The 57,671-nt window shown below is 37.1% G+C and carries 57 protein-coding genes and 1 pseudogene (1 of these 58 running past the window's edge); 20 read left to right on the plus strand and 38 right to left on the minus strand.

Translation table 11 applies throughout. The annotated features are described in order from the left end of the window. Window positions 1-42 precede the first annotated feature (42 nt). On the minus strand, window positions 43-267 hold the full coding sequence (locus tag COJ96_RS16630; protein ID WP_098574935.1) for a helix-turn-helix domain-containing protein: 225 nt from the start codon (window positions 265-267) through the stop codon (window positions 43-45). 159 nt (window positions 268-426) lie between these two features. On the opposite strand from COJ96_RS16630, the gene COJ96_RS28720 reads away from it, so the two are divergent. Beyond that, entirely contained in the window at window positions 427-600 is a 174-nt protein-coding gene (locus COJ96_RS28720; RefSeq protein ID WP_180230150.1) for a hypothetical protein, read from the plus strand. A gap of 236 nt (window positions 601-836) precedes the next feature. On the opposite strand, the gene asnS is transcribed toward COJ96_RS28720, so the two are convergent. Both asnS and COJ96_RS16640 read right to left on the minus strand, forming a co-directional pair. After that, window positions 837-2,228 (minus strand): asparagine--tRNA ligase, encoded by a 1,392-nt coding sequence (asnS, locus tag COJ96_RS16635; protein ID WP_098574936.1) that lies wholly within the window; start codon window positions 2,226-2,228, stop codon window positions 837-839. A 141-nt stretch (window positions 2,229-2,369) separates the two neighbouring features. Next, complete coding sequence (locus COJ96_RS16640) at window positions 2,370-3,281, minus strand: alpha/beta hydrolase (RefSeq protein WP_098574937.1); 912 nt, start codon at window positions 3,279-3,281, stop codon at window positions 2,370-2,372. Between the two features lie 198 nt (window positions 3,282-3,479). Between COJ96_RS16640 and COJ96_RS16645 the strand changes: the two genes are divergently transcribed. After that, complete coding sequence (locus COJ96_RS16645; protein WP_098574938.1) at window positions 3,480-3,710, plus strand: hypothetical protein; 231 nt, start codon at window positions 3,480-3,482, stop codon at window positions 3,708-3,710. A 14-nt stretch (window positions 3,711-3,724) separates the two neighbouring features. On the opposite strand, the gene COJ96_RS16650 is transcribed toward COJ96_RS16645, so the two are convergent. Further along, window positions 3,725-4,189, minus strand: coding sequence for a GNAT family N-acetyltransferase (locus tag COJ96_RS16650; protein WP_098574939.1), 465 nt, complete (start codon window positions 4,187-4,189; stop codon window positions 3,725-3,727). 184 nt (window positions 4,190-4,373) lie between these two features. Here COJ96_RS16650 and COJ96_RS16655 point away from each other — a divergent pair, with 184 nt between their 5' ends. Continuing rightward, window positions 4,374-4,508, plus strand: a complete 135-nt coding sequence (locus COJ96_RS16655; protein WP_098574940.1) for a BA3454 family stress response protein — start codon at window positions 4,374-4,376, stop codon at window positions 4,506-4,508. Between the two features lie 44 nt (window positions 4,509-4,552). Here COJ96_RS16655 and COJ96_RS16660 read toward each other — a convergent pair whose 3' ends face one another. Further along, window positions 4,553-5,173 carry a DUF2238 domain-containing protein gene (locus COJ96_RS16660; RefSeq protein ID WP_098574941.1) on the minus strand — a complete coding sequence of 207 codons (621 nt, stop codon included), beginning with the start codon at window positions 5,171-5,173 and terminating at the stop codon, window positions 4,553-4,555. A 121-nt stretch (window positions 5,174-5,294) separates the two neighbouring features. Continuing rightward, window positions 5,295-7,634 carry an RNA polymerase recycling motor HelD gene (gene helD, locus COJ96_RS16665; RefSeq protein ID WP_098574942.1) on the minus strand — a complete coding sequence of 780 codons (2,340 nt, stop codon included), beginning with the start codon at window positions 7,632-7,634 and terminating at the stop codon, window positions 5,295-5,297. Window positions 7,635-8,048: 414 nt separating this feature from the next. Between helD and COJ96_RS16670 the strand changes: the two genes are divergently transcribed. Further along, on the plus strand, window positions 8,049-8,582 hold the full coding sequence (locus COJ96_RS16670) for a YceI family protein (RefSeq protein ID WP_098574943.1): 534 nt from the start codon (window positions 8,049-8,051) through the stop codon (window positions 8,580-8,582). A gap of 61 nt (window positions 8,583-8,643) precedes the next feature. On the opposite strand, the gene COJ96_RS16675 is transcribed toward COJ96_RS16670, so the two are convergent. The 5 genes from COJ96_RS16675 to COJ96_RS16695 form a co-directional block, all read right to left on the minus strand. Then, entirely contained in the window at window positions 8,644-9,585 is a 942-nt protein-coding gene (locus COJ96_RS16675; RefSeq protein ID WP_098574944.1) for an ATP-grasp domain-containing protein, read from the minus strand. Between the two features lie 146 nt (window positions 9,586-9,731). Then, window positions 9,732-10,220: a L,D-transpeptidase family protein gene (locus COJ96_RS16680; protein WP_098574945.1), complete on the minus strand. Its 489-nt coding sequence runs from the start codon at window positions 10,218-10,220 to the stop codon at window positions 9,732-9,734. Window positions 10,221-10,280: 60 nt separating this feature from the next. Next, the gene (locus COJ96_RS16685; RefSeq protein WP_098574946.1) at window positions 10,281-11,783 is read right to left on the minus strand and encodes an aminotransferase class V-fold PLP-dependent enzyme; all 1,503 of its coding nucleotides are present in this window, start codon (window positions 11,781-11,783) and stop codon (window positions 10,281-10,283) included. A gap of 135 nt (window positions 11,784-11,918) precedes the next feature. Continuing rightward, on the minus strand, window positions 11,919-12,266 hold the full coding sequence (locus COJ96_RS16690) for a hypothetical protein (protein ID WP_026563700.1): 348 nt from the start codon (window positions 12,264-12,266) through the stop codon (window positions 11,919-11,921). Window positions 12,267-12,369: 103 nt separating this feature from the next. Then, window positions 12,370-13,104, minus strand: coding sequence for a polysaccharide deacetylase family protein (locus COJ96_RS16695; protein ID WP_098574947.1), 735 nt, complete (start codon window positions 13,102-13,104; stop codon window positions 12,370-12,372). A gap of 148 nt (window positions 13,105-13,252) precedes the next feature. On the opposite strand from COJ96_RS16695, the gene COJ96_RS16700 reads away from it, so the two are divergent. Next, window positions 13,253-14,044: a Cof-type HAD-IIB family hydrolase gene (locus COJ96_RS16700; RefSeq protein WP_098574948.1), complete on the plus strand. Its 792-nt coding sequence runs from the start codon at window positions 13,253-13,255 to the stop codon at window positions 14,042-14,044. A gap of 58 nt (window positions 14,045-14,102) precedes the next feature. Here COJ96_RS16700 and COJ96_RS16705 read toward each other — a convergent pair whose 3' ends face one another. Next, window positions 14,103-14,939 (minus strand): DMT family transporter, encoded by an 837-nt coding sequence (locus COJ96_RS16705; protein ID WP_098574949.1) that lies wholly within the window; start codon window positions 14,937-14,939, stop codon window positions 14,103-14,105. Window positions 14,940-15,183: 244 nt separating this feature from the next. Between COJ96_RS16705 and COJ96_RS16710 the strand changes: the two genes are divergently transcribed. Both COJ96_RS16710 and COJ96_RS16715 read left to right on the plus strand, forming a co-directional pair. Beyond that, on the plus strand, window positions 15,184-16,050 hold the full coding sequence (locus COJ96_RS16710) for a MerR family transcriptional regulator (RefSeq protein WP_098574950.1): 867 nt from the start codon (window positions 15,184-15,186) through the stop codon (window positions 16,048-16,050). A gap of 40 nt (window positions 16,051-16,090) precedes the next feature. After that, entirely contained in the window at window positions 16,091-16,615 is a 525-nt protein-coding gene (locus COJ96_RS16715) for a MerR family transcriptional regulator (protein WP_098574951.1), read from the plus strand. A gap of 55 nt (window positions 16,616-16,670) precedes the next feature. Here the strand turns inward: COJ96_RS16715 and COJ96_RS16720 are convergent, their stop codons facing one another. Next, complete coding sequence (locus COJ96_RS16720) at window positions 16,671-17,657, minus strand: acyltransferase family protein (protein WP_098574952.1); 987 nt, start codon at window positions 17,655-17,657, stop codon at window positions 16,671-16,673. 299 nt (window positions 17,658-17,956) lie between these two features. Further along, on the minus strand, window positions 17,957-19,198 hold the full coding sequence (locus COJ96_RS16725; RefSeq protein ID WP_098574953.1) for a DHH family phosphoesterase: 1,242 nt from the start codon (window positions 19,196-19,198) through the stop codon (window positions 17,957-17,959). A gap of 205 nt (window positions 19,199-19,403) precedes the next feature. Between COJ96_RS16725 and COJ96_RS16730 the strand changes: the two genes are divergently transcribed. After that, window positions 19,404-20,375, plus strand: a complete 972-nt coding sequence (locus tag COJ96_RS16730) for an NAD(P)H-dependent flavin oxidoreductase (protein ID WP_180230151.1) — start codon at window positions 19,404-19,406, stop codon at window positions 20,373-20,375. Between the two features lie 47 nt (window positions 20,376-20,422). On the opposite strand, the gene COJ96_RS16735 is transcribed toward COJ96_RS16730, so the two are convergent. Next, the gene (locus COJ96_RS16735) at window positions 20,423-20,908 is read right to left on the minus strand and encodes a nitroreductase family protein (protein WP_098574955.1); all 486 of its coding nucleotides are present in this window, start codon (window positions 20,906-20,908) and stop codon (window positions 20,423-20,425) included. Between the two features lie 135 nt (window positions 20,909-21,043). Here COJ96_RS16735 and COJ96_RS29265 point away from each other — a divergent pair, with 135 nt between their 5' ends. Then, window positions 21,044-21,169 (plus strand): hypothetical protein, encoded by a 126-nt coding sequence (locus tag COJ96_RS29265; protein ID WP_257148540.1) that lies wholly within the window; start codon window positions 21,044-21,046, stop codon window positions 21,167-21,169. Window positions 21,170-21,221: 52 nt separating this feature from the next. Here the strand turns inward: COJ96_RS29265 and COJ96_RS16740 are convergent, their stop codons facing one another. The 5 genes from COJ96_RS16740 to COJ96_RS16760 all read right to left on the minus strand — a co-directional run bounded on the left by COJ96_RS16740 (window position 21,222) and on the right by COJ96_RS16760 (window position 25,911). Beyond that, window positions 21,222-21,905, minus strand: a complete 684-nt coding sequence (locus tag COJ96_RS16740) for a M50 family metallopeptidase (protein ID WP_098575034.1) — start codon at window positions 21,903-21,905, stop codon at window positions 21,222-21,224. Between the two features lie 99 nt (window positions 21,906-22,004). Next, window positions 22,005-22,700: an ABC transporter ATP-binding protein gene (locus COJ96_RS16745; RefSeq protein ID WP_098574956.1), complete on the minus strand. Its 696-nt coding sequence runs from the start codon at window positions 22,698-22,700 to the stop codon at window positions 22,005-22,007. Between the two features lies 1 nt (window position 22,701). Beyond that, the gene (locus COJ96_RS16750; protein ID WP_180230152.1) at window positions 22,702-23,778 is read right to left on the minus strand and encodes an ABC transporter permease; all 1,077 of its coding nucleotides are present in this window, start codon (window positions 23,776-23,778) and stop codon (window positions 22,702-22,704) included. Between the two features lie 72 nt (window positions 23,779-23,850). After that, window positions 23,851-25,236, minus strand: a complete 1,386-nt coding sequence (locus tag COJ96_RS16755; protein WP_306460596.1) for a sensor histidine kinase — start codon at window positions 25,234-25,236, stop codon at window positions 23,851-23,853. Between the two features lie 3 nt (window positions 25,237-25,239). Further along, a complete protein-coding gene (locus COJ96_RS16760; RefSeq protein WP_098574958.1) occupies window positions 25,240-25,911 on the minus strand; it encodes a response regulator transcription factor in 672 nt (223 codons plus the stop codon). Window positions 25,912-26,085: 174 nt separating this feature from the next. Here COJ96_RS16760 and COJ96_RS16765 point away from each other — a divergent pair, with 174 nt between their 5' ends. Together COJ96_RS16765 and COJ96_RS16770 are read left to right on the plus strand one after the other, a co-directional pair. Next, window positions 26,086-27,210, plus strand: a complete 1,125-nt coding sequence (locus tag COJ96_RS16765) for an ABC transporter ATP-binding protein (RefSeq protein WP_098574959.1) — start codon at window positions 26,086-26,088, stop codon at window positions 27,208-27,210. Continuing rightward, a complete protein-coding gene (locus tag COJ96_RS16770; RefSeq protein ID WP_098574960.1) occupies window positions 27,210-28,769 on the plus strand; it encodes an ABC transporter permease/substrate-binding protein in 1,560 nt (519 codons plus the stop codon). Before COJ96_RS16765 ends, COJ96_RS16770 begins: the two co-directional genes overlap by 1 nt. 512 nt (window positions 28,770-29,281) lie before the next feature. Here COJ96_RS16770 and COJ96_RS16775 read toward each other — a convergent pair. Further along, entirely contained in the window at window positions 29,282-29,899 is a 618-nt protein-coding gene (locus tag COJ96_RS16775) for a GntR family transcriptional regulator (RefSeq protein WP_098574961.1), read from the minus strand. Between the two features lie 169 nt (window positions 29,900-30,068). On the opposite strand from COJ96_RS16775, the gene COJ96_RS16780 reads away from it, so the two are divergent. Beyond that, window positions 30,069-30,635: a DUF2238 domain-containing protein gene (locus COJ96_RS16780; RefSeq protein ID WP_098574962.1), complete on the plus strand. Its 567-nt coding sequence runs from the start codon at window positions 30,069-30,071 to the stop codon at window positions 30,633-30,635. Between the two features lie 14 nt (window positions 30,636-30,649). Continuing rightward, a complete protein-coding gene (locus tag COJ96_RS16785) occupies window positions 30,650-31,225 on the plus strand; it encodes a DUF2238 domain-containing protein (RefSeq protein WP_098574963.1) in 576 nt (191 codons plus the stop codon). A gap of 42 nt (window positions 31,226-31,267) precedes the next feature. Here the strand turns inward: COJ96_RS16785 and COJ96_RS16790 are convergent, their stop codons facing one another. The 10 genes from COJ96_RS16790 to COJ96_RS29270 all read right to left on the minus strand — a co-directional run bounded on the left by COJ96_RS16790 (window position 31,268) and on the right by COJ96_RS29270 (window position 40,961). Continuing rightward, entirely contained in the window at window positions 31,268-32,629 is a 1,362-nt protein-coding gene (locus tag COJ96_RS16790; RefSeq protein WP_098574964.1) for an aspartate kinase, read from the minus strand. Between the two features lie 163 nt (window positions 32,630-32,792). Further along, window positions 32,793-33,407, minus strand: coding sequence for an NUDIX hydrolase (locus tag COJ96_RS16795; RefSeq protein ID WP_098574965.1), 615 nt, complete (start codon window positions 33,405-33,407; stop codon window positions 32,793-32,795). 112 nt (window positions 33,408-33,519) lie between these two features. After that, window positions 33,520-34,677 carry a homogentisate 1,2-dioxygenase gene (locus tag COJ96_RS16800; protein ID WP_098574966.1) on the minus strand — a complete coding sequence of 386 codons (1,158 nt, stop codon included), beginning with the start codon at window positions 34,675-34,677 and terminating at the stop codon, window positions 33,520-33,522. Between the two features lie 4 nt (window positions 34,678-34,681). Then, a complete protein-coding gene (locus tag COJ96_RS16805) occupies window positions 34,682-35,608 on the minus strand; it encodes a fumarylacetoacetate hydrolase family protein (RefSeq protein WP_098574967.1) in 927 nt (308 codons plus the stop codon). A gap of 16 nt (window positions 35,609-35,624) precedes the next feature. Next, window positions 35,625-36,236, minus strand: a complete 612-nt coding sequence (locus tag COJ96_RS16810; RefSeq protein ID WP_098574968.1) for a flavin reductase family protein — start codon at window positions 36,234-36,236, stop codon at window positions 35,625-35,627. 86 nt (window positions 36,237-36,322) lie between these two features. Then, window positions 36,323-37,438: a 4-hydroxyphenylpyruvate dioxygenase gene (gene hppD / locus COJ96_RS16815; protein ID WP_098574969.1), complete on the minus strand. Its 1,116-nt coding sequence runs from the start codon at window positions 37,436-37,438 to the stop codon at window positions 36,323-36,325. 242 nt (window positions 37,439-37,680) lie between these two features. Continuing rightward, complete coding sequence (locus COJ96_RS16820) at window positions 37,681-38,475, minus strand: ABC transporter ATP-binding protein (protein ID WP_098574970.1); 795 nt, start codon at window positions 38,473-38,475, stop codon at window positions 37,681-37,683. Then, on the minus strand, window positions 38,459-39,481 hold the full coding sequence (locus COJ96_RS16825; RefSeq protein WP_098574971.1) for an ABC transporter permease: 1,023 nt from the start codon (window positions 39,479-39,481) through the stop codon (window positions 38,459-38,461). Before COJ96_RS16825 ends, COJ96_RS16820 begins: the two co-directional genes overlap by 17 nt. Window positions 39,482-39,589: 108 nt before the next feature. After that, window positions 39,590-40,588, minus strand: a complete 999-nt coding sequence (locus COJ96_RS16830) for an ABC transporter substrate-binding protein (RefSeq protein ID WP_098574972.1) — start codon at window positions 40,586-40,588, stop codon at window positions 39,590-39,592. A 244-nt stretch (window positions 40,589-40,832) separates the two neighbouring features. Further along, the gene (locus COJ96_RS29270) at window positions 40,833-40,961 is read right to left on the minus strand and encodes a hypothetical protein (RefSeq protein WP_257148541.1); all 129 of its coding nucleotides are present in this window, start codon (window positions 40,959-40,961) and stop codon (window positions 40,833-40,835) included. Window positions 40,962-41,211: 250 nt separating this feature from the next. Here COJ96_RS29270 and COJ96_RS16835 point away from each other — a divergent pair, with 250 nt between their 5' ends. Together COJ96_RS16835 and COJ96_RS16840 are read left to right on the plus strand one after the other, a co-directional pair. Next, a complete protein-coding gene (locus COJ96_RS16835) occupies window positions 41,212-41,748 on the plus strand; it encodes a cupredoxin domain-containing protein (RefSeq protein WP_098574973.1) in 537 nt (178 codons plus the stop codon). A gap of 52 nt (window positions 41,749-41,800) precedes the next feature. After that, a pseudogene (locus COJ96_RS16840) lies at window positions 41,801-43,216 on the plus strand (cbb3-type cytochrome c oxidase subunit I). Window positions 43,217-43,281: 65 nt separating this feature from the next. Here COJ96_RS16840 and COJ96_RS16845 read toward each other — a convergent pair. Both COJ96_RS16845 and COJ96_RS16850 read right to left on the minus strand, forming a co-directional pair. Next, window positions 43,282-44,442, minus strand: coding sequence for a cation:proton antiporter (locus tag COJ96_RS16845; protein ID WP_098574974.1), 1,161 nt, complete (start codon window positions 44,440-44,442; stop codon window positions 43,282-43,284). Window positions 44,443-44,640: 198 nt separating this feature from the next. Then, the gene (locus COJ96_RS16850) at window positions 44,641-48,048 is read right to left on the minus strand and encodes a hypothetical protein (protein ID WP_098574975.1); all 3,408 of its coding nucleotides are present in this window, start codon (window positions 48,046-48,048) and stop codon (window positions 44,641-44,643) included. 195 nt (window positions 48,049-48,243) lie between these two features. Between COJ96_RS16850 and COJ96_RS16855 the strand changes: the two genes are divergently transcribed. Further along, window positions 48,244-48,720, plus strand: a complete 477-nt coding sequence (locus COJ96_RS16855; RefSeq protein ID WP_098574976.1) for a hypothetical protein — start codon at window positions 48,244-48,246, stop codon at window positions 48,718-48,720. Between the two features lie 39 nt (window positions 48,721-48,759). On the opposite strand, the gene COJ96_RS16860 is transcribed toward COJ96_RS16855, so the two are convergent. The 4 genes from COJ96_RS16860 to ltaS all read right to left on the minus strand — a co-directional run bounded on the left by COJ96_RS16860 (window position 48,760) and on the right by ltaS (window position 52,461). Then, a complete protein-coding gene (locus tag COJ96_RS16860) occupies window positions 48,760-49,272 on the minus strand; it encodes an HD domain-containing protein (RefSeq protein WP_098574977.1) in 513 nt (170 codons plus the stop codon). 260 nt (window positions 49,273-49,532) lie between these two features. Then, the gene (locus tag COJ96_RS30120) at window positions 49,533-49,685 is read right to left on the minus strand and encodes a sunset domain-containing protein (RefSeq protein WP_483861182.1); all 153 of its coding nucleotides are present in this window, start codon (window positions 49,683-49,685) and stop codon (window positions 49,533-49,535) included. A gap of 153 nt (window positions 49,686-49,838) precedes the next feature. Beyond that, the gene (locus tag COJ96_RS16865) at window positions 49,839-50,426 is read right to left on the minus strand and encodes a thermonuclease family protein (RefSeq protein WP_306460597.1); all 588 of its coding nucleotides are present in this window, start codon (window positions 50,424-50,426) and stop codon (window positions 49,839-49,841) included. An 85-nt stretch (window positions 50,427-50,511) separates the two neighbouring features. Next, window positions 50,512-52,461 (minus strand): lipoteichoic acid synthase, encoded by a 1,950-nt coding sequence (ltaS, locus tag COJ96_RS16870; RefSeq protein WP_098574978.1) that lies wholly within the window; start codon window positions 52,459-52,461, stop codon window positions 50,512-50,514. Window positions 52,462-52,907: 446 nt separating this feature from the next. Between ltaS and COJ96_RS16875 the strand changes: the two genes are divergently transcribed. Further along, window positions 52,908-53,087 carry a hypothetical protein gene (locus COJ96_RS16875; RefSeq protein WP_098574979.1) on the plus strand — a complete coding sequence of 60 codons (180 nt, stop codon included), beginning with the start codon at window positions 52,908-52,910 and terminating at the stop codon, window positions 53,085-53,087. Between the two features lie 84 nt (window positions 53,088-53,171). Continuing rightward, window positions 53,172-53,351, plus strand: coding sequence for an H-type small acid-soluble spore protein (locus COJ96_RS16880; protein ID WP_098574980.1), 180 nt, complete (start codon window positions 53,172-53,174; stop codon window positions 53,349-53,351). Window positions 53,352-53,426: 75 nt separating this feature from the next. On the opposite strand, the gene COJ96_RS16885 is transcribed toward COJ96_RS16880, so the two are convergent. Next, the gene (locus COJ96_RS16885) at window positions 53,427-54,578 is read right to left on the minus strand and encodes an acyl-CoA dehydrogenase family protein (RefSeq protein ID WP_098574981.1); all 1,152 of its coding nucleotides are present in this window, start codon (window positions 54,576-54,578) and stop codon (window positions 53,427-53,429) included. Between the two features lie 181 nt (window positions 54,579-54,759). On the opposite strand from COJ96_RS16885, the gene COJ96_RS16890 reads away from it, so the two are divergent. Together COJ96_RS16890 and COJ96_RS16895 are read left to right on the plus strand one after the other, a co-directional pair. Next, window positions 54,760-56,256, plus strand: coding sequence for a nitrate/nitrite transporter (locus COJ96_RS16890; protein WP_098574982.1), 1,497 nt, complete (start codon window positions 54,760-54,762; stop codon window positions 56,254-56,256). A 220-nt stretch (window positions 56,257-56,476) separates the two neighbouring features. Then, window positions 56,477-57,671, plus strand: the 5' portion of a protein-coding gene (locus tag COJ96_RS16895) for a NarK family nitrate/nitrite MFS transporter (protein WP_098574983.1). Its footprint extends 107 nt past the window's final position; 1,195 of the gene's 1,302 nt are visible here — the first part of the coding sequence; the start codon lies at window positions 56,477-56,479; its stop codon lies off the right edge, out of view.

The raw sequence follows: 57,671 nt of genomic DNA on the forward strand, positions 1-57,671 counted from the left end.
CTTATTGCAGTGGCCTCTATGTTGAGTCTGTTTTTTATGCTTCTATGCTTCTTTCTCCTCTGAAGACCAAATATATAAATCTTCAATCCGGCAATTCAATTCTTTGGAAATGGTCATTGCAGTATTTAAGTTCATTACTTTCTTTGACAGATAGTCGTTGAGTTGAGTTTGAGGAATATTTGTATTCCTTTCCAAACTTTCCAAGTCCATACCGTTTTTAGCTAGTAATTCTTTGAGGTTACTTTTTCTTGCCTTATAATTTGTCAAAATGACACCTCACTTTCTTTAAAGCATAACACATTACGTTTTGTTTTGAAAGGAAGTGGGCTTTATGATTTCCAATTGAGTTTACTTATCCAATAAGATAGCAATAGGATTAAGGATTTTATGATATACTTAATAAGGAATAGGTAAAGGGGTGTAAAAGTGAAAAACTCAACCAATCTATACAAAAACGGACAATCTGTAAATATTATTGAAACTGGCGAAGTCGTCACCATTCTAAAATCACAATATGTAAAAAACATGAAAAGATATTCTTATATCGTTAAGGAACACCCGGAAACATTCTTTTTCGAAGAGGAATTAAAGGATCAATAAATTAGAAAAGCGTAAGCCCCTGGTCAGCGGCGTATGGCCTGGAGCGCTCCAACTGAGATAAAGGAAACACGAAGAGCCGGAGGCGCATTCGATGTTGACTTATCGAAAGGTGGAGAGTGAAGGACACTAGCCGCTAGGGCGCTGGAGCTAGACAGTAATCTAATTTCAAAAACTTATACTTTATTGTCATTTCAAAAAAGAGAAGACCAATTCGAAAACTGGTCTTCTCTTTTTAATTAAAACTCTGCATTCCCTGTTGTTCTTGGGAACGGAACTACGTCTCTAATATTAGTCATTCCTGTTAGATACATAATTAAACGCTCAAAACCAATACCATATCCTGAATGTTTCGTACCGCCATACTTCCTTAATTCCAGGTACCACCAGTAATCTTCTTCAGTCATGCCAAGTTCATTTATTTTACCTGCTAAGATTTCTTCACGTTCTTCACGCTGACTTCCGCCAATCAATTCACCAATACCCGGTACTAATAAATCTGTTGCAGCAACTGTTTTCTTGTCTTCATTAAGTCTCATATAGAAAGCTTTGATTTCTTTTGGATAATCAGTAACAAAAACAGGTCGTTTAAATACCTTTTCACTTAAATAGCGTTCATGCTCGGTTTGCAGGTCAAGGCCCCATTCTACTGGATAGGCAAACTTTTCACCAGACTCCCGTAAAATATCAATCGCTTCTGTATAGGTCACACGGCCAAAGTCTGCCGTATAGGCATTATTTAACCGGTCTAGTAAACCTTTTTCAATAAAGCTGTTAAAGAAATTCATTTCTTCAGGAGCCTGTTCTAATACATAGCCAATTACATATTTCACCATTTCTTCTGCTAAATCCATGATATCCGGCAGTTCAGCGAAGGCAACTTCAGGCTCAACCATCCAAAATTCCGCCGCATGTCTTGCGGTGTTAGAGTTTTCTGCTCTAAATGTTGGGCCGAAGGTATAGACATTCCGGAATGCCAAAGCAAACGCTTCTGCCGATAACTGCCCGCTTACGGTCAAATTGGTTTCTTTGTTAAAGAAATCCTTGCTAAGATCCGTTTTGCCCTCTTCATTTTTCGGAAGATTGTCCATATCTAAGGTAGTTACTCGGAACATTTCCCCTGCACCTTCTGTATCACTTCCGGTAATAATTGGTGAATGAACATACACAAACCCTTTATCTTGGAAAAATTTATGAAGCGCATAGGACGCAAGCGACCTTACACGAAAAACGGCTGAAAATGTATTAGTCCTTGGCCGTAAATGGGCAATTGTTCGTAAGTATTCAAACGAATGCTTCTTCTTTTGCAATGGATAATCCACATTTGACGTACCTTCAATCACAATGTCAGTCGCTTTTATTTCAAAAGGCTGCTTTGCTTGAGGAGTATGAATAAAATCCCCTTTTACCCTAATGGATGAGCTGATTGGAAGTTTCGCGATTTCCTTAAAGTTCGCTAACTGCTCATCAAAAACAATCTGTACACCTTTAAAAAAGCTGCCATCATTTAATTCAATGAACCCAAAAGTTTTGGAATCACGAATGGTCCGAATCCACCCAGTTAATTCTACTTTTTGATCAATATAGCTTTCGGTATTTCTGTATAAATCCTTGATTAAGGCCTGTTTCATTGGTTTTCCTCCTAAATCTTATGTAAAAAGGTAAAAAAACCTCCCATCCCATTGGGACGAAAGGTAATATTCCATAATACTATCATCGTTTTTCTTTTATCCCTTCAATATTATATAAAAGTCATATCAAATTAGCAATATTCAACAAGATTTCCGTTTTAAAAGTAATTTTTTAGTCAGCGTCGATTCTTTTAAAAGCTTGGATTTCTGCCCGGAGAATTGCATATTCAGCCATTCTATCCGGTCATAGAAGGCATCTTCGCAGTCGGAAAATTCATGATTCGTATCATACCAACTGATTTTTTTTGGAGAACTAGCAATTGAATAAAGAGAATTAGCATGGTTTCGACCGATATATTCGTCATTTTCAGCAAATTGGAAAAAGATCGATGCTGGCGAAGCATTTTTAACATAATGAATCGCATCCAATTTCTTAAGACTCGAAATAAAAAATTCGAAGCGTTCAGGTGGTAGGAAACCACGAATTAGCACGGCTAATGGATGCTCACTTGTCATTTGCATCTCTGACACCTGTCCATATCCTGAGATCAGAATAAATGTTTTTATGCGATTTTCAATACCAGAAAGAATACCACCCCATGCTGCCCCCATGCCTTGGCCGACAAAGGCGATCTTGGATTCATCCACCTTTCCTAGTTCTCTAAGCAACGTGACTCCCCTTTTTATATCCATTACTGTTTGAATATATTTTTGAATATTTGCCATTTCCTCAATCGTTTTTGTAAACTCTTTCTTTCCTCGCAACTCTAGTTGTTTATTCCCTCTTAAGTATTGGGCTTCAATGAGCAGGGTTATATAGCCCTGGGTTGCTAGCATTTGGGCCTCACAGAAAAATGTTTTTCTATCTCCTTGACTTGGGTGCATATAAATGACTGCAGGTAGAGGGCCTAGTTGATCCGGTATGAATAGGTAGGCTGAAACCTCTCCTTTGAAAGGGCTTTCATATTTTACGTCATTAATATGATATCCATCTTTGGTAATTGTTTTAACCACCGCAAAACCAGAAAGTTTTTCTTCCTTATACTCAAACATTAACAACCGCCCCCGCGAAGATTCTTTATTATAATTTATTTGAATTTTCTAATTAATAGACCGTTTTCATACAAGATTCTTATATAAAAACAAAATCTCTAGAGTTTTAATAAGTTTTCAGAATATTAGCAGGAAAAAAGTTGCTTCTCGTCGAAATAGTAAAAAAATGTTATTTTTGATTATAGAGGAGTGATAATTGTGGATAAGGTAACATGTATTGCCTATCTATTATACAAGTCATCCAAGAATCAAGACATTAGAGAAAAAGCAATCCTTTTATTAAACGGCGATTTGTCCATACGAGATTTAAAAAAAGATGCGTCTATTCAGGCACATGTGATCATTGCTGAATCACTGCTGAAAAAAAATCAAATCGATAAAGATCAAGTTCAGCACTTTGCCGAGCAATTCATGTATTTAGAGGTGTAACATTCAATTTGATGTTATTGTCCGATTGATTTTTCGTAACAAAAAATACCACTTCCATTTTGCATGGTTGTTGAATTATAATAATTAAATCCTAATGCTTCCCAAAAGCGTTGTGCTCTTAAGTTCTCTTTTAATACACCAATTCTAACGATTTTCTTACCTCGTTTCAGCATCTCATTTTCGTAGACTGCAAATGCCTGTGCACCGAACCCATATCCTTGATAATCACCATGCAGCAGTAATAGACCCAGCCACGGGTAATGGTCCTTCGGATTTTCTAATAAATAATCAAGGATACCAATATACGTGTCATCTAGCTTAATAAAGGCACTAATTGAATTAGGATTTAAGAATTCTTCTTCCATGTCAGCAAGTGTTCTAGCCTCTTTACCATTTTCAAAAATATTATATTCGGGATTCGAGTTAATCATCTCAAGTGCAATATATAACGTTTCTTTTTTAACCTCTTCAAAATACATTGAAATTAGAAACCTCCATTTTATAGATACTCTAATATGATTATATCAAAACTAAATACTTTAGAAATGTTCGATGAACAATTCATGTCATAATTTTTCAAATTGCAAATAGGTTTAATCGTTGTGTAATTTTTAATTACATATTAAACCAATAAATTTTATTATTGAAAAGGAGATTTTATTTATGGTACAAGTTGAAGTAACTGTTACTTTCGAAGGAAAAAGCTATTTAACAAACGTCATCACCCACCGTGAAACTTCAGAGGATGAAATATTCCAACTTGCTTTAGAACAAGTTCAAAAACAATGGAAGAAATAAAATTAACCAGCAGATGGATTCTGCTGGTTTTTGATTTTTTCAGATTATTCACTCGTTACAATTTTTTGAATCTGCCGCGAATGAATGATACGTAAAGTAATGTAGGAAATAATACTGCCAATTAATGCTAACAGCATGTCCCATTGGGTATCCCAAACATCACCTTGGGTTCCAAGGAAAGCCTCTGCTGCTTCTCCTGTCAACAAAGCCACAGTGAATTCGACTAATTCATAGGTTGCACTAATAGCTAAACATATACAGATTACCGTAACGGGCAGCCATTTCGAATCTCGCAACGGAGAAGTTCTTATCAATAATTCACGGATAATAATTGCTGGAATAAACCCTTGTGCGAAGTGACCAAGACGGTCATAATAATTGCGGTCCAAGTCCCAAATATCTCTAAACCAATTAAACAACGGCATTTCTGCATATGTATAGTGACCGCCAATAAATAAGATTGACGCATGAACAAGGACTAAAAAATAAACCAGTGTTGTAAATTGAAAGAAACGATAGGTTAATAATAAGATAAATACACCTAAAAGTGCCGGAATCACCTCTAGCCACCACGTGAAACGATCATGGGGATGAATCGCTGACCAAATAAGGACAATAGAGAAAAGCAGAAGAAAAATAATAAGACTTCGATGTTCCTTTAGCAAGTGAATACCTCGTTTCCAAGTTTGTTGTAGATAGCATGTATAAAAGTTGGTAAGAAAATACTTCAATTATAATCTAAAAGAAACTGTATGTTTCTAAATGAGACATACAGTTTCTTTATTGTTAGATTACATTGGTTTTTTCGAATAAGTAGGTATCGTTTGGCGTTTTCTCCATTAAAGGGCTAATCCCTGACGTGGTAAGCATATGCAGCTCATGCATGGCCCTTGTGCAGACGGTATAAAATAATTTCCGTTCACTTTCATCCTTGTACCCAGAACAATCATACAAAATTACTGCATCAAATTCGATCCCTTTCGCTAGATACGAAGGAATGACAAGAATCCCTTTTTCATAGGAGATTGTTCCCTTCTCAATTAGATGCAATGGAATCTCGTTTTTAAGTGCATGATAGGCCCTTATGCTTTCATCAGACGTCCTGCAGATGACTGCAATAGTACGATGTCCTTCATTTTGAAAATCTTTTATTTTCCTTACAATTAATCCTGTTCTGCCATCCTCATCAATGACTGAAACTAACGGCTTCCTTCCCCTGCGATTAAAGGGTTCAATCTTTTCCCCGCCCTCAATCAACGTACTGGTAAAGTCGACAATTTCCTTTGTCGATCGATAGGTTTTGGTAAGGACAAACGATTCGACCTCCTCCCCTGCTTTGACTTGGTTAGTTAGAACAGTTTCCGCACCCGTGGCACCAGAAAATATTGCTTGATTAAAATCCCCAAGCAATGTCATTTTACTATAAGGAAATAGAGTTTGAATAAAAGCAAACTGAAATGGTGAATAATCTTGTGCTTCATCAATAAAAATATGCCGAATCGCCGTATTAGACTTACGCCCCTCAATTAAATCCTGGAGATACACATATGGAGTGGCATCTTCATATGGAATGATTTTCTCATTTAACTTATCCACCGTCTGTCTGCAAATATTCTTCCAATCAATCGGCAGGCTTTTATCCATATATTCAGCTTGCTTAAATAACTGGCAATAAACGCGTGGAGCATCAACAAACCGTAAACTTTTTACGCGTGTAAATAATGGCTTGAACTTCTCTTTTACGACCATTTCTGCAAGAAACTTTTGCTCCTGCTCAAAATCATCAAATGAATTACCGGAAAATTGATTCTTTTCCTGAAGCTTTTTGAATGCCTCCATAAAATCTTCTTTTTCGAGGTATTGGATTTCATCCTCCACCCAACTCCTTGATCGCTCTTGTCTAACTTTTCGCTTTAGGTCTCTTAACAACCATTCTTTAACAAGCTTCATTCGATTAGGAATGGTAATGTGATCCTCTAAGGAATAAAAATAATCATGAATCTCCTTTTTAGAAATTAATACATCGCCTCTAAATTTTAAATCCCTAAAAATTAGGCCCTTCTGAGATAAACCCTTTGTGTACTGATCGATAATATTCTTAAAGTCCAAACTTGCTTTAAAGCGAATCCCCTCAACTCTTTCATGATAATCCTTTTCATCCTTTCCACTTAGCAAATATTCCATCTGGGTAAAAGGATCTTCCACATCAAATTCCTTCCCTAATCGAGAATTTAGGTATTCCTGAAAAGTGGATTGCTGCATATTTTCTTCCCCAAGCTCAGGTAAAACTGTGGCAACATAGCTATTAAATAGCGGGTTAGGCGAAAATAACATAATATTTTCTGAATTTAAAGTCCCACGATAACGATAGAGCAGGTAGGCAACCCGTTGCAGGGCTGCAGACGTTTTCCCACTCCCCGCAACTCCTTGAACGATCAGTATTTTTGCACGTTCATTGCGAATAATTTCATTTTGCTCCCGTTGAATAGTAGCAACAATGCTTTTCATTTGAGTGCTCGCATTGTTCCCAAGGACCTCCTGAAGCATTTCATCTCCAATCGTTACCCCTGTATCAAACATCCCTTTAATCTCTGAGGCTTTTATAATAAATTGACGCTTTAAGCTCATATTCCCCTCAATCGTTCCTTCTGGGATTTTATATTGAGCTGGGCCTGGTGAATAGTCATAATAAAGGCTCGATATGGGTGCACGCCAGTCATAAATTAAGAAATTTTCATCATGTTCATCCATCAACGACGCAATTCCAAGGTACACGTGGTCCGTGGCTGTTTCTCCTTTTTCTAAAAAATCAATCCGTCCAAAGTATGGGGAATACTTTAATCTTGACAGTGTGTTAAGCTGTTTATCCAACTGATTATGTGTCCTCTCACGTTCAGAGAGGAGTTCAACCTGCTGTTTGATACTCGCCGCTGTTTCAATTACATCATCAGGTTCATCTAAATTGACAGTTACATCTTCCCAAAATTCCTTTCGAATCTCAAGAACATCAGCACCAACTTTTCCTGCATTTGATTTTAATTTATTTATTTTTTTATCGATTTCATTTACCACTGAAATGACTCTTGTTTGTTCCACTTGCCAGTCTTTGCTTAGTAAATCGCTCATCCAACCACTCTCCAGGTAAGTTTTGGTCAATTGTTGACAATTGAATCGAATTGTGTTAATGTTATAATAGGTATTTTTTAAACTATCGCATAATATTCAATTTATGCCAACTGTCATTTTATCATGCTCCCTCTACATTTTCAAGAAGATTATCACTACGAATCAAAAACGCCTTTTGGGCGTTTTTTTATTGTCTATTTTCCTTAAACCGCACTCAATATGCTACAACCTTTCCCTTATAGAAAATTCAATCTGACATTTTTAACTTATAAATATAGTATGAGAAAAAGCTTTTAAAAAATTAATAAAATATAATTGACAATATATTTGTCCGCATCATATAATTTATCTCGAATTAAGTTATTTCGATTTCAAGATAAAATAATTAAAAATAAACACTGGAGGAATTTAAAAATGACTAAAACAAAATGGGCTATTGATGCATCACACAGTAGTGTAGATTTTTCTGTTCGCCATATGATGATTGCAAATGTGAAAGGTACTTTCAACAAATTTGATGCGACAATCGAAGCAGATCCAACAGATTTAACAACAGCAAATATTGAATTTACCGTTGATACAGCAAGTGTAGATACAAGAAATCAGGATCGTGACGGACATTTAGTTTCTGCAGATTTCTTTGATGCAGCCAATCATCCAGCGATGACATTCCGTTCCACAAAAATTGAAAAAACGGACGATGGTGAATACAATGTTACTGGTGATTTAACACTTCGCGGTGTAACAAAGCCAGAAACCTTTGCAGTTACTTTTGAGGGTCAGGGAAAAGATCCATGGGGAAATGAAAAAGTTGGTTTTAGTGCAGAAGGTACGATTAATCGTTCTGAATATGGCCTCGTTTGGAATGCTGCTCTTGAAACGGGCGGTGTCCTTGTTGCTGATAAAGTAAAAATCAATCTTCAAATTCAAGCAGCAAAAGCAGAATAATTAAAGTTGGTCACATAAAGATAAGGCGTGAAGAAATTCACACCTTATCTTTATACCTAAACTATACTATCAAACGTTCTAGCTCTCCTTTCAAAAACTTAGCAAGCTCCAACATTCCAAATTTTCCTGCCCTTGCTTCAGCCTCTGAATTATAATTGGTATTTGTATTGATGTCATACGTATAAATTTCGCCTGCTCCATTACAGATAAATTCAATGCCGGCTACTTGAATCTGGTTAGCAGCAAGTACCTGTTCATACTTTATAATTATAGGGTCTGAAAAACCAGCAATGATTTCAAATTTTGGTTTCTCTTCCTTCTCTTCGCCAACTGGACAAAATAAATCACCAATCTGGCAGGCATCTGCCGGGCATAATTGAAATCCTTCCGACGTATCTACCTTAACTGCATAAACGAATTTCCCGCCAATAAATTCACAGCGAGTAATAAAACTTTCCGGTGCTTGTATGTAATCTTGAATTAATGTTATCCCGTCCACTGGTTCTTCGAAAGAAGGTCCCTCTACATAATTTTTTAATCCCTCTAAAGATTGAAAAAGCTGTACACCCAACCCTTTCCCCGCTCGGTTATGTTTTGTGATAAAAGGTTTACCCATAAATTCAACTACCGCCTCAAGGATTTGCTCCTTCCCTACGGCTGCAATGGTTCGAGGTGTTTCGATTCGGTATTTATTAAGTTCCAAGTATTGAATTACTTTACTAACTTCCAAATGTAGTGCTCGCGACCCGTTAATAATCTTTCTGCCGTGCGCTTCTAACCAGGAAAGGACTTGTCCAGCAAATTCGGGCGCAAACCGATGACCTCTTGTATGTGAGGACGCACTCATCCGGTTATAAAAAACCCCTTCTGGCGGTTCTTTTGAAAGGTCCAGACGGCCGCTGTCTAAGTGCCATTCTTCATAAGGCACACCTAATTCGTCTAACCGCTTTGTAAGATGAATGGTCCAGTCGCTATTTTCATGGATGATATATACTTTTGTCAATACAAACGTCTCCCCTCGGTCTCATAATTGCCTTTATATTAAAAAATTATAATTTTGATTGGTTAATTTGTGAAGATTGTGAAATTAATTAAACGAATTCCAAGGATAAATAAAAAAGGCTGATTCGAAAATCTGCCTTTTCTCACTTAAGGACGTATCAATACGCGAGTTCCATTAGGTACCATCTCTGCAAGTTGTAATACATCCCGATTATACATTCTTACACAGCCATGAGAGACCGCTTTCCCTATCGAACTTGGGTTGTTGGTACCATGAATACCATAGCCCTGTTTTGATAACGACAGCCACAATACGCCGAAGGGGCCCCCGGGATTATATTGCCGATTAACAATCACGAAATCCCCAGTTGGTGTATTTGTCAACATCTTCCCTACGGCGATGGGAAAAATTTTCACTAGTCTGCCATTATTGTATAATGAAAGTCTTCGTTTACCAACAGAGATTTGAATGGAATATGGAATCGTAGAAGGCTCTGGCAGACCTGGAATTTGAATTTTTTGTCCCACATGTAAATGCCCGACCCCAGGATTAGCTGCATAAAGGCTTTGGAGACTTACGCGATAATTTGCAGAGATAATCCCCAGCGTTTCCCCTGGCTTAACTGTGTGAATCATATGACCCCACCTTTCTCTTGACAGCATATGCCCAAACAAGTTTGTGGGTAACCTTATTCATTATTCAAATCGAAATAGCGGAGCCATGTCCTCTCTTTGGTGGTGGACATAAAAGTAATCATTACTTGCCTTATCATAAAGATAATCATTCTTCCATTCATTAATGTTTAAGATAATTTCTCTTATAGCATTTACAAACAACATAATTTCTTCATTGGTCATAATCGGATGGATTGAGAACCGTACCCATCCTGGTTTCTGCGACATGTCCCCCTGGTTAATTTTCTCAGTAATTTGTAAAGAGGATTCTTTATCAATATGAAGGAGATGATGCCCGTAGGTCCCTGCACAAGAGCACCCTCCTCTTACCTGAATTCCAAACCGATCATTGAGCAGGCGAACAATTAAATTGTAATGGATATTTTCAATATAAAACGAAACAATCCCGAGACGATCGCTTTTATGTCCAGCTAATATATGAACACCCGGTATGTCACCTAATTTAGGTAATAGGATACTTAACTGTTCTTTCTCACGTTTCAATATATTGTCTACACCCATTTGTTCTTTCAAATTCAAGCATAGGGCGGTCCGAATCGCTTGAAGAATACCGGGTGTCCCGCCATCCTCCCGCAACTCGATGTTAGAATAATATTGGTGCCCTCCCCATGGATTCGTCCATGTCACCGTTCCACCCCCTGGATGGTCTGGAACATGATTTGAATACAGTCGAGTATCAAAAACCAATACCCCACTAGTACCCGGTCCTCCTAGAAATTTATGAGGAGAGAAAAAGATGGCATCAAGTTTTTCTAAGGGATCCACTGGATGCATATTGATCGTTACATACGGAGCTGATGCTGCGAAATCCACTAAGCAGATCCCGCCATGTTGATGCATGATTTTGGCTAATTGATGGTATGGGGTTTGAAGCCCCGTTACATTCGAGCATGCTGTAAACGAACCAATCTTCATTCTTCTATTTTTATAATGCTGAAGCATCTGGACCAACTGATTACAGTCCACATTACCATCATGGTCTGGAGGTAAAATAACTACATCCCCTATTGTTTCAAGCCACGATGTTTGGTTGGAATGATGTTCCATATGCGTAATAAAAATAATGGGTCGCTCACTCTCGGGAAGTGCCAGCCGCGATTTCCACTGTTCATGTACTCTAATACCCAAAAGTCTTTGAAACTTATTCATAACTGATGTCATCCCAAATCCATCGAGGATCAGTGCATCATGCTCGTCGGCATTTACATGGTCCTTAATAATTTGTTTGGATTGATTATATATTCCCGTCATCATTAAACTGGTTATATTCGATTCTGTATGTGTATTGGCCATAAATGGGCCAAATACCTCTGAGATCTTCTGCTCGATGGGGCGATAAAGACGCCCACTGGCCGTCCAATCCGCATAAACAATTTTCTTTTTTCCAAGAGGAGATTCAAATTCCTGGTTTATCCCAATTACTTGTGAGCGAAACGGTTGAAAATATTCCTCAAGGTTATCTGGGATTCGATAGGTTTTGCTGCCAATCGTAGCGGTAATCATTTGTTTCACACCTCAAAATTAAACTCTTGCTTCAATATATGCATGACATGGATACACTGGTCCTATACAACAGCCAAATAAAAAAAGCAGCCTAATCACAATGATCAGGCCGCTAATTGTAGGATGAAGTTAATGTTAATAAGTAGTAATTTTCGCTGATTCTTTTTTGGTTACTTCCTCAATCTTTTGAATAAACATTTGAAATACACGCCTTTTTTCTTCTAAGTCCTTTATGTATTCTTTAAGCTGATTATAGCTTTCTTCAAAAGGTTTATGATACATATCACGAATTTTTTCAATAATTTCTTCGTTTACTGTCGATTGAATCACTTGCTTGGTGATTCCATATTTGTAGGAATATACTTTTAATTCCTGTGCTACCTCATCGTACTCATTCGCAATCTCAGTTAAAACTAGTGAGATATCATCCTTCCACTCATCTAGTGATTTTTGTAAGTAGGATTTTACCATTGTCTCTTCCATATAAACACCCGCCCTAATAGAGTCATGATTATGTTTTACTATTATAGCGTTGTTTGATTACATACAGATTGCGGACAGTTTACAGTGTCTTTTCATTATCTGCTTACTCTACCTTCACCGCTTGTTCAAAATCAGCGAGCATAGTTGAATATTTTATATAAATCCGTGGTAAATAGTAGAGTTCGTTTTTAAAGCCCGTCAGAGAAAATGGACCTGGCGTAGTTGTGAGTCCAAATTGATAATATTTTTTTGTTTCTGCCACCACATGTTCATTCGTATTTCCATAAGGGTATGCGATTGCAATTACCGGTTTCCCTGTTATTTTCTGAATTTTTTCTTTCGATTCCTTCAGTTCGTATTCTAGGTTATTCACTTTGGTTAAATCAGGATGTGTCGATGTATGTGACTGAACTGAGATTAATCCTGTATTTACTAGCATCCTTAGATCCGAATTTGTTAAGCGGTTCGTTCTACCGATAAAATCGGAAATCACAAAAAAGGTAGCAGTCGGATGAAAATTTCTATTTGACAGCTTTTGTAAAATTGAAAACGCATGGAGATTGTTTTTATACCCGTCATCTAAGGTGATAAATATTGGCTTTGGGACTGATTTTATATCCTGCCAACGCTCGAAAGTTAATAAGGTATACCCATGGTCTCTTAAATAGGTCATTTGTTTCTCGAAGTTTTCTGGTGTCACATATAGCTCCTTAGAGCCAGTCCCACTATATTGGTCGATGGAGTGATAGACTAGAATCGGAACTTTTTGCTTTGCTGCCACATTTTTTGGAAGTCCTAAAATGAGAAGAGACAGGAATAGAAGGAACATCTTTTTCATAATTTTTTTGCCTCACTTTTTCATATTGATGTCTATTCCCTCTATTATTCCTCCAAGCTTGGAAAACAACACAATTAGATGAATGTGACTTCCACTATCGAAAAGTGGTAGACTAAAACCAATAATTTTTGAAGAAGGAGCTGCGGACGTGACCAATTACAAAGTTTTATTTTTAGATATTGATGGAACACTACTGAGACCTGATGATACAATCGAGGATTCTACCAAAGAAGCCATTTCACAAGTTCAAGCAAAAGGGGTGGAGGTTTTCTTAGCAACCGGCCGGCCGCTTCATGAAATAGATGAACTTGGCAAGGAGTTGAATATTCATTCATTCATTGGTTATAACGGAGCCTATGCCATTTATAAAGGGAAGGACCTCTACCAGAAACCAATGAACAGCTCAACCGTTACAAAATTCTTAGAAATTGCAAAGGAAAATCAGAATGAAGTGGTCCTTTATACAAATAGTAAGAACGTTTTTACCAATATAGAAGCAGAGATTAGCACTGAATTTATGCACAAATTTCACTTACACAAAAATGAACCGTATTCACCGGCAGTCAATAACGCTGTATTAGGGATGACACTGGTGAATTTAAAAAAAGACGATCCTGCCCTTTATCAGGAAAATGAAGAGGAAATCCACTTATCACAAGTCAATGTCGACGGAATGCGCCATTGTTATGATGTCATTCAAGATAGTGTGAACAAAGGTTTTGGAGTTCAAGTAGTATTAGAGAGACTTGGAATCGATAAGGAAAGTTCAATTGCATTTGGAGATGGAATGAACGATAAGGAAATGCTTCAAACTGTCGGGGAAGGCTTTGCGATGGGAAACGGACATCCTGATCTTTTTCAATATGCCAAACATAAAACGACAGAGGTCACTAATTCTGGTATTTATAATGGATTGAAAAAGCTTGGTCTCATTAACTAAAGTCTGAGCTAAAAAAAAGTGCAGAACCTTTCAATTAAACTGAAAGGCCTGCACTTTTTTATAACTTCGTAAAAATGATCCCAACTATGGCAGTAAGAACGCCAATAACTTGATACCTTTTAAGTTTTTCTTTATAAAGCAAAAATCCAGCTAGAACAACGACTAGACAATTTAGACTTACTACTGGAAAGACGATACTAGCTGTCCCTGTTTTAAGTGCGTAGAAATAACAACTATAGCCTAAAATACTAATTAGACCTACAATCGAACCCACATTGACTTCTGATCTCTGCCATTTTTCCTTTGTCAGGACACTACAAATGATTAAATAAATACTTCCGCCACCATACATAGAAATGAGGATATTCAATGAATTGAGATGCAAATAAGAGGTTGTTTTCATTAAAATCCCTAATATTCCAAAGGATACAATCGCTAGGCCCACACGAATCATCCAAGGAAGATAATTGGTCCTTCGTTTTTTTTCCGTTGAATATTGAATTGCCATGGCAGACCCAAGCATAAATACAATCCCTAACCACTGAATCAATGTAATTTGTTCATGAAAAACAAAGGCTGCACAAATGATTGGAAATATAGTATTCGTGCCTATTAATGGTGAGGTTAAACTAGCAGGCCCTTTTTCAAAAGCCTTTGACATTTGGATATTGCCGTTTGCATTTAGTATACCAATCAATGCTCCCAGCAGAATAGTCATTACGTTTAGATGAACGGTTTCATTAACAATCGCAAATCCTAATGTTAAGACAAAGGCAACAAAATAAAAAAAGAACTGTATATGTACCTTCGAGACCCTCATCCCCGTACTCCACTTAAAAATTGTATTATTTGCCCCGAAGCAAACCATAGTAATAAAGGCCGCTGCAATCCACATGTTGCTCCTTCTTTCTTTATCTTTTTCACTTCATATAATAAACCTCTATATCATTTCTCTCAATTGTTTTTTTGCAAATATTTATTTTAGAAAATGCTTTTCGCAAAAAAAATGTTGTTATTTCATGGTTTCCGTCTTGTTTTGATAGCTTTTGTCATCTTGCAGGAAAAAGTAATACCAAATGGTGAATAACTTACAGAAGATGAATTATTTCCTAGATAAATAGAAAGGAATGACTGTTCTAATGAAGACCTATACCTTAAAAGAAGCGGCAAAAAAAATAAATATCAAACCAGGCGTTCTCCGTCAGTGGGAAAAAGATTTAGAGGAATTACTCGAGATTCCCCGAACAAAGCAAGGGGCAAGGATTTATACAGAATTAGAAATTGAAAAACTAGTAGAAATTAAAAGAATGTATGAAAATAAATTAACTAAGGAAGAAATTAGAGAAATTATGCATAAGAAATTACATCCTGAAAGTGAATTAATACAAGAGATTACTCAAGTTTCACTCGAGGTCCTTTCAGAACCCTCCGCGCAAATTACTATACAGGATGCCATTGATGCGCATCAGTTTTTCGAAGCAATGGATACGTATAAGGAAACTTTCTTAAGCGAAGTAAAAAATGAAATACGTAATGTTGTGCGAAAGGAAGTAGTGGAAGAAGTAAAGAAGGAAATAAACAAAGGGACCTATACAACCGTTAAGTCAATCTCTGACTCTATATATAAATCGTCTGCTAACACACAGGCAGAAATCCAAGATTTATCAAAGAGCTTAGAAAAAGCATCTGAACTCTCGGCAGACTCCTTACACTACCTTTCTAACAATATTACCAACGCAGCAATCGAAACTTCTCAGGAAATTTATACACTCTCCAAACAGTTATCAGAAACATCAGAGGAATTATCCCACTATGTAGATGTTACAAACAACGAAATCTCAAGTTTAACGGAGGCTATGCACAAAGAGCGCGAATTCTTCCTTGAAGAGCGAGATCAATACCGACAAGAAATTACACAACGAGAAATTGCCTTTCAACAAATGTTGAACAGCTATCGGGATGTAGCAGCAACAAAAGAAAAGAAATGGTGGAAATTCTGGTCTTAATTTGGGTTAAGATTTAATTAATTCATTGGAGGGATTCGAAATGAATACTAGTGAAGTAGCAAAATTATTAGGTGTTTCTACCAGTACTATTCAACGCTGGGTCAAACAGCTCGAGTTACCAATGGAAAGAAATGAGCGCGGACATTATCATTTTAACAACGAGGATATCGAAGTATTAAAAAAAATCCATGAACAACTCCAAAATGGAACATTAATCCATGAAATCACACCAATCAAAGAGAACAAAATTCCTAGAAAAGGTGCTGTAAAGGCCGTAGAAAACAATCACGCATTAGAAGAATTGACTGCAAAAGTTAGTAAATTAGAAATTGCCCTTCATTCCAAGGCAGATTCTGTTGTTTCATATCAACTCTTACAGCACCGGCGTGAAATAGAAGAATTACAATCTCAAGTAAATGAATTAACTAGGCAACTTGAACAATTCCAAAAGCTTCTTAGTAAAGTGAATATACCTTCTCAATTAGATGACCCTATGGTATTTGATTCAAGTAAGGGTAAAAGAAAAAAGAAAAATATTGTCAGCTCATTATTTGGATTCTTATAACATTAAAAAGAGCCGAACAGGTATATGTTCGGCTCTTTACGATTCCCTTAATTACTTAAATCTTTAATTCCACAATAGGACGCGTATATTTTTTAGTGACGTAGCTGCCAAGGATTAAACAGATGACGAAAGAAAGGATAATCAGTAAAAGATATTGTCCTGAGAAATTAAATAAATTTTGGTCAATAACGGTTACTTCAAGTGATTTGATAATAAAACCATGGAACAAATAAACATACAACGTTCTTTCACCTATTTTCGATACCTTTAGTGGGTTGGAAGGTATAACCGTGAGAAATCCATAGACGACAATTAATGTCAGCAGATATTGGAAGCCTCGATAAAGTCCATCCACCCATTCTTCTTGACCCATATTGGCATAGGAAGTATCTCCCAAGAGCCATGGCACGACGTTATGCGGTAAACTGAACCCTAAAGAAAACAGCGTTCCGAGAATAATAACTAATCCAACAGGACGTGAATATTTTGAACGAATCGCTTTTTTCAACTGATCGCCATTTAGTAAAAAACCCAATAAAAAATACGGAAAAAAGACAAATGTTCTAGACAAGCTTAGATAGCTACCCACATCATCAATAAATCCAATGGCTATTCCTAATACGATGGAGAAACAAAATCCGACCCATCTAAATCTGGCAAAAACATAAAGTAATAAATTCCAACAAAACAAACTCAGCAAAAACCATAGTGACCAATGTGGATGTAAAAAATCGAACTCCAGACTAGCTTCCTGACCATTTAAATAATAATAAACCGAATAAATGATTTGGAAAATGAAATAAGGCAATAATATTTTTTTAATTGACTTTACAATATAGCCTTTCTTTTTAAAACCCTTTGCAAAGTATCCAGAGATAAAAATAAATGCTGGCATGTGAAAGAGAAAAATGACTGTATATAAAGTAAATAGAATCCCGTCTTCCTCTTTTAACGGACTTATTAGGTGCCCAAAGACAACCAGAAAAATCAAAATAAATTTGGCATTGTCAAAATACTTACTCCTTTTTGAAGTTGAAGCCATCCTATCACCCCATTATTTTTTATCAAAAAGGTATTTTGAAATAATGTTAAATTTAGTACTCCATTAATTCCTCTTATCCAAACCATAAAATATAGTGTCTAAAACCATTATACCGTTTGAATATTACAGGCGGATGTTAACGGAATTACTTTCTGTTTCACGATAATTACGATACTGAAATAACACTAACAAATACCTACGATTATACTACCATTCACGCCTTAACGGAATCTTAATTTTTAATAATCCCCAATTTATGACGCAAAGAGAGCTTGGGAATCCCAAGCTCTCTTTTACTCCTAAACTATATCGACTAAGTAATTGCTGATAATCTCCGCATGGTTATCCTTTATCTTATCAATTGGCATCTTTAGTGCGGCAGATAACTGATAGAGATAATCTTGGTCATACTGAAGCCAAGAAGAAAAATTTCTTTTGAGATAACGCTCAGCAGTCTCAAATGTAGCAAAGGTTTGATCGAGTTTCTTCTTATTGTGCACAATAAAATATTCACTCTCACCGCTTGGGATGATGTATGTAATATCACCCATTTGATTTTGAAAAGCTGTCCCAGAATGAGAAGTCTTCACGTTGTATTCATTCCGATCGGCATCCGGTTTAAGCGGCAGACTTCCAAACACATCCACCACAAATTGCTTAAACGCCTCACTTGTCATTTCAGAACCAGATGCTTTTGGATGTCCACCTCCACCGTATCTCTTTGCAAATTTTGCGACATTTACTTCATCATGAATGGTTCGAAAACCCATTTTCTTTCCACTCATATTCAATAGAATAATCATATCCATATGCGGATATAAATTATTTAGCGCATTTCCCAACTCCGATAAATATTGTTCTGCGTGTACGATCCCTACACAATAATCATCAATAAAGGTTTGAACAATTTGTCGGCTTTTTGAATAAATATATCGATTAATCTTTTGCTCCTCAATATCTAGAAGCATATTCTCCGTTTCAGATAACATAAACGATTCGGTATTTTCCGTTAACCTTTTCAGCATTTCTTCTTCAAACTGCTCTCTATTCCGTATGTAAAATAAATCATTTAGGCGTTTCGCCGTTACATTATTGTTTTCATCCCATTCCCACGTATCGTATTGGCGGACTAACTCAATAAATTCCTCAAGCGCCTTATTTCTCTCCATGATTCCATTTGAAATCAAGTGATCATAAAATAATGAAGTGGCACATGTCTTCTTGCCCGTTTCATACTCGGGAATAACGCTTCCCCATTTATATTCATTAAAATGCAAGGCTGTCACATGATGATCAATCATTTGTACAGGTTTGCCTTGTTTAAACCGCTCCTCGAGTTTTTTTTCCACATGTTCATTTACCGCCAAGTCGGTAATATATATTTCTACATTATTATTCTCAGGGTTTTTAATCACTGCTTCCACTCTTTGATTTAAATTCCTGTAAGAACAGTAAAATACATTCGCTTTTTCTCCAAAAGCAAGTTTCGCGATTAGCCCGCATCCAAGCCCATCAAGGTCTATATCAGTAAATAAAATCATGACAATTACCACCATCCATTTTTAACTTCATTTCGTATCGTTTGGTTTCAACAATTTTTTTATACGGAATGTTGTTATGAAATAACATCAAGTTTATTGTAACATATTAGAAAATCATACCACCTGCCATTATGACCTGGTGATAGTAATCACAGACATCTCTGAAATGAAATGGTATGATGCATGAGAAGTTTCTACAAAAACAATGAAACGGGGTAATAAATTGAACTTTCCACAACTTAAAATAGGTCATATGATGCCAAAGGTTCCGATTATGCAAGGCGGTATGGGTGTAGGTATATCACTTAGTAAATTGGCATCAGCTGTCGCAAATGCTGGCGGTATTGGGATTATCTCTGGAACAGGGATTTCCACGGACGAAATGAGAGCACATATTAGAAAGGCGAAAAGTCTGGCTAAAGATGCTGGATACATCGGTGTTAATGTTCTATTCGCGATGAATGACTTTGCTGAAAAAATGAAAGCTGCCCTTGAAGAGAAAGTTGATTTTATTATCTCGGGTGCTGGAATTTCTAGAGATATGTATGCATGGGGAAAACAAGCAGGAATTCCAGTTATTTCAATCGTCTCATCTGCTAAATTAGCGAGGATTTCCGAAAGACTTGGGGCTGCAGCGGTTGTCGTTGAAGGCTTTGAAGCAGGTGGTCACCTTGGCACCGACCGCCCAATGTTTGATATCCTACCTGAAGTGGTTGAAGCAGTTTCCATACCGGTTATTGCTGCAGGAGGTATTCTGACTGGCGGAGATATTGCAAGAGCGATTGCTTTGGGCGCCTCAGGAGTACAAATGGGGACACGTTTTGTGGCCAGCGAAGAATGTGATGCCCCATTAGCTTTTAAACAAAAATATGTGGATGCAAGCAAAGAGGATTTGGTTCTAGTTAAAACGACAGTAGGTCTCCATGGAAGAGCAATAAATAATCATTTTGCTAAATTAATTAGTGGACAAGACAAGTTAAAAATCGCTAAATGCATTGATTGCTTAAAAAATTGTTCCTATCGATTCTGTACTATGGATTCTTTATTGGTTTCGATGGAAGGCGACGTCGAAAATGGGCTTGTATTTGCTGGAGCGAGAGTAGGCGAAATTCAAGATATTCTTCCTGTACAACAAATCATCAACAGGCTTACATTAGAATACTTCGAAGCAATTTAGCAATTTAGAGAGCCAACCGAATTGTTCGGTTGGCTCAACACTTCCTGTTATGGTAAATTACTTATTTTATTCTTAATCGGTGTTCGTGGTTTTGGCTCCGGAATCACTTCGGGATATCCTACTCCAAGTACGCCTATTATGTCATATCCGTCCGGTACTTGAAGGATAGCCCTGTTTTTTGGCGTGATGCCGATAGATGACCAAAAGGTCCCAACCCCTTCTGACCACGCAGCTAAATTAAAATTTTGAATAAAGCACGCCGTTGCCATTGCATTTTCTTCAGTTTCTACTGTTGTTGCTCCACGCTTTGATAAGACCATCATAACAATTGGTGCGTTTCCAAAATTTGTTTTATGGTTTAGCTTTTCTCTCGTTTCTGCTCCAATAAAAAAAATCTCCCATGGTTCCGTCATGCGGTGATTGGGTGCCATTGATGCAGCCTCTAACCATGTATCGATTAAATTTTGGTCAATCTCCATGGATTTAAATTTTTTTATGTTTCTACGTGTTTTAATTGCATCTAAAGTATCCAATTACATACTCACCCTTCCATTTTAGCTGCTCACTATAATAGCTTATGCTTCCATTCTTAACTTTGTATTAAAAGGGAGTAAAAAGTTCTCCCTTGCACAAAATAAGCTCCGAGGTAACTAAAAAGGAGGCTTACGATGACTAACAAGAATGATAACAGAGAACGAAAAAATAAATACCCTAACAACAAAAATCAAGATACAGAGTTTTCAAAAGAAAAAGATATTCGCAGTGAGATAACGAAAAAAGATTTACAAAAATAATCTGCACAGGCCCGCAGAAACCAGGCGGGCTTCTAATATTAGCTTAAATACTTCAACTCCCAAGCTTGTAATATCCTCTTTTTAACCCATAGATACAAAACCACAGAGCCTGAACCATGAAGAAAAGCCCCCAAAATTGTGCTGGAAGGACTCCTGTGAGCCTGGCTAGATTTGCTGCATCCCCTGCGGCCTGTGGTTGAAATAAGCTGATGTAAAAGATTTCATACGCACTTTGGACGGAATCAACCATTAATATCGAGGCAATCAGGAGTAATAAATGATCCCTGAAATTTTGACTTCCCTTAATGAGCAGGAACAAAAAAACAATGGCAAATGAACATAACCAAAACAAACCATATGGATTTCTTACCCAAAAAATAAGATTCAAGGCAATAAAACCTAACAATAGATCAACCAGAACAATTTGTTTCTTCTTTCCAATTAATAAAAATGATATAAATGACATAAAAGAGGCAAAGGTGTATCCACCTAGGCTTGTTAACAAACTGCCAATCCAGGTTGACTGATTACTGTAGGTCGCCCCTTCGGAGTTCATAAATAACGATATTCGTTCGACATTCCCGCCAAAAAGAGCAATTAATGCATGACCAGACTCATGGATAAGCGTATTGATGACTTTTACATAGTTTCCTAGAATGGGCACATGAATCAACAGAAAAGCTAATACGAGGAAAAGGAAAAACTTCGCACTGAATTTGTTCCGAACAAAGCTCATAATAAATTCTCCTCTTTTGGTATTTAGTAATACCTCCATTTTAACATCTTTTGTTAATTCTTTTGCACAATTCAACTTTATCTTCTAAAAAGCTAGCAATCACTCAGACTTGTTCCCTTTCTCCATAAGTTGTCCATCCTTCATTACGTAAATCCGATCACATAGCGGCAGAATCTGTTCATCGTGAGTAACAATGATAGCAGATTTGTTTTGCTCCTTAACAATTTTTGCGATTAACTCAATTATGGACATGCTTCGATTTGAATCCAAACTGGCTGTTGGTTCATCCGCTAAGATGATTTCCGGATCATTAATAAATGCTCTAGCAATGGCGACTCGTTGCTTTTCTCCACCCGATAACTGGTGGGGATAAAATTTAGATCGTTGCTCCATCCCAACTGCAACTAACATGTCGTTAATCTTTCTTTTACTTTCCTTGGTCCACTGGTTCGCCATTTTTAAAACAAGGCTCAATTGCTCTTCTACCTTTAAATAAGGGACTAAGTTTGATGTTTGAAAAATATAACCTAGGTGATTTAATCTAATGTTTGCTTTTTCAATATCGCTAAAGGTTGCAATGTCTGTGCCATTTACAATGACTTTTCCCTTATCAGGAGATTGCAAGGCACCTGCAATCGATAAAAACGTGGATTTTCCCGACCCTGAAGGACCAATAATCGCAACCACTTCGCCCGTTTTTAAACGGAAGGATAAGTTTTTCACAATATGATTTTCCTTATCGCCATCTTTAAATGATTTTTCAACCTGTTCTAATATTAATGGTTCCATCATCATATTATTCTACTCTCCCCATTGCTTGAATTGGATCGGCCTTCACAATATTAAATACCGATAATAATGAGCCGAATATCGACACAATAAATAATAACCCTGAGAATTTAGCAATTTGCACAAAATCAAATATAAACGGGATATCATCAGGAAGAATAGACATAAAGCCCTTAGTAAAGGCTACAGCTGCTGCAATACTAACAATAGATAACATAATCACCTGAAAGATAGTTGGTTTAACCAATTGACTCGATTTAGCACCGATGGCTTTTAAGATGCCAAATTGTGCCGTTTTTTGTATGGTCATAATATAAAAGAATGCGGCTAATACAAACACAGCGATTACGATTAAAAACGATAACATCATATAAAGTGAATTTTGTTCAGCCGAATACCCAGGAATGCCCTTGACCACTTGATCCTTTTTTACCCATTCCCCATCTTTATATAAACTAGAAATGGATTTTTCCAATCCTAGATCCGCTTTGTTTATGGCAATTCCGTTATATTCACTTTTGTTTGAGCCGCCAGCGAGTTCCTCCCAAGTGTCAAGGGAAATAAGCGCAACTGGTGTATGGCTAAAAGTTTGATCATCCAAGAAACCAACAACCTTTAAGCTTATTCCACTTCGTGCATCTTTTACGATCATTCCTTTCTTAATTGTTTGAGATAACGAACGGTCTAGTAAGACAGAATTTCCCCCGTTTGTTTCTAAACTCTTACTATCTGGCTTTAAAAAACTACCTGGCTTTACAGACATAAATGTAATATCTAATTTATCCTCAGAATTGACTTTGGAAATGGCCCCCATTTGAATACCAATTGGCTGAGCCTCACTTTTTGCTGTCAATTTCTCTAAATCAAGGGTAAAGTGAGATCGATCAATGCGCCCCTCAGCACTTTTTTGCAGATAAATAGAATGTACTGGCATGTTAATGATCGCTGAAGCATTGTTCATAGATAAGCCATTTGCAAGTCCACTGATGACAAAAACAAGGATTGCTACGAAAAAAAGAATAAAACTGATTAACAAATATCTCACTTTAAAAAATGTCATTTCCTTAAATGGTAATAAGTACATTAAAAAATTCACCTTCCCTTTCATTTCACAAACAGAATACTGTTCGAATATGAACGGAAGATGAACGTTACTTTACAATTTAGGAAGGTGCACAGTAAAAGTAGTCCCTGTTCCTTCTATGCTTTCTAAATCAATTTTTCCATGGTGCAAATCAATAATGGATTGGACGATTGACAGGCCTAAACCTGTTCCCTCAACTGAACGTGCTCTAGAGGCATCCGCCCGGTAAAAACGGTCAAAGATTCTATCGAAATCCTTCTGACTTAATCCCACACCAGAATCTTTAATAACAACTACAACTTCCTTATCCGCTTTAGTCAATTCAATATCAATCGTACCATTTTCACGATTATACTTAATCGCATTCGTCAGCAGATTTTCCCAGACAGAATATAGTAATGCTGGGTCCCCTTTAACCCTGGCATCAGAGAGTGAGTAACTCATCATTATTCCTTTTTCCAGGGTGCTCCATTCGTATTGGTGAATAACAGCTTTGAGCTGTTCAGCTATATCTACGCTACTAACTTCCATTAAATCCTTTTTACTCTCAATTGTGGATAGAAGTAATAACTGTTTGGTCATCCTGGAGAGTCGGTCTACCTCGAATTGAACCACGCGTAAATATTGTTGTTCTTCTTGCTCCCTTTTTCCACTGTTTTCCAATAAGTTTAAATACCCTTTTATATTGGTTAGTGGTGATTGGATATCATGAGATATGTTAGAAATTAGTTCTTTTCTTAACGAATCTACTTGTGCTAATTTTTCTGTCATCCTAGTAAAACTAACTGCTAAATTTCCAAGTTCATCGCTTCGGGTAATATCCAACTTGATTGAAAAATTTCCTTCCGCAATTGCTCTCGTTGCGAAATTTAGCTTTCTTATCGGCTTGACTAAATATTTGGTACTAATAAGAACCAATATTACGCTTAATAAAATTGAAATGATTAACAGCCAGCCAAAAAGAATATGCATCTCGTTAAACATAAGCTTAATATCTGGCCTGATAAAAATGGCGTATTCTTCACCCTTACACTCAAATGGGACACCGACTGAGTTTTTTAATTCATTGGCAAAAAATCCGGTTACAAAGGTTTTATGAGGAAAATTGCGAATCCCATGATAAACCTCTCCATCTAAAACTTTTCCTGGAATATTTGCTGGTAAGTTCTTTACTCTAAACGACGATCCGAAATAATTCTTGTCCCCCTCTTTATTGACTAAAAGTATTTGGTAACCAATCGTACCGATATGGTCAAAATAGTCCTGGAGACTAATCAAAGGGTGCTTACTAGCAAAGTCAGCTATTTCAATGGCAAAATTCATGATTTTTTCATCATTTTGCTGTTTTAATTTGAATTGGTAATAAGCATTGGAAAGAAAAAAAGAAATAATTCCACTGACAACCATAATCATAATCGTAATAAAGGCGAATTTACTATACAAAGATTTCATGATCATTAGTTAAAGAACCTCCAGGGAATATCCTACCCCTCTAATCGTTTTGATGATAAAATCCTCTGCAATATTCGCAAACCTTTCGCGTAACCGTTTGATATGAACATCCACGGTTCTTTCATCTCCTTCAAAATGAAGACCCCATATTTTTTCAATCAAGTGACCGCGGCTAAACACTTGATTAGGATGCGTAGCAAGAAAAGATAAAAGTTCAAATTCCTTTAACGGAAGCATAAAGGTCTTGTTATTAATTTTAACCTCATAGCTTTTTTTGTTTATGAATAAGGTCCCAATCTTAATATTCGCTTCCCCAGATTTTCCATATCTTCTTAAAAGGGCATTGACCCTAAATATTAATTCTTTGGGTTCAAACGGTTTAATTAAGTAATCATCCGTGCCGGATTCAAATCCCTTTTCCTTATCTTCAATCTGGCTTTTTGCCGTTAATAAGATAATCGGAATATCATACTCTTTTCGGATTTCAGTTGTTAAGAGGTAACCATTCATGACGGGCATCATGATATCTACGATCGCTAAATCACAATCCTCTTTATTTAAAAGTTCAAGTGCTGTGCTCCCATTTTCCGCTGCAATTGTTTTAAATCCCTCTCTCATCAGCAAACTTATTACAAGATTGCGGATATATTCATCATCATCAACAATTAAAATTGTTTTCATCTCATCACCTGCTTACTCCATAGCGCTATATTCCTCACCTCATTGTACTTAATGGCTCATTAATTGGAAAGAAGCAAAATTGTGATGAATTAGACAAAGTAACAACTTATGTGTTAGTATTAAGTTGTCACATTGACGACCGGTTCATTTTTATTGTCAAAGGAGGAAGAAAAATTGATAGAGTTTAAGAATATTGTTAAAAAATATCGATCAAAGACAATTATTAAACCTTTTTCGTTAGATATCGAAGCTGGCCAGCTGGTTGTTTTTATTGGACCAAGCGGATGCGGAAAAACGACATTGTTGAAAATGATTAATAAATTGATTCAGCCAACGTCTGGGCAAATTTTTGTAGATGGGGCGGATATTTCGACCATGAATCCGATTGAGCTGCGTAGGAATATTGGTTATGTGATTCAAAATACGGGATTGTTTCCTCATATGTCTATTAAAGAAAATTTAGAGTTGATTCCCAAACTTAAAGGAGAAGATCCTGATTCCATAGCGAAGAAAACTGGAGAACTGCTTGAATTGGTTGGATTAGACCCGAAAGAATTCTTAAATCGCTTTCCAAAGGAATTAAGTGGTGGTCAGCAGCAAAGAATTGGGGTTGCAAGAGCTTTTTCAACCAACTCCGATATCATTTTAATGGATGAACCATTTAGTGCGTTAGATCCTGTCACAAGAAGTTCGCTTCAAGATGAACTCTTCCAAATGCAAAAGGAACTTAACAAAACGATTATCTTTGTTACCCATGATATGGACGAAGCTATTAAAATAGCAGATAAGATTTGTATTTTAAAAGACGGGGATATACTTCAATATGATACCCCTGAAAATATTTTAAAGAATCCTGCCAATGACTTTGTTGAAGACTTTATTGGTAAAAGACGGGTTTGGAACAATCCTGAATTATTAATGGCTGAGGATATTATGATTCCTAATCCTGTGAAGATCACCTCCATGCGCACAGTGCTACAGGCGATTGAAATAATGAAGGACCAAAAAGTCGATAGCCTAATGGTTACTGATAAACAAAATGTCCTAAAAGGTTTAGTGACATTAAAGAGCATCCAATTGCTCAATCGAACAATCTCAATCGAAAAGGTAATGGAACAAAATGTCCTTTCGGTTTCACAGGATGCCAATTTGATATCAGTTTTAGCAACAATGAATGAGCATAAAATTGGTTATGTGCCGGTTGTGAACAGTCATAAACAGCTGATTGGACTTATAACTAGAAGTAGTATTCTTTCTGCACTAAGCAGCCAGTTAATTGATTTGGAGGTGGCCTTTTAATGAGTGGATTTATGAACTATTTAACCACTAACTATGAGCAAGTATTCAGTCTACTGGGCCAGCATCTTTACTTAAGCGTAATTTCTGTCCTAGTAGCAATTATTATCGGGATCCCACTCGGTATATTAATCTCTCGAGAGCAAAAGCTTGCAAAACCGATAATAGGAACAACCAATGTGATTCAAGCAGTACCTAGTTTGGCCTTACTTGGATTTCTTATTCCATTCGTTGGGATTGGCAGTACCCCAGCGATTATTATGGTCGTTCTTTATTCATTGCTTCCTATTGTCAAAAACACGTATACAGGTCTAACGAATATTGATGGAGATATTCTGGAAGCCGCCAGAGGTATCGGTCTGACCAAGAGTCAAACGATGAGAAAGGTTCAGTTACCACTAGCCTTCCCGATGATTATGGCGGGTATCAGAATTTCAGCGGTTACCGCTGTTGGATTAATGACAATCGCTGCCTTCATTGGTGCTGGCGGACTAGGATATCTCGTTTTCTCAGGTGTACAAACGGTCGATAATTATATGATTTTAGCAGGAGCGATTCCCGCCTGTATTCTTGCCCTAGTTATCGATTTTATCGTAGGAAAACTAGAATCCTCACTTTCCTATACTAGCAAACAATCTTCAGCAAAAAAGACCGGGAAAACCACTAAAAAAATGATGATTAGTTTTGCAAGTATTGTTATCATCATTGCCGGTGCATTTACAGTTTATTCAAAAGTGAACGCAGAGGATAAAATTGTGATCGGTTCTAAAAATTTTAGTGAACAACTAATATTAGGGAATATGCTTGCAGATTTAATAGAAAATAAGACTGATATACAAGTAGAGAGAAAATTAAATCTTGGCGGCAGTCAGGTGGCCTTCAGCGCCCTTAAAAATGGGGATATTGATATGTATGTTGAGTATACCGGGACAGGGTTAGTGAATATTTTAAATCAGCCGCCCCAAAGTAATCCGGACAAAGTCTACAATATTGTCCAGAAGGAATTCAAGCAAAAGTATGGTTTTGAATTGTTAAAACCGATTGGATTTAATAACACTTACGCCTTAGCTGTTCGTCAAGATACTGCAAAGGAATTTAACTTAAAGACGATATCTGATTTAACCAAAATCAGCAATGGATTAACCATGGGTCCAACCATCGAATTCCCTAATCGTGAGGATGGACTAATCGGACTGACAAAAACGTATAATATGAAATTTAAAGAGGTAAAACCCGTTGACGGCGGATTGCGCTACACGGCATTAGCCAACCGTAAGAGTGATGTCATCGATGCCTTTTCAACGGATGGTTTACTTGAAGCGTTCCACTTAAAGGTATTAGAGGATGATAAGAACTTTTTCCCTCCTTATTATGCGGTACCGATGTTAAAAGAAGAAACGTTAAAGGAACATCCAGAACTTAGAAAAGTGATAAATTCCTTGGCTGGTAAGTTAACTGATGAAAAAATGAGGAAACTGAACTATAAGGTCGACAGCCTTAAACAGTCACCAGCCAAAGTAGCTAAGGAATTTTTAGAAAGTGAAGGATTATTAGAAAAATAGTGCATTTAAGAAAAAGCTGGTCCTCAAAAATAAAAGGTTCCGTTTACGGGTGCTTTCTTAATAAAAAGACACAAGAATTGACGTATGCATTAGCATACGTCTTTTTCTTTATTTATGAAGTTCCTACTACTAAAGCTTTCTTAAATTTGAAATAGCAATTGACATCATTATTGAGGGTCCGCACTTATCTGTTTGGGCATCGGGTTAAGTACCCGAGCTGATAAATAGACGGAAATTTTCCGCTTAATTCGTAATTATTATTAAAAAAGGGGGTAAATAGACGGAGAAATTCCCCCTATTTACTCAAAAAACGTGAAAATGGGAGATTTTGCTTTGCATAAACGGAAAATCTCCCCTTATTTCCCCCGAAACGAGCGCCATTCTGCATTTAACCGGAAAATCTCCTCTTATTTTTCCTTTGCTGGTTACTCTATTTAGAACGAGTCATTAAGCACTACAAAACGGAACCCTTTACCTAAAAAGCCGGCTTTTTTGCATCTTTCAATCCCTTCTTACTCTGCCATAAAATGAAGGACTCGGTCATATGTTTCATCAGCACCTATGACAAGGAGGACATCCCCTTCTTGTATTACGGCATAGGGGCCTGGTGAAATAATTAATTCTCCCTTTCGTTTCATCCCGATAACAGTTCCCCCAGTATTTTGCCAAAACTTCACTTCCGAAATAGTTTTGCCAATATGTATACAATCCGAAACTACCTCTACTTCGATGGGTGCAAGTGGGTTCGTATGACGAAGTTTTCCTGAATAGTCCATAATTTTTCGGAGCGTATCAAAAAGCTGTTCATCGAGCTTGTCTCTTTCGGAAATGAGGGAGTTCATTTGCTTCTCAAGATCTTTGATGCTTGCAAGATTTGAAAACCGTTGAATATATTTATAAGCATTCTCCCGAGAAGAAATAACAATTCCACTGCCTTTTGTAGAGTGGACTATCTCAACATCTTCCAAAATTTTTATAGCTCTTCGGATAGTTTCTGGAGAAACCTTATATTCACTGGCTAAGGTTGATCTCCCGTGAATTTTTTCTCCCACCTTAAATTTCCCATCATATATTCTATTTGCTAAATCTATCGCAATTCGCTCGTAAGTTGGTATTTGTGCCTTTTGCATAATATCCTCCGCAACCATCTTTATCTTGGTCTATTCCTACATTGTGCTACCTTTCCAATATACTCTTTTGTATGTGCCTATGCGAGTTTTCAATACAAAATTATCGGAGTGATTTCAATTATTTTTATTGGATATAATTGTAATGAACGATGATTAATGAGGTGAGTCATTGAAACGGAAAATACTTATTCTTCTAGGTAGTATATTTGTGTTATTTATGATTGTCTTATTTATTTTTTTCCTTGTTAAAGGGCAGCCTTCAAAATGGCAAGTAGCCCTCGGAGGGATAATCGTGTGCTCGTTGCCCATTCTGTTGATTTTTAAGAAAAACATACCATTTAACCTGCCAAGCATCGTTGGGTTTTATCTATTTATCTTTTGTACCACGTATTTAGGGACTATAGGGGATTTTTATCTTAAATATAGATGGTGGGATTCGACCATACATTTTTATAAAGGTGTATATGTCGCTTGTGTTGGCATAACATTATATAAATTAATGATACCTGAACAAGTAAGAAAGGATACCTCACATTGGATTATTTCAATTTTCGTTCTATCCCTTTCTGTCCTAGCAAGTGTCCTATGGGAGATCTATGAGTTTATTGGGGATTTGACCTTCACACACATCATGCAGCTTGGTGGAAATAAAGATACGATGTATGACCTGTTGTGTGGGTTTTCCGGAGGACTCTTAATTGCCATTTACGCCTATTTTCGAAAACCAAAAGTTTAAAGAGGTGCATTTTGTTGAATCGAAAACTTGTCATCACTTTAAGTGCCATTTATGTCCTTTTCATGGCAGTTTTAGCGGTCTATTACTATTCAAAGGGAGAATCCTTTGAAGGCTCAGTCGCAATTGGCGGTATTGTATGCGGTGCGATTCCGTTATTATTGGCATTATTCACCAAACTACAATTCAATTTACCAATTGTCATTTCCTATTTAATTTTCTTAGTTGGCTCTCAATATTTAGGTTCTATCCTAGGCTGGTATGGCCTTGGTTGGTGGGATACTTTTATGCATTTGGTCAGTGGAGCTATTCTCGCTTTTTCTGGAATTGCTTTATATGAACGATTGATTCATCGAAATGCTGGGGATAAGATTTCGCCATGGTTTGTGTTTTTATTTACGTTATCCTTTGCGGCACTCGGTGGCGTATTATGGGAAATTTATGAATTTAGCTCCGACCAATTTTTCGATATGACCTTACAGGGCGGGGGAAATAAAGATACAATGACCGATTTAATTGCTGATACAATTGGGGGGTTGATTATTGCAGTACTTGCCGGAATCCGTACTCGGAAAAAGTTAAAAAACCTGTAATAAAAAGGTACGTCGTTGGACGTACCTTTTAAAATATTGATATTAAACCGTGACTGCCACAAAAAATTCCTCATAAAGTGCTTGAACCGCTCTCTTTTCATCTACTTCTTTTACCCCGAACATCATACTAACTTCTGACGACCCTTGGTTAATCATTTCAATATTGATATGAGCTTTCGCCAGTGCCTTAGAAGCTCTTGACATGGTCCCAACATTATGGCGCATTCCCTCGCCAACCACCATTATAAGTGCAAGACTATGCTCAATCTTTACTTGATCAGTATGAAGTTCTGTTTCAATCCGTTCCTTAATCGCCTTCTCCATTTTCGCATCCATTTGATTTTCTCGAAGGATGACGGAAACATCATCAATGCCTGAAGGGGTATGCTCATAAGATAATCCGAAGTCTTCTAAGATACTTAATAGCTTCCGTCCAAAGCCTATCTCTCTATTCATTAGGTATTTGCTTACGTATATACTACAAAATCCTTGGTCACTGGCAATACCAATCACTGGTCCATTTGTGTTGTCTCGTTCATAGACAATCTTTGTTCCAGGTGCACTTGGATTATTTGTATTTTTGATGTGTACAGGAATTCCTGCTCTGAACGCCGGAACAAGTGCTTCATCATGTAATACAGTAAATCCCGCATATGAAAGTTCACGCATTTCCCGGTAAGTCAGTTCTTTTATTTCTTTCGGACTTTTTACAATGAAGGGATTGACGGAATACACTGCATCGACATCAGTAAAATTCTCATAAAGGTCAGCTTTAAGGGCATTGGCTAAGATGGATCCAGTAATGTCGGAGCCGCTCCGTGAAAAGGTAAACACCTCACCTTGCCTGCTATAACCAAAGAAACCTGGAAATATTAGGATCCCCTTTCGTTCGTTCAACAAATATAATTGATTATAAGCTTCTGGCAGCACCTGAGCGTTACCAGGCTCATCACTGACAAGCAGCCCCGCTTCTTTCGGGTCTATGTAAGAAGCTTCTACGCCCTGCTTACGGAAATAGGCAGCCACCAATTTGGCATTGTTATCCTCACCACTTGCTTTTAACAAATCCAGAAAACGATCAGGTTTTGTTTTATCTGCACTCAGCCGATTTGCTAAATCTTCTTGAATTTCGATAATAATGTCATGTGACAGTGATAATTCTTCTGCGATTGAGCAGTATCTTTCAAGGACTGCCTCAAATGGTTCTCTTGGGTCTTTATTTTGTAAACAAAGTTCTCCACATTCAATCAATAAATCTGTTACCTTATCATCCTCTGCAAACCTTTTCCCGGGGGCAGAAACGACAACCACTTTTCTTTCGGGGTCTGAAACTACAATCTTAAATACCTTCTCCAGTTGTTTTCCTGATGCTAGTGAGGACCCACCAAACTTTACGACCTTCATCCCTACATCTCCCTAATTCTAAAAATATAATCTTAATTTTAATCATATTCAGAAAATAATCAAGCTTTTTCTTTTATAGAAAGACATTTGTTCACCCCTGGCGTACAATCAAAAAAAAGAGTGGATCTTGGCTAGAAATCCACTCTTTTTTTCGGAACTAAAACTAACGAAGTAAATCAATAAAATGGGCAAGAATCTTGGCCGTAAGCCCCCAAATCACTTTTCCATCATAACGGTAGAAATACTCCTCAACCCCACGTGTCCGCCAATTATAATTTTCTCCCCCAACAATAAGGTCAAAGGGAAAATTCACCTCGGGTTCTGCCTTAAATTCTATACGATAAATCTCTGGTTCATTTTTTATTAAAAATGATAGCGGCACGGTAAAAATCTCACCAACTTCTGAAGGGTTAGGAACAATTGGATTAGGTGTTTTAATGTAGCCAACAAAAGGATAGATGATCATTCCAAAAGGTGAAATCATAAAATCCAATGGGAGTACATTTGATATACTCTCCTTGCTGACACATAATTCTTCAACGGTTTCACGGATAGCGGCTGCTTTTTCGTCGGAATCCTGGGCATCAATCCTCCCCCCTGGAAAACAAATTTCACCGGGCTGCCTTCTAAGTTCCAGGGAACGAACTTCTAACAAAACGTGGACCCCGTCTTCTTTTTCAATGAGTGGGACCATAACAGCATATTTTGAAAACTTTTCACTGCCAAGGATCTTTGGTGTGTGGTTTTTTAATTTAGATAGTATTGGTTCCAACTCCATGACTTCACCTCATTTCATTTTCAAATAACTTAATATTACAATACCACTTTTTACCTAAAGATAAAAAACAATCCAATTTAATTTATTGGATTGTTCGCTAATTAATTTATTCCTATTTCTCATACCATGAATACATATAATTAACATCCTCAATTTCTTGTGCGGTTTTTACGATTTTTAAAGGATGGAAGGTGTCAATCATAACGGCAAGTTCTAACGTTTCCTTTTTTCCAATACTTGCTTCTGTTTTCCCAGGATGCGGCCCATGTGGGATACCGCCTGGATGGAGCGTAATGGAACCTTCCTGTACTCCTTTACGACTCATAAAATTACCCTCCACATAATAGAGAAGTTCGTCGCTGTTCACATTGCTATGATAATATGGCGCCGGTATGGACTCTGGATGGTAGTCATAGAGTCTCGGAACAAATGAACAGACAACAAAATTATTCCCTTCAAAAGTTTGATGGACTGGCGGCGGCTGATGGACTCTCCCGGTGATTGGTTCAAAATCTTTGATATTAAAAGCCCAAGGATATAAATATCCATCCCAGCCCACTACGTCAAGGGGATGATGTCCTAAAATATGCGAGGTTATCTTCCCTCTTGATTTTGTTAAGACCTCAAATTCACCCTTTTTATCAAATGCCGTCAGTTCTTCCGGGCCACGAAGGTCCCTTTCACAAAATGGGCTATGTTCTAATAGCTGGCCATATTCATTTCGGTACCGTCTTGGTGTGGTGATTTGGCTGAAGGATTCAACAAACAGCATTTTTGTCTCTTCATTTTCGTTTGGTATAACACGGTATATGGTCCCAATCGGAATAATTAGATAATCTCCCGGCTGGTATGAAAGGGTCCCGAACATCGTTTCCAGTTTTCCCGTCCCATAATGGACATAGAGCATTTCATCTCCATCACCATTCCGATAAAAGCTTGTCATCGGTGCAGTTACATAGGCTGTTCCAATTAATAAATCCTGATTCCCCAAAATATACTCCCTAGCATGGAGGCCATCACCTTTGGTTGAAACTTTACTGGTAAAAAAATGACGGTGTTTGAGTGGCTGCTGGTTCTCATATTCTGGCAAATAATCTCTAACTAATTCCGCTCTCACCACTTCTGTGGGCATATATTGATGATACAAAATCGATTGGGTTCCTGAAAACCCCCGTGTCCCCATTACCTGCTCTCGGAATAGGCTCCCATCTGCCTTTTTAAACATCGTATGCCGTTTGTGCGGTATCTTCCCCATTTGCCGGTAATACATGTTTTCACCTCTCTTCAGCGATTATCTCATTCTGTAACACGCCAAGATGATCAATTTCTAATTTAACTCGATCACCAGGTTTTAACCAACGATGCACTTGTTCACCAAGTTCAAGAATACATCCAGATCCGACAGTTCCTGAACCAATCATCTCACCAGGGTATAAGGTAACACCCGCAGAAGCCCTCTCAATCATCTCTCCAAATGAATAAAATAAGTCTTTCATATTTCCTTCGGAAAGAAGGCATCCATTTACAGTAGCTTTCATGGTAAGATCAAAGCCTTTTCCTGCTTTTAATGGTTCAAACTCATCCTTTGTAACAATCCATGGTCCTATTGAAGTGGAGAAATCCTTCCCCTTAGCAGGACCAAGGCCAACTTTCATTTCTTTCCTTTGCAGGTCTCTTGCGCTCCAATCATTTAATATACAGTAGCCAAAAATATGCTCATCCGCTTGTTCTGCAGAAATATTTCTGCCTTCTTTACCAATGATGCAGGCAATCTCAAGCTCATAATCAAGCCAGTTACAATCTTTTGGCTTAACAATGGCGTCTCCTGGTCCTTTAATAGCAAGATGATTAGAGAAATAAAAGACAGGGATTTCGTACCATTCTGGAATCATTCCAAGACCCCTATTTTCCCTTGCTTGTTTTACATGCTGTTCAAATGCATAAAAATCACGAAAGCTCCTTGGGTATGGCAGCGGCGCCTTTAAACGGAACTCTCTTAATGGATACACTCCTTTTTGCTCCTTTGTAAATGAGAAACTGGACACTTTTTCTAGATTAGCCATACTATTTTCTAGAAAATCCAAGAGATTACTAGGCAGCATTCCACCTGATGCTTCATGCATATCAACCACATGTTCCTGATCCAATAACCATCCTGCCCTATTTGTCCCATCCTTTTTTTCGAAGGTTACGAATTTCACAACATTCACCTTTTTTCTAGGTTTTTCTCTTCATTTCAAACATTTTTGCTAAGGGGTCTGTAAAGATGTTTCCTGCCATTCTTCCTATCGGCATTAGTTTCGCAGAGTCAATCCGTCCCTTATCAAACAGTTCATCGGTTACATGGACATGCACTACTTTTCCAATTACTAGACTTCCTGCCCCAGGCTTTTCACCAAAATGCAATACTTGTTCTAGTTCACATTCTAGGTGGACAAGGGATTCTTTAATGCGCGGCACCTTGACCTTGATACTAGGTTCTTTCGTTAAACCCACTTCCATCATTTCGTCGACATCCGGACTAAATTCAATTGCACAATCATTCATTTGCTCCGCCAAACTGTTACTAACAATATTAATGACAAATTGACCTGTACTTTCAATGTTTACAAGCGTATCTTTTTTAGCTCCATCTGTTCCTCTTCTCATTGGTGAAAAACAAATGAGCATAGGGTCCGCACAAATGGCCGTGAAAAAACTAAATGGTGCCGCATTAGCAGTCCCCTTCTCATCCACTGTAGAAACAAAAGCTATTGGACGGGGGAGAATGGACCCAACTAATAATTTATACGCCTCTCTCCATTCAAGTGTTTTCGGGGAAATCTCCATTACATTTATCACCTCACTTAGTAGAGCTTTAAATAAGGGAGAGATCACTCTCCCTTTAGCCCTTCTAAACTATTAGTCTCTATTCATTATAAATTTCCTCGTCTTTCCTGCTCCCGCTCAATCGACTCAAATAATGCCTTAAAGTTTCCTTCCCCAAAACCACGTGCCCCTTTTCGTTGAATAACTTCAATAAATAATGTTGGACGGTCAACAATTGGTTTAGAGAAAATCTGCAGTAAATACCCCTCATCATCCCTGTCTACTAAAATATTTAACTCACGCAACTTTTCTATTTCTTCATCAATTTTTCCAATCCGTTCACCTAAGGATTCATAATAAGTATCAGGAGTTTTTAGGAATTCCACTCCATTTTGCTTTAATATAGCTACTGTTGAGACAATATCTTCAGTTAGGATTGCTAAATGCTGTACACCAGGCCCATTATAAAATTCTAGAAATTCCTGAATTTGTGATTTTCGTTTCCCTACCGCAGGTTCATTGATTGGAAACTTGATCCGTCCTCCGTTATGCATAACTTTCGACATAAGTGCAGAGTATTCTGTGGTAATGTCCTTGTCAGAGAAATGTTTCATTTCTTTAAAGCCCATTACCTTAGCATAATACTCTACCCATTCCTCCATGCGCTCAACATTCCCAACGACATGGTCAATCCCAATTAAACCCGCATCTTTCACCGGTAATTCCGCTGAATATGGTTCGAATCCCGGTAAGAACACACCCTGATAATTTTTGCGTTCTATTAACGTATGGATTGTGTCCCCATATGTACCTAGAACAGCTTTTTTAACCACCCCTGATTCATCGCTCATTTCAAATGGGGCCGCAATGGCAATCGCGCCTCGATTCACAGCCTCTTCAAAAGCTTTTTCAACATTATCAACTAAGAGTGCTATATCCTTCACACCGTCTCCATGTTTCTTAACAAATTGGGCTACTGACCCATCCTCACTATAAGAACCTGTAAGCAGGAGACGAATATTCCGCTGCTTCAAGCAGTAGGAAGCGGTTTCACGATTACCTGTTTCAAGACCCGAATATGCTACTGGTTCAAAACCAAATGCTGTACAGAAAAAGTGACATGCTTGTTTGGCATTACCTGTGTAAATCTCAATATAATCCACGTCTCGAACCGGAAAGAAGTCATTAGCTAATTGGTCTGCTCTTACTCTATTTTCTTTCATATAGAAACCCCCATTAACCAAATGTAATAATATTCAGAATTAATTCTAATTCAAAGAATCTTGTCCTATCAAGGATAGGGTGTAAAGCAATAACGCTTTTTGGTGCTAAAGAAATCAGGATAATTTTTGCGTTATTTCCCGAAAATGCAAAAAGAAACTTACCCGTTTCGGGAAGTTTCTAATTTAATCATAGTGGAAATATTGTTCACTAGTAGAATAGACATTCAAAAAATTTTTTTCGATTAGGAAAGAATCGCCCGATCGCTTGCCATATGTTCACCACGGATCCGTTTAAACTCTGTTAATAAACTTTCAATTGTCAGCTGTTTCTTATTTTCCTCACTGACTTCTAAAATAATCTGCCCCTTGTCCATCATAATTAAACGATTTCCTAAATCAATCGCTTGCTGCATATTATGTGTCACCATTAAGGTAGTCAGTTTGTATTTGTCGACGATTTCTCTCGTCAAATTTGTAATTAATTCCGCTCTTGACGGATCAAGTGCCGCTGTGTGTTCATCAAGAAGGAGGATGGATGGTTCTGTGAAAGTTGCCATTAATAAGGATAATGCTTGGCGTTCTCCACCTGATAATAGCCCCACCTTGGCACTAAGCCGGTTTTCGAGTCCTAAATGCAATGATTCCAATACCTCACGAAAATAATCACGGCGCTTTTTAGTTACCCCTTGGCGAAGGGTTCTCATTTTGTTACGTGAATACGCCATCGCAAGATTTTCCTCAATTGTCATACTTGGAGCCGTTCCTGCCATTGGGTCCTGAAAGACACGGCCAATCATTTTTGAACGTTTGTACTCTGACATATTGGTAACATTTTTCCCGTTTATTTGAACCTCACCGACATCTGGGATCAATACACCGGAAATGATATTCATTAGTGTAGATTTCCCCGCACCGTTACTTCCAATAACAGTGACAAAATCCCCAGGCTGAAGGTTCAGATTCACATGATCGATGGCGATTTTTTCATCCGGAGTCCCTTCATTAAAAATCTTATGAATTTCATTTAAGTGTAGCATGATTGTCCCCCTTCGCTGAAGCATTCGCCTGGATGATATTCCTTCGCTCTGATCTACGTCGGGCTTTACGCTTCTTCTCCTTAGAACCTTCAATGATTTTCGGAGCAGTAAGTGCAATAATAACAATAAGTGCAGTAATCAGCTTCATATCACCTGGGTCTAAGAAATCTACACGCAAGGCTAACGTTACAACGATTCGATAAATAATGGAACCGCCAATCACAGCAAGTGTTGTCCGAGCGATTGTTTTTGTACCAAAAAGGGCTTCACCAATAATAACGGAAGCTAGGCCAATCACAATCATCCCGATTCCCATACCTACGTCTGCAAATCCACCTTGTTGGGCAATCAGAGCACCTGAAAATGCTACTAATGCATTAGATAAACCTAAGCCAAACACAACAAGAAGATTGGTATTAGCAGAAAGGCTGCGAATCATACGTTTATTATCTCCAGTTGCTCTAACAGCAAGACCAATTTCCGTCCTTAGGAACAAATCCGTCAGGAATTTAATCACAAATGTAACGATAATCATAAAAAGAAGAATTCCCCATGTTTCCGGCAGGCTGTCACCGAGACCGACCATGGAAAGAATATTATTGAAGAATGAATCAATTCCTGTCTTTTCAAAAAATCCACTGATTTTCGTAAAAGCTGTATCTGTATTTAATAAAGGGATATTGGAACGTCCCATAATTCTCAGATTTATTGAATAAAGTGCAATCATCATTAAAATACCGGAAAGCAAGTTGTTAATCTTTCCAAATGTGTGCAGAAGTCCTGTCAAACATCCTGCTGCAAAACCTGCAAATAATGCCATAATTGTGGCTAAAAATGGATCGGTACCATTCGCAATCATTACCGCTGAAATTGCTGCCCCAGTGACAAAACTCCCATCAACCGTTAAATCCGGAAAATCCAGAATACGAAAGGAAAGATATACGCCCAGTGCCATAATCGCGTAGATGATACCTGCTTCAAATGATCCAAATATGGCTGTAAACATTGAGATCATCCTTTCTTTAATCATTAAGCATCCGTCTTAGATGCAAAATTTTATGTAGTGACAAAGAGGCAGCCTTCTAAATGAAGGCTCCTCATTGAAAAATATTATTTATTTACCTTCGTAGAACTCACCTAAACTACTCCAAGCATCATTGACTTTTAAACCTTGAGCTTCAGCAGCCTTCTTGTTAATTACAAGCTTTAAGCTGTTAGGAAGTTCAACAGGAATTTCAGATGCTTTCTTTTTGCCGCTTAAAATGTCAGCTGCCATAATACCAGATTGATAGCCAAGATCGTAATAACTAAATCCACTCGCAGCAACCGCGCCTTTTTTCATAGAATCTAGTTCACCAACGAACAACGGGATTTTCTTACTATTTGCAACGGCAATAACTGAGTCAAGTGCAGTAACAACAGTATTATCAGTAGGAATGTAGATGGCATCAACGCGTCCAACTAATGATTCTGAGGCTTGCTTCACTTCTGCTGTAGTAGAAACAGATACTTTTACTAGCTTAGCACCCTTCTCTTTAACAATCTTTTCAACTTCTTCCACCTGAACAACTGAATTTTGTTCCCCTGAGTTATAGATGACCCCAACATTTTTCGCTTTCACTTCGTCTGTAATAAAGCTGATTGTCTTTTTCGTTGCTTCTGGATGGTTATCTGTTGTTCCAGTAATGTTTTTGCCTGGTTTATCAAAAGCCTCTACCAATCCAGCACCCACTGGGTCTGTTACTGAAGTGAAGATAATCGGAATATCTTTGGTAGCATTCAATGCAGCCGTTGCACTAGGCGTAGCATTAGCAAAGATTAAATCTACTTTGTCTCCGACAAAATTATTCGCAATTGTTTGCGTGTTGTTCATGTCTGCTTGAGCGTTTTGTTCATCAAAGCTAACTTTAATTCCTTTATCTTTTAGAGCCTTTTTAAAACCCTCTGTCGCTGCATCTAAAGATGGGTGTGGTGCAAATTGGGTAATACCTACTTTGAATTCCTTATCTGCTCCCCCTTTTTCAGTTCCGCCTGCGGATTCTTTACTTCCACACCCTGCAAGCAGCATCATTCCTGCTAAAGCAATTGAAAATACTTTTCCTTTTTTCTTCACTAGCTAAATCCCCCTCAAATACTAAAATATTAATTTTCAAAAAATTGAATATATTAAAAATTATTCTAGTATCTTTTTGAAGGAAAATCAATAGATATCGCAAAAATATTTTTTCGCTTTAAAGCAACATAAATGGAATTCTATTCTTTCCTATTATTATTAACCGATTTCTTTCTGCAAAAAATAAAATGCCTCCATGTTAAATGAAGGCATTTTAAAAATTATCTTATGAAAAATATTATTTTTACCAATCTCGGGTATTTTCAAGTAAAAGGTCGATTTCAACTTTTTTAACAATATTATTATTTTTCTCAGATGTTAGATTTGACGTTGCTTCTAGTAATTTGTCTATGTCGATTAGTTCAGTACCCATTTCTAACCTCCTGAATGTTAGTTTGTTATTATTTGATAAATCATTCGACAACATCAATGAAAATAATGGGGTACCTTTTCAATTAATCTCAAAAAAAATAAAAAAGGGCTAATACTTATGATAGATACCCTAGTGAAAGTATGATATTTTTCACTAATTTCTCATAAAAAGGTGTTTACAATGGAAAATGAAATGAAACAAGCGGTTGGGGGACTGCTTGTTTGATTATTTTTTTATGGGAGGGTTTACTATGTACCAATCTATTGCGTGGTACGCTACATTATTTTTCGTATTCCTTATCGCACTAGCATTTTCGTTTGTGTACGGGGAATCGAGAAAACTAAAAGAGTATGGATCTATTCAGGAAAAAGGCTATAAAATTCGTAAATTTTATTTTCTTGGATTACTAGCCATTATGGGATTTGCTTCTGCAATTTCACTAAGCAAACTACCTTACCACGACCAGCACGTACAGGCAAAAGAAAATGGCAAGGTTGTTGAGGTTAGTGGGATACAGTTTGCCTGGGAATTAAGTAATGAAAACTTTACTGTGGGGGAGCCTGTCCAGTTTCGTGTTACAAGTAAAGATGTCACCCATGGGTTTGGGCTGTATGATGAAAAACTGCATTTGATCGCACAAACTCAAGCGATGCCCGACTATACAAATATTGTCTCTATTACATTTAAAAAACCGGGAACGTATAAAATTATGTGTTTAGAATATTGCAGCACTGGCCATCATGTCATGATTAAAGACATTGTTGTCAAGCCAAAGGGAGGTAATTAATATGGAAAGTAAAGCTCGGAAACAGATTAAAAAAGGCGTTGCATTTTCATTGATGGTTACCTCTGTGGTTCTGGTTTTCATGATGGTTTTCGGAGTGATGATGTTATTAAATCAAGGAAATGTCGTAAAAATTTCTGCTCAATTGTTTTATAAAGTAATGACCATTCACGGAACAGGAATGATCGGTATCGCCGCACTGGGCGGTAGCGCCATCATGTGGTATTATTTATCGAAATATATTCATTTGAATCCAAAGGTTTTCTTTACCAACCTCATCTTATCTTTGATTGGTGTGGTTATGATACTTGCCGCTATTTTTGTTTTTAATTTTTCTGATGGTTGGACATTCCTTTATCCCCTTCCATCTGCCTCAGCAAAACTAAATGGATCAGCAGGTGCACTATTCTTTTTATTTGGGCTGTTACTGTTAGGCATTGGCTATTTGGTCATGTATTTTTATTTAGCAGCAAGGCTGATCAAATAATATGGCGGTCTAGGTAAATCACTAGGCTGGGATTATATTTTCAGGGGCAAAAAGGGATATGGACCACCTGCTGCTGTTGTTGCCACAACGATGGTCATTATCGCTAACTCCACTGGAATCTTAGCAGGTGCTACAGCCATAGTTGAATCAATTGTTAATATAATTAATCCAAAGTTCACCTTCGATCCAATGCTCGCAAAACATTTAACCTATGCATTTGGCCATATTTTTGCTAATTGCACCATTTATATGGCAGTTATCGCCGTCTATGAAGTGCTCTCTGAATATACTGGACGTCCCTGGAAATCCAATAAAGCCTTCCTAATTGCATGGAATTTTTCCACTCTGTTTACTTTAATGATTTATACACACCATTTGTTAATGGATTTTGCAGTCCCAAGATGGATGTTAATTATCGGTCAAATATTTTCTTATGCAAATGGTTTACCAGTCATGGTTGTCACTGCATATGGAGCATTGATGATTGTGTTCCGCTCGGCTGTTAAATGGGACTTTGCTTCAAGTATGATGTTTCTAGCAATGTTCGGCTGGGTCGCTGGTGCAGTACCTGCAATTATTGATGCTACAATCGTAGTGAACCATGTGATGCACAATACAAAATGGGTGCCAGGCCATTTCCACACGTACATGGGAATGGGTGTTATTGCGATGATCTTCGGTTTTATGTATTATTTCACAAAAACGGAAGGAACACAAAAGCAAAAGGGAATCGATAATTTGGCTATCTCTACCTATTTTTTCTTCTTTACGGGTTTAGCAGGCTCCTTCCTTTATGCTGGAAAAATAAGTACTCCGCGTCGCTGGGCTGAACACTTACCAGAGTGGACAGGAGCGGATCAAGTTGGAGCACTGTGCGGGGGCTTAATTATCATCGCTGCAGTCATTTTTACCATAAGATTTATTATTGGTTTAAGAACTTTAGGTAAGAACTCTGAGACTAATTCATTAAAGTCGGTATCATAAGTAAAAATCCAGCCAAAGCAATCTTGGCTGGATTTTATTAGTCTATTAATAAGTTTCTATTTATATCATGCGGTGTTTTTCATGGTTGTTCGTTTACTACTTTGGTTGAAAAAGAACTTCATCATTGGTGGTGTAACAATGGTTGTCACTAGTACAACAACTACTAATACAGCAAAAAGTTCCTCTGTGATTAATTTAGTTTCTAAACCTATTGTGGCAATAATTAACGCAACCTCACCACGTGAAACCATGGCTGCACCAATTCCTAGGGAGTTCTTCCAAGAAAAGCGTGCCATTTTTGCACCTGCTGCTGCACCAATTAATTTGGTTAAAATCGCAAGGATACTAAGGCCCAACATAAGCCCTAAATGTTGAGAGATTCCATCAAAACTTACTGACAAACCAATCGAAGTGAAAAATACTGGAACGAAAATAGAATAACTAATGGTCTCCACTTTCTTAAATATTTTATGTTTATTATCTGTCTGACCAATCGCAACCCCAGCGATATAGGCACCAATTATGCCCGCAACACCTGTTAATTCCGCAGCAAAAGAAAACAGGAAACATATAATTAATGCACCTGTGACAAGTGATTCTGTAACCTTTAGTGGAGCAAATTTCTTTAAAAGCCATGGTACAATCTTCCAAGCTACTAAAATAGCAACCGTGAAAAAGAGGACCTTTTTCATAATCATCATATTTAAATTCACTTCGTCTCCAGCCATACTCATGAGGAAGGCTAAAGCAATGATTACAAGGACATCATCAATGACTGCTGCACCTAAAATTGTTGTTCCTTCTTTAGATTGAATCTTATTTAACTCTTTCAGTGCTTGAACGGAAATACTTACACTAGTTGCGGAAAGTAATAATCCTAAAAATAATGCTTCGATGGTTGTCATATTAAGCATAATTCCTGACAGATAACCTGCCAATAAAGGAACAATGATTCCGCTGATCCCTACAAAGGTTGATGCCTTCCAAGTCCGTCTAAATTCATGGATATCAGTCTCCAGCCCGGCGATAAACATTAACAAGATCACACCAATTTGGCTTAGGTCTGCAATGGTTTTCGTTTCTGAAATTAGCCCCAAGACCGCAGGTCCGATAATAACCCCAATTAATAACTTTCCTAAAACTGAAGGCTGGCCTAATTTAACACTAATATCACCAGCAATCTTTGAGGCAAATAAAATAATCGCTAATTCTAAAATTAATTCCATCCAATCCTCCTCCTTAAAAAAATAATAGGGTCCGTGTTTTAACAGACCCTTTTTAAATACAAAAAAGCCCGTCAACCACGGGACATAGTAATCCCTTGGTGACAGGCTCCTCCAGATACAACAGTTATTTTATTAAACTCATTATAACATTTTTTATATTATCAATCAATTAAAATTGAATTGAACGTTAGATCCCTTTTAATCCCATTTTTTCATTGTACCAATTACTTTCTCCTTAAGAACCATAATAAAAGTGGTTTCTCCTTTATTCGCTTTTTGTTTATTCCATTCATTAAAGCTGGCAACCGTAATTAAGATTAGGCCGGCAATTAATAAATAGAACCACCACGGCATATTCCCCCAGTACGGTCTTGTTTGCAGGAATACGTTTAATAATAAAACGCCAACTCCTACAAAGAAATATGATTTAATTTGTAAGAACATTCCTGCCATCAACGACAACAAGGAAAGTGTTCCGACAATGATTGCATCATAAATTGTGTTGCTCGCCAAACCATCTTGAATTAATAATAATGAAACGACGAGCAGGACCCCCCATTGGACAGCTTTTGTTATTTCCGCATATCGCCCCTTTAAACAACGTCGAATGAAAATTATCAATATTATAAAGGGAAGAACAATTACTTCCCGCTCCCATAATGCTGGAATATTAAGTTTAGCTATGATTGAATAATATGGTTGTAATAAATAGGCTCCTCCAAGTATGGTCATTAGGACCGATAACCTTTCAGGCACTCTTTTTCTTTGCAGAAAAAAAGAAATGGCGATCAACACACCCGGTATTGGACGACTCCAGATAAATGGATCCTCGAACATATACATAAGACTAAAAAACATGAATGAAACTAGTGTAAAACCATCTAATTTTATTTGCTGAATTTTTTGTCCATATTCAACTAGCTGTTTGTAAACCAATTGGCCTATTATCGAAAGGACAATTCCTGCCACTCCAGTGACTAGCTGTCTAGCAATATCACCTATGTCCCCCATATAAATAAATTCTACTGTAGCAATAAATACTAAAAATAACGGAACAATTCCTAAAACATCCCAGTGGATTTTATGCAAATAAACCACTGTTCCTAAAGCATAGGCAAGCGTAACAAGATATGGAAGCAAATCAAAGGGATAAGTAATCAACGTTAACACAATTCCAATTATTGAAAAAGGGACTAAATAGTAAGCAGTCCGTTTTTTATATTCATCGTTTGTGAAGAAAACAAACAAGAGAAGTAGCGCACTAGTAAACACAAACTCATAGTTTCCAAAAGATTGATTAATTAGTAGCTCTTGGCTAGATGAAACTATAAAGAATACGGAAGTAAAACTCCCATAAAGAAAGGCTTTAATTTTCCATTCGACAGTCATCAACTTTGTGCTCATTGCATAGACAAACAACGCCAAGATAAAGCTGTAAATAGCGTCTGTCTGAAATGCGAACCATGTGAATAATAGCGTCAGTGGATAAATGCTGTGTCCTACCCAACCAAACGCAAATGATAGGTTCAAATCATTTTTCCGTAAGAGATAGGCGATCACCAGCATGATCACTGCACTAGTAGAAGTAATTAAAGAATGTATGGTATGACTTAAAGTAAAGGATAGCATAATCGCCTGGATGATTGAAAAATAGGAAATCAGTGCCGTAATACTTACTAAAAAAGGAACCCACTTCGTACCATGCTTTTTATACAAATAATAATACATTCCAATTCCAACTAACAAAATAAGCGGTTGAACCCAAACATGGTTTATGTGATTAAACAATGCTTGGAGGATGGCCACAGTATAAAGTGCATGGGATGTATACAAAGAGATTTTATCCAACCTCTTTTCCCCTACAGCTCTCCACACAAAACTAGATAATAAAACAAGGATGGCTGCGATAGCAAAATTAACTCCATACCCAAATTCTCTAAGATAAAAAGAAAAATTACTATTAATTTCTTCTCCAAAAGCAGAGATGGATAGACCAAGTAAACTAGGAGTAATCCATACAGCAGCTTCCTTTAGGAAAATCCTTGCTTCTCTCTTATAAACTAAATAGGAAGCAACCATAAGTAGGCATAAGAGAACACCTAATTCCCACCATAATAACAACGAAATAGCCATCATTATAGCAAGTACCATGACCGATAACCCAACATCTCTGGAGGCAGTCTGAATGTTCTTTACGTGCATTGAAAGTTGCGCAATACCTAATATACTAAATAGGATAAACCCTGTAATAGATAATTGTAGAGCTAAATTTATTGCATCAAAAGGCTGGCTTAGTAATGCAATAATTTCATAAATGCTGGAGGCTGCAAAAACAGCGCTTAAATACGGAAATAACCTTCTTGAACCGTGCTGGGACAAATAAACAAAGTTAGCTGCAATGATAAAATAAGCGAGCATAAGAACTAACGACGGATTCCCTGCACGCAGGAGAATTCCTTCGAGACTAATATAAATAAATGCCATTCCGGATATTATTGCACTTGTATATTGAAATGCTTTATTTAATGAAAACTGGTTATTCAAAGCCCTTGGAACAAAGACCATTCCAAATCCGACCAGAGCATAAATGATCGCCCCAAAAGAATCCAGGAAACTGTGCTCAATTAACTGATAAGCACCGTAAACAATCATGATACTAAAAATGAAATGATATTCCTTTCTGCCGCTCACATACATCATTGATAAATATATAATCGCTGTTAATAGCAAATTGAAGCTGTATAAAACCTTGTTATCATAGAGAAAAAGCATAAATAGTGTACACAAAACGAGATTCACTTGGACATACGGGATAAATTCCTTCGTGAAAAGTTTGATTGATTCCCTATTCTTTAACTTATGATAAATAAAAATGAAGATGGCATTGAAAATCATCATACCCAGGTAGAAGAAATCAATTTTCAGATGGAAGCTAGCTAAAAGAAAGGCCATCCCTAGAGATACCGAAACAAAGGCGAACCAAACAAATAATCTTGATGCTAAGCTTTTTGCAAAAAAATAGTAAACAATAACTGGCAGCCAGCTGCCCAGCATTCCGAGTAAATAACGCCCTTCCCCATAAATTGATAAATAGGATCCCAATAGACCAAACCATCCCAAAGAGAGAATAAATATTGGTAAAAACAAACTACCTAAGACACTAAAGGCAAAAGCAGTTTTTTCTATTTTTAATATTTTTTTCGTTAGAAAGGCAATTCCATAAAATAAGATAGCAACAATTGCAATGGACCCACTTTTCATGAAATTTGTCATAGATTCCCAATTACTTGTAGCAACAAACAATCCTCCAATAAGTAAGAAGATTACTCCAATGTTTAATAACCACGTAATATTTCTTTCACGAATCTCTTCTGGTGTTCGTGTCTTCATCACTTTCGCAGGTTTTTTTGGCACTTGCGAATGGACTTGTAAGTTTTTTTCATTTATAGGAGGCTTTGTCTCCATTTCAATTAAATCTAAATGATATTGGTGATGTGCTCTTGAAACTATGTCGACTATTTCATTGGGAAGGTATCCCTCCTTTTTTAATGTGTATAACTCTTTTCTAAAAATTTTCCGATGCTCTTCTCGTATATTCAAATCCATAAAATCTCCCCACAATCATACAAAAATGTAAATTATACCATTTTTCTTCATGGTGTAATTTTACACCATTTATGAATATTTTCCAATACATATTCAAAAAAACGTATTCATACGCGTCCTTTCGTAAAAAATTTTACCTTTGGGTAAAATATCTGTATGATGTAAGAGGATTTACTTAAATAGACGGAGGAAACTATGCTTACATATAATGAAAAATTAGCGATTATCGAATCATTTCCTGAATTGGAACGAAAAAATGTTTCACTAGGACGAGTCAATTTTCAGTTCGAAGGCAGTGTCTCAGATAAAAAAAACATTGTTTATCACTTACACCCAAACGGGAATGGATTTATTTATGCTGGACAGTTGGACAATTATGATTCGGATGAAAAAGGAATGGTCAATATCCGTGATTACTCCGAAGACCAACTCCGTAAATTGTTAAAACAATCGATTCAATCCCTATCTCCAGTAGAAAAAACAGCTGCAGAAGAAGCGATTATTGGTGATTCAAACGAAGAGCGTTGGGTAGATAGTGAAAACAGTGTTCTAATTCTAGTGGAAGAAAATGAATCCTGGAATATCTATTACGGGTTAAACCTGGATGCAACCTTTGATACCTATGAGGAAGCTGAGATGTTTTTAAAAGAGGAAGGTTTTTCAAGGCAGTAAATGAATGAAACATGGCGGTGCAAGTGCACCGCCATTACTTTATATACATTCTTTGTCGATCCATTCGTCTAAGCGGATAATGCTTTGTCTGGCTCGTTCATATTCAATCGTCCGATAATGATGCATTCCGCCCTCTTCTTCATCCTTTTCATCGGCCCATTTAACAATTTGCTGTAATGGCGTTCGAACAATATCGTTGGATGGCAAAAATGAGTCGGTATGAAACAAAATAGCAAGTGCGATTGTCTTGGCTTTGATTGGATTCTCACCTAGGCGAATCAATAGCTTATGAGCCCTTTCCGCCCCTTTGATTGGGTGAATATCATTTTGTTTGTATAAGTCATAATCCCATTTTCCATTTTTATACCATGTATAATGACCCATGTCATGGAGGAGTCCTGCTTTTGCAGCAATGTCTACATCCAGTTGATGTTCCTTCCCAAGTTGAAAAGCATGGTAGGCAACCGCAATCGCATGGGCAAGACCTGAACGATTCAAATATTTTTGGGCAATATGATGTTCAAATATATTCAATAAGGTAACGTCTCTCATGCGATCTCTCTCCTAACTTTTTTAAAATAATATATTTTATTTATTATATGCTAACAATTGGTGCATGGCTATTTTTTTATTATTAGGCTGTGTTAAACTAGTCTGTTGATTTCCGTTCCAGGCACTTCGCTTTCCGCGGGCGTGCCGGGGAGCCTCCTCNNATCAACAGAGTTCCAAAATCTACATTATTCTTTAACACAGCCTATTATTAAAAAGTAGCAAGCATGTAAATGCCTGCTGCTGCCTATAACCAAATTATTTTAACGCTTGGACTTCCGATAGCCTTGATCCTGTGCTTCTTTTTCTGAACAGAACCAGACGATATTGTCTGTGGTGGATTCGTAAAAACTACCACCAGGTACATGATAAATATGGGAATTAGCATTCCCTTTAATTTTCCCTTTACAATCCAAGTTAGTTTCTTGATCATCATTTGGGTTATTTTCACAACTTTTTCCAGATGATGTGCTTGGATTTGACTTTTTTTCATCAGCGCTCTTAGTATTATCAGTGTTATACCCATCCTCTTGGGCATAATTTTCAATGGACCAAATGCCTATACCCTTTTATTGTGCTTTCTTTTGGATCGCATAAAATTCATCAACATATTGAGTATTGGGTGCATAGATATAGGCTACTCGTGCAAGTCCTTCCTCAAGCAGCATTTCATTAAACATTTTTCCATTTACATAAAAATAAGCAAGTAACCGGCCATATTTATCCCGTCCCTCACCAATTCCAGGTTCTATTTCGACTTTTGTACCGACAGCGAGAATCTTCTTAGTATACTCAGACGCTTCCGGTCCAAATGGTTGAACACCTAATCGGAGGTGGTGTGTCTCTGGTGTATCCACACAGAGCATTCTGACCTTTTCGACGGTCCCATTAAGATTAATCTCAACGGTATCCCCATCGACATTCTTTACAATGGTAGCAGGAAGCAATTTTTTATGAGCAGTTTTCTGCTCTGGGACTTCTAATTGAGAAGGTGAAGAATCACTCGTTTCATTCGTATTCACTTCTTTATTCTTGATAGTAGAAGTCGGTCCTGTGTCATTCTTATCCTTTAAGGTTTCGCTATCATTACATCCAGTAAGAATAATAGCGATAATGACGAGTAATGAAATGATTAATTGGTAATTTCTCTTGTACATTGCAAGTTCCCCTTAATTTTATTTCCTATAATGTTTGCAGCAAAAGAAAAAGAGAGAAGTATCGCTTCTTCTCCCTTTAACAGTGTTATTCACCTGATGTCTCAGTGTCACCTTTTGGACCTAAATATTCATAATCGTTAGGGTTAATTGGTGTGTAACCTTCTGGCTTATAGAAACGTAGTAAGTCTTTGTAAACAATCTCATCAGACATATTAAGTTCCATATTGACTTTGCTATCTACATCCTTACATGTAGTATTATCCTCTAATAATTCACCCGTTACAGAAGAATAGCATTTCTCATTAATCTGGATGGCATTTGAAGTTACAAAATCACCATTTCTAAATAATGCCCAATTACGGTGTTGTTTAGAAAGTAAATCTGAACCAAATTCCATATAATCTTTCGTATCTATACCTAATAAATGAAGAACGGTTGGACGAACGTCGACTTCCCCGCCAACTTGGTGTTGTATACCGCCTTTCACACCAGGTACATGAATAAATAATGGAACACGCTGTAATTTTGCATTAATTGCAGGAGTGATTTCGTCTACACCCATAACCTTTGCCATTGCATCGTTATGGTTTTCAGAAATGCCGTAATGGTCACCATACATAACAATAATGGTATTATCATACAAACCGTTTGCTTTTAAATCATTAAAGAATTGCTCGAACGCCTGATCCATATAGTTTGCCGATTGGAAATATTGGTTTACAACCGTATCTCCATAATCACCAGCAGGAAAATTTGTATCCTCTGGATCCATTTCAAAAGGAAAATGATTGGACAATGAAATGAACTTTGTATAGAACGGCTGCTTTAAGCTTTCAAGTAATGGGATAGATTCCTTAAAGAAAGGCTTATCCTTCATTCCATAGTTTTTTGTATTTTCATCTGACATGCTATAGTACTCTGCATCAAAGAATTTATCATAGCCAAAAGCTTTATAGATCACATTTCGATTCCAGAATGTTTTATAGTTACCATGTAATACTGCAGAACTATATCCTTGTCCTTTTAAAATCGATGGCATAGCTTGATACGTGTTTTGGGCTTTGTTAACAAAAACTGCACCTTGTGCCATTGGATAAAGTGAGTTTTCCATTAAGAATTCGGCATCCGATGTTTTTCCTTGACCTGTTTGATGATAGAAATTATCAAAATAGAAGGTATTTTTATCATGTGTCAATGAATTTAAAAATGGTGTTACTTCTTGTCCGTTAGGCATTTTATAATTAATCATAAAACTTTGAAAGGATTCCATAGAAATATAAATTACATTCATACCCTTAGCTTTACCAAAATATTTTGGGTTTGGGGCAGCATAATTTGCTTTACGGTAGTTCTCCACATCTGTAATATCACTGCTATCAGCCAACGCACGCTGACTAGAGGACTTAATATTTTGGATAACATCATAGATAGTAAAGTTGTACGCCCCAAGGTATTTTACTAAATAATTTCGGTCAAAAGATCGTGACAGTAGTTGTGGACGATCCTTTTCCGCTAAACCTAAATTAAATAGAAAAGTAGTGATTGAAAATAATAGAACAATTTTATAGGTTTTTCTGTTCGATACCGTTACTTTTTTGAAGACTGTTAATGCTAATGCAATTAATATAAACATGTCTGTAAAATAAAAAATATCAAAAGGAGACATTAACGAAAGTGCACTGTCACCAAGCTGACCAGCATTCGTTTTGGTTTGCATCAACACTGGCACCGTAATGAAATCATTAAAGAAGCGATAATAGGCGATATTCGCATATAATAAGAATGATAAAAGGAAGTTAATTAAAATCATAATTAACTTTGAACGCTTCTTAAACAGCAGTGCTATACCAAAGAAGAAAAGTGCTGAACTTAAAGGATTTATCAAAAGTAGAAACTTTTGTAAATTATTTTCAATACCTAAGTTAAATTCAATTTGATATGCTGCATATGTTTTGATCCAAAATAAAACAACTGCAGCCGCAAAAAATGTAATATGACTATTTTTTAATGTTTTAGGTAGTCTAATTTTATTCATTTAAAAATTTCTCCCCTCACTTACCAATTAAGCTCCGGTAAACGAACCTCAATTACTATATCACATTTCTTCTCAAAATAAAAACAAAAATCATGTTATATCTTCCAATTCTTATCAACATAAATCTACATTATTTGCTGATACTTTAGCCATTTTTACATTGGTCATTTCTATTTCTATGTTATTTATTTGTTGGACATGACTATTTTCAGGTCCTCATTTATATAAGACGAATAAGTCTTATTTTAGTTTCAAATTTTTATTTAATACGTGATACGTTCCATTAAGTTTCCATTTCTACATATATTAAACCTGAATGAATTTGGGAGCAATATGAATTTAGCCTTATCTTTTACAAAAATGGAGCCATGTTTACTTGAATGAACTTTGTAAACATTGGAAAGTATATACACAGAGGAAAGAAGAACATTTAGAAGGAGAATCCCATGCCCAGAATAAGGCCTGACTTTACAAAGAGCCCATATTTTGTTGATGAACCAGGAAATTGGCATTTAAAGCCTGGTGCACCGAAGGAAATGCAGATAGAACTCAATCATTATCTAAATAGCCTGGAAGAGGTGGATGAGCCAGGAACGATCAATGGTGTACATATTGACTACCCTTAGAATGAAAAATTGCCCACTAAATAATAGAAGAATGCGATTGAAAACCTTTTTGAATTACCTAATAAATGACTAGGAGTGAATCACATGCATATTAACCGAGTTAAGCAGATTTTGTCTTCTTCAGCAGATATCGAAGTCAAGTATAATGGTGCATCAGTATGGATTGATCAATTAAATGAAGACGGACATACTGCCACAGTTCATTTACGCGGTCCATTGGAAGAACGATCAACTGTTGACATTGGAGAGTTAGTAGAAGAATAAATTTTTTGGTGAGTGATGTGAAATCAAATAACGATTTTTTTATACACAATAAAAAGGCAGGATAGGATTCCTGCCTTACTCCATGTTTTGGATACTATGCTTTGCTAATAATTGTAGAGTCATGTCATCCATCGGAGGATTATGAAGTCCAGCTCTTACATCCCGATAATATCTTTGCAATGGATTACTTAATGAAAGACTTTTTGCTCCCACGATACGCATGGCTAAGTCAACAATTTCAATAGCTAGATTGGTCACAGTTAATTTAGCTGCCCCTAAATGAGCGCCCATTTTTTCTCTATCCTCAGTGTTTGAAGAATCCCACTGTTTAGACGCCCCATATAAAAAGTACTCGGACTGCATGACCTTTAGTTCCATCTCACCCAGTTTTTGTTGTACATTTGGTAAATCGATGATCGGCCCTACGATACTATTAGGAGAATACTCCTTTGCAAATTGAATAGCATACTTTTGGGCGGCTTTTGCTATACCAAGATAACAAGCTGGTATATGTAAGAGCCATCCATTCACTTTTCTTCCTGTGGTACTAAACTCTTCGACAAGATTTTCAGCTTCCACAAAACAATCCTCAAGAATTAAGTCATGACTGCCTGTCCCTCTTAAAGCGATACTGTCCCATGTTTCTTCAATCATTATCCCTTTTGACGTTCGAGGGATTAGAAAATTGGCCACTTCATTTGTATCTTTAATGGTCGCACTAACGATAAAGTAATCAAGGACAGGAGACATCGTCGTAAACGTTTTTCTTCCATTTATATTCCAGCCGCTCTTACACTTTTCCGCTGTTGTTTCCGGTCTTCCACCCCGAGTAGGACTACCTGTTTTTGGTTCGCTTTGAGCACTATTTATTAATGCACCTTTATTCACCTGTTCACAAATTTCCTTAAAGACAGGCTCCTTCCATGAGTTTTTTTCATTGAGATTCATGATAATGCCCATATGCCATCCGATGGAAAGAGCAGTTGCCCCATCACCTTCGGCTATCTTTTCTTGGAGTCGAATGAGTTCGTAAAGTGCAATTTCCTGTCCGCCATATCTAGAGGGGACAGTTAATGTAGTGTATCCAGAACTTTTAAGGTCCAGAATATTTGCATAAGGAAAGGCGCCCTCAATGTCTATTTGATGTGCACGCATTTTAAACTGTTTCGAAAGGCTACTCATAAGTTCGATTCGTTCATCCAATGTTCGTTTTTCAAGAAAATTCATTATCTATCTCTCCCATTAAAAATATTTGTGTCAAATGTGTGTCATACCTCACTGAAAGTCAAATGCTCGTTGTTCTATAATACAAGAAGAAAATTCTTCCATGCCTATGAACATATTTCTTAATATATAACGTAAGATTGAGGAAATAATAAGATGGCATGGGAATTAAAGGAGGATTTTTATGAAACAAGGATCAAAACAACTTTTTATACAAACTGGAAGCCTTGTTGCTGGTTTTATGGTTTGGGTACTTATATCATCACTTATGCCTTTTATAAAAGTAGATATTCAACTTACTTCCTCACAAATTGCATGGGCAACAGCTGTCCCTGTTATCCTTGGCTCACTTCTCCGTGTGCCGATTGGCTATTGGACAAATCGCTATGGTGCTCGTCTTTTATTTACAATTAGTTTCATTATACTACTTATTCCTATTGCATTGTTAAGCTATGCAAATTCCTTGAGTACGCTTATCATTGGCGGGTTATTACTTGGGATTGGAGGTGCAGTCTTTTCTGTTGGTGTAACTTCTCTTCCAAAATATTATGAGAAATCAAAGCATGGGTTTATTAATGGAATATACGGAGCAGGTAATATTGGAACGGCCATTACTTCCTTTTCAGCACCTGTTCTTGCTACCGCATATGGTTGGAGAAATACGATAAAAATCTATCTGCTCGTTGTCCTTCTCTTTGCCCTTTTAAATTTTATATTAGGGGACAGAAAGGAACGAAAAGTAAACATTTCCTTAACTGACCAAATCAAAGAGGTGTATAAAAATCCTAAACTATGGTTTCTAAGTTTATTTTATTTTATCACGTTTGGTTCCTTCGTAGCCTTCACCATTTATTTACCATCGTTCTTAGTCAATCACTTTCAATTGGATAAAGTGGATGCAGGACTTCGAACAGCCGGTTTTATTGCCTTAGCCACAATTTTTAGACCTATTGGGGGATGGTTAGGCGATAAAATTAATCCGTTTCTTATTTTAATGGCTGTTTTCTTTAGCCTAACTTTTGCAGGATTTCTATTGTCATTTACTCCCTCGCTTCCAATTTATTCATTTGGCTGCTTATTAGTTGCTTTCTTTGCAGGGATTGGAAATGGAGCGATCTTTAAATTAGTCCCATTATATTTTTCAAAGCAAGCTGGAATTGTGAATGGTATTGTTTCAGCCATGGGGGGACTTGGTGGTTTTTTCCCTCCAGTTATTCTTACCATACTTTTTAATTGGACTGGACATTATGCAATAGGGTTCATGTCCCTCTCGGAGTTTTCTTTAGCAAGTCTGGTTATAGTAGTTTGGCTATATTACCAAGATAAGTTAGATATTTCTGCTAAGATTGTTAATCATGCTTTAGACGGTATTTGTGTAACCGATGTTCACGGAATCATTCAAAGTGTAAATCCTGCATTTACGAAAATTACCGGATATAGTCAGGCCGAAGTTGTAGGTAAAACCCCAAGTGTACTTCAATCCGGGGAACATGGGCATGAATTTTACAATCAAATGTGGGAGAGTCTAAAGACCAATGGCGTTTGGGAAGGGTACATTTGGAATAAACGTAAAAATAATGAAATTTACAGAGAATGGCTTACCATTACGGCCATTAAAGATGACGTTGGAGAAACAAAAAACTATGTAGGTATGTTTTATGAAGATAATGAAAAATCTTAGATAAGCATAACAAAAGGAGACCTTCCGTGTGTGGAAGGTCTCCTTTCGTATGTTAAGGATCAAATTATTACAACTTTTTGTCATCCGCCTTGAGTTCACAGTTCGTTCACCATTTTTGTGACGTACGTCACAAATTTCATGTTACCATCTGATTTATATTAATAACACAAACACAAATACTTTGAAAATAAAAATTAAAGCACTTTAGGGGGAATAAATAATGGCCCGAATTAATTACTGGAACCCAGAAGATGAAAAGTTCTGGAAAGCAGAAGGAAAAAAACATGCACTTCGAAATTTATGGATTTCCGTACCATCATTGATGATCGCATTTATTGTCTGGCAAATTTGGTCCGTGGTTGCTGTTAGGCTTAACGACATTGGCTTCCATTTTACTGAAGAACAACTCTTTACACTTGCAGCTGTGCCTGGTTTGGTTGGGGCAACACTTCGTTTTGTTTATACATTCGCTGTTGGCTCAATTGGTGGTAAGAACTGGACTGTGATTTCAACAGCTGTCTTAGCCATTCCTGCGATTGGAATTGGTTTTGCAGTTCAGAATCCGGAGACACCATTTTCAATCATGTTGTTACTAGCAGCTCTTTGTGGTCTTGGCGGTGGAAATTTCTCATCCTCTTCAGCGAATATTAGCTTTTTCTTTCCTAAGAAAGAAAAAGGAACAGCACTTGGTATTAATGGTGGTTTAGGTAACATGGGGGTATCTGTTGTTCAATTTGTTACACCGTTAATTGTTACTTCAGGAACTTTTGCACTAGTCGGCGGCAATCAAGTGTTAGCAAATGGTGAGAAAGTTTGGTTACAAAATGCAGCATTTATCTGGGTTATTCCAATTGTAATTTTAACAATACTAGCTATGTTTAAAATGGATAATGTTCCTGGTGCAAAACAATCCGTAGCGGATCAATTTGTCATCGTAAAACGTAAACACACTTGGATTATGACAGCTCTTTATATAGCAACATTTGGTTCATTCATTGGCTATTCAGCGGCTTTCCCGCTCCTTTTAAGATCACAATTTCCAGAGCATATTTCACTTGCCTTCCTTGGAGCCTTAGTAGCAGCGGCGGCAAGACCTGTAGGCGGCTGGTTGGCTGACAAACTCGGTGGTGCAAAGGTGACTTCATATGTTTTAGTTATCATGGGAATTGGAGCAGCGGGGGTTATTTACTTCCTAAATGGCAAACAGTTTGCTGGATTCTTAGTAGCTTTCTTAGTACTTTTCATTGCTTCTGGAATTGGTTCAGGTTCAACGTTCCAAATGATTCCTAACCTGTTTATTCCGAAAGAAGCAGCACCAGTTATTGGCTTTTCAGCAGCATTTGCAGCTTATGGATCATTCTTTATACCAAAGTTATTCGGATGGTCAGTTAACGCTACTGGCACACCAGTTACTG

This window comes from Bacillus sp. AFS073361, assembly GCF_002567005.1.
GTDB lineage: Bacteria > Bacillota > Bacilli > Bacillales > Cytobacillaceae > Neobacillus.

What these genes read in the sequence shown, in the direction of transcription:
- COJ96_RS16680 (WP_098574945.1), bottom strand. Translation starts at nt 10,220, where the DNA reads ATGATTCACACAGTTAAGCCAGGGGAAACGCTGGGGATTATCTCTGCA.
- COJ96_RS16775 (WP_098574961.1), bottom strand. Translation starts at nt 29,899, where the DNA reads ATGCAAAAGGCACAAATACCAACTTACGAGCGAATTGCGATAGATTTA.
- COJ96_RS16855 (WP_098574976.1), top strand. Translation starts at nt 48,244, where the DNA reads ATGCTTACATATAATGAAAAATTAGCGATTATCGAATCATTTCCTGAA.
- ltaS (WP_098574978.1), bottom strand. Translation starts at nt 52,461, where the DNA reads ATGAATAAAATTAGACTACCTAAAACATTAAAAAATAGTCATATTACA.
- COJ96_RS16835 (WP_098574973.1), top strand. Translation starts at nt 41,212, where the DNA reads ATGTACCAATCTATTGCGTGGTACGCTACATTATTTTTCGTATTCCTT.
- COJ96_RS16730 (WP_180230151.1), top strand. Translation starts at nt 19,404, where the DNA reads ATGAAACGGGGTAATAAATTGAACTTTCCACAACTTAAAATAGGTCAT.
- COJ96_RS16760 (WP_098574958.1), bottom strand. Translation starts at nt 25,911, where the DNA reads ATGAAAACAATTTTAATTGTTGATGATGATGAATATATCCGCAATCTT.
- COJ96_RS16770 (WP_098574960.1), top strand. Translation starts at nt 27,210, where the DNA reads ATGAGTGGATTTATGAACTATTTAACCACTAACTATGAGCAAGTATTC.
- COJ96_RS16890 (WP_098574982.1), top strand. Translation starts at nt 54,760, where the DNA reads ATGAAACAAGGATCAAAACAACTTTTTATACAAACTGGAAGCCTTGTT.
- COJ96_RS16690 (WP_026563700.1), bottom strand. Translation starts at nt 12,266, where the DNA reads ATGGAAGAGACAATGGTAAAATCCTACTTACAAAAATCACTAGATGAG.
- COJ96_RS29270 (WP_257148541.1), bottom strand. Translation starts at nt 40,961, where the DNA reads ATGGGTACTGAACTAATCGACATAGACAAATTACTAGAAGCAACGTCA.
- COJ96_RS16880 (WP_098574980.1), top strand. Translation starts at nt 53,172, where the DNA reads ATGCATATTAACCGAGTTAAGCAGATTTTGTCTTCTTCAGCAGATATC.
- hppD (WP_098574969.1), bottom strand. Translation starts at nt 37,438, where the DNA reads ATGAAAGAAAATAGAGTAAGAGCAGACCAATTAGCTAATGACTTCTTT.
- COJ96_RS16795 (WP_098574965.1), bottom strand. Translation starts at nt 33,407, where the DNA reads ATGGAGTTGGAACCAATACTATCTAAATTAAAAAACCACACACCAAAG.
- COJ96_RS16755 (WP_306460596.1), bottom strand. Translation starts at nt 25,236, where the DNA reads ATGATCATGAAATCTTTGTATAGTAAATTCGCCTTTATTACGATTATG.
- asnS (WP_098574936.1), bottom strand. Translation starts at nt 2,228, where the DNA reads ATGAAACAGGCCTTAATCAAGGATTTATACAGAAATACCGAAAGCTAT.
- COJ96_RS29265 (WP_257148540.1), top strand. Translation starts at nt 21,044, where the DNA reads ATGACTAACAAGAATGATAACAGAGAACGAAAAAATAAATACCCTAAC.
- COJ96_RS16820 (WP_098574970.1), bottom strand. Translation starts at nt 38,475, where the DNA reads ATGCTACACTTAAATGAAATTCATAAGATTTTTAATGAAGGGACTCCG.
- COJ96_RS16860 (WP_098574977.1), bottom strand. Translation starts at nt 49,272, where the DNA reads ATGAGAGACGTTACCTTATTGAATATATTTGAACATCATATTGCCCAA.
- COJ96_RS16845 (WP_098574974.1), bottom strand. Translation starts at nt 44,442, where the DNA reads ATGGAATTAATTTTAGAATTAGCGATTATTTTATTTGCCTCAAAGATT.
- COJ96_RS16875 (WP_098574979.1), top strand. Translation starts at nt 52,908, where the DNA reads ATGCCCAGAATAAGGCCTGACTTTACAAAGAGCCCATATTTTGTTGAT.
- COJ96_RS16720 (WP_098574952.1), bottom strand. Translation starts at nt 17,657, where the DNA reads ATGGCTTCAACTTCAAAAAGGAGTAAGTATTTTGACAATGCCAAATTT.
- COJ96_RS16670 (WP_098574943.1), top strand. Translation starts at nt 8,049, where the DNA reads ATGACTAAAACAAAATGGGCTATTGATGCATCACACAGTAGTGTAGAT.
- COJ96_RS16810 (WP_098574968.1), bottom strand. Translation starts at nt 36,236, where the DNA reads ATGGAGATTTCCCCGAAAACACTTGAATGGAGAGAGGCGTATAAATTA.
- COJ96_RS16745 (WP_098574956.1), bottom strand. Translation starts at nt 22,700, where the DNA reads ATGATGATGGAACCATTAATATTAGAACAGGTTGAAAAATCATTTAAA.
- COJ96_RS16640 (WP_098574937.1), bottom strand. Translation starts at nt 3,281, where the DNA reads ATGTTTGAGTATAAGGAAGAAAAACTTTCTGGTTTTGCGGTGGTTAAA.
- COJ96_RS16850 (WP_098574975.1), bottom strand. Translation starts at nt 48,048, where the DNA reads ATGGATTTGAATATACGAGAAGAGCATCGGAAAATTTTTAGAAAAGAG.
- COJ96_RS16865 (WP_306460597.1), bottom strand. Translation starts at nt 50,426, where the DNA reads ATGTACAAGAGAAATTACCAATTAATCATTTCATTACTCGTCATTATC.
- COJ96_RS16885 (WP_098574981.1), bottom strand. Translation starts at nt 54,578, where the DNA reads ATGAATTTTCTTGAAAAACGAACATTGGATGAACGAATCGAACTTATG.
- COJ96_RS16740 (WP_098575034.1), bottom strand. Translation starts at nt 21,905, where the DNA reads ATGAGCTTTGTTCGGAACAAATTCAGTGCGAAGTTTTTCCTTTTCCTC.
- helD (WP_098574942.1), bottom strand. Translation starts at nt 7,634, where the DNA reads ATGAGCGATTTACTAAGCAAAGACTGGCAAGTGGAACAAACAAGAGTC.
- COJ96_RS16800 (WP_098574966.1), bottom strand. Translation starts at nt 34,677, where the DNA reads ATGTATTACCGGCAAATGGGGAAGATACCGCACAAACGGCATACGATG.
- COJ96_RS16650 (WP_098574939.1), bottom strand. Translation starts at nt 4,189, where the DNA reads ATGTATTTTGAAGAGGTTAAAAAAGAAACGTTATATATTGCACTTGAG.
- COJ96_RS16710 (WP_098574950.1), top strand. Translation starts at nt 15,184, where the DNA reads ATGAAGACCTATACCTTAAAAGAAGCGGCAAAAAAAATAAATATCAAA.
- COJ96_RS16725 (WP_098574953.1), bottom strand. Translation starts at nt 19,198, where the DNA reads ATGATTTTATTTACTGATATAGACCTTGATGGGCTTGGATGCGGGCTA.
- COJ96_RS16790 (WP_098574964.1), bottom strand. Translation starts at nt 32,629, where the DNA reads ATGAAGGTCGTAAAGTTTGGTGGGTCCTCACTAGCATCAGGAAAACAA.
- COJ96_RS16705 (WP_098574949.1), bottom strand. Translation starts at nt 14,939, where the DNA reads ATGTGGATTGCAGCGGCCTTTATTACTATGGTTTGCTTCGGGGCAAAT.
- COJ96_RS16825 (WP_098574971.1), bottom strand. Translation starts at nt 39,481, where the DNA reads ATGTTTACAGCCATATTTGGATCATTTGAAGCAGGTATCATCTACGCG.
- COJ96_RS16750 (WP_180230152.1), bottom strand. Translation starts at nt 23,778, where the DNA reads ATGTACTTATTACCATTTAAGGAAATGACATTTTTTAAAGTGAGATAT.
- COJ96_RS16695 (WP_098574947.1), bottom strand. Translation starts at nt 13,104, where the DNA reads ATGAAAAAGATGTTCCTTCTATTCCTGTCTCTTCTCATTTTAGGACTT.
- COJ96_RS16685 (WP_098574946.1), bottom strand. Translation starts at nt 11,783, where the DNA reads ATGATTACCGCTACGATTGGCAGCAAAACCTATCGAATCCCAGATAAC.
- COJ96_RS16715 (WP_098574951.1), top strand. Translation starts at nt 16,091, where the DNA reads ATGAATACTAGTGAAGTAGCAAAATTATTAGGTGTTTCTACCAGTACT.
- COJ96_RS16655 (WP_098574940.1), top strand. Translation starts at nt 4,374, where the DNA reads ATGGTACAAGTTGAAGTAACTGTTACTTTCGAAGGAAAAAGCTATTTA.